This window comes from Allolucifera butyrica (genome assembly GCF_900476375.1).
In the GTDB taxonomy this organism is placed as follows: domain Bacteria; phylum Bacillota; class Negativicutes; order Sporomusales; family UPPP01; genus Lucifera; species Lucifera butyrica.
This window is the reverse complement of sequence record NZ_UPPP01000078.1, coordinates 1-53349: the sequence shown is the minus strand read 5'-3', so window position 1 is coordinate 53349 and position 53349 is coordinate 1. Positions and strand designations below refer to the sequence as shown.

Here is a 53349-nt window from a genome sequence, read left to right as displayed (position 1 = left end):
TGGCGGTTACATAGTTGGCCAGGATAATGCTGCCGGAAAGAATCAGACCCAGAATAATCGGTATTTTACGGGCTGCCGTAAGCGTCATCCCCCGCCGTAACAGCCAGTCGGATATATAGCCGCCGAGAATTCCGCCGGCAAAACCGGCAATAGCAGGGATGGAAGCGAAAATACCTACTTTAATGATTGACAATCCTTTCGCTTGTACCAAATAAGTTGGAAACCAGGTTAAAAAAAACCAGGTAATCGTGTTGAGACAAAATTGCCCGAAATAGACGCCGATCATCATGCGATTGGTGATAAGGGCCTGAATATATGACCATTTTATGTCGGTTTTTTTATCCCCTTCCTTGGCCAGGCCGCCGCCAGCCTGAATATAGTCCAGCTCAGCCTGATTGGCGGCGGGGTGATTTTTCGGTTCGCGGATTACTTTAAACCAGATAAAGGCCATAATCATCCCGATAAAGCCCATGGTATAAAAAATATGACGCCAGCCAAATATGGCTAGAATCCAGCCCATTAAAGGACTAAATGCGGCCAGGGCAAAATATTGGGCGGAGTTAAAAATGGCAGCTGCCAGTCCCCGTTCATGAGTCGGGAACCACATGGTAGTAATCCTGCTGTTGGCCGGAAAAGCCGGGGCTTCGCTAAACCCCATTAAAAAACGGAGAGCAAACAGCATTAGAAAAGCGCTAATGCCGCTAATAAAACCGATCATTCCCTGCATAAAGGTAAACAGTGACCAGAAAAATAATCCTAATCCATATACCAGCCTGGAGCCGTATTTGTCCAGCAGCCAGCCGCCTGGAACCTGAAGAGCCGTATAAGCCCAGCCAAAGGCAGAAAAAGCATATCCCATTGATACCGGGTTAAGTGCCAAATCTTTACGCATTGCCGGCGCAGCCATAGATAATGTGGCCCGGTCAACATAATTTACGGTAGTGACAATAAATAATATAGCTAATATGAAATAACGGACATTGGTTTTTTGGGAAGTTGCATGGTTATTTACCAAAAGGAATTCCCCCATTACATAATTATTGTAGATCAATCAGCCAATCTTCTCTATTTTATTGCCCCGATCTTAATTAAGATTTCTTTCAATTTTGCTTTATTGGCATCATCCATATGCTGAATCGGTTTAATCGGATGACCAGCCTGAATTCCCATAAGATTCAGCGCCTCTTTCGGCACCACAGGAAAACTGCCCAAATTATAAGCGAGCCGCAATTGAAAAAGCCGGTATTGGGCATCCAGGGCGCCGCGGAGATTGCCGGCCTTAAATTTGTCATAAATTTCAACCACCAATTCCGGCACAACATTGGCCGTCCCGGCGACACAGCCTGTTCCCCCATAAGCCAGGGTCGCTAAAATCAAAGTATCTTTACCGGCCATAACGCTGAAGTCTTTATCTTTAGTACGGTGAATGTACTCTGCCGTTAATGTCATATCACCGCTGGTATCTTTCGCTCCCACAATGTTGGGAACATCAGCCAATTTTTCAATCAGCTCCGCCGACATATTTACCCCGGTCCGGTCAGGATTATTATAGAGAACGAAAGGGATTTCTTCCGCTTCGGCAATGGTTCGGAAATGGATATATAGTTCTTTGTCACTAGGGGTAATAAACATTGGTGTTAGAACGGTCACAGCGGCTGCCTTGTATCGTTTAGCCAGGCGGGCCAGTTTAATGCATTCTTTGGTGGTAATCGCGCTGGCGCCCACGTATACCGGCACTCTTTCATTTACTTGCTCCATTGTCACCTCTACGGCTTTGATCTTCTCTTCAAAGTCTAACCCATAAAATTCCCCGGTACTTCCAAGAACGAAAACACCGTGAACCCCGCCTTGGATAACATGTTCAATCAAATTTCGCAAAGCGGCCGTATCCAGTTTCTCATTTTCATCGATTGGTGTAATCAGCGGTGGAATCACTCCTTTTATTTCCAACAGAAAAAGCCCCTTTCTTTTTTTATAGTGCTAATAAAAACAAAAAGGAAAACGCATCAGGTTACCGGGGCGGGGTTAAATAAGCATAAGGCATTATGGAGTCCCCAGTGTTCAGCCCATGTTTGTTTCCGGCCGCTGGCAACGTCCAGAATCAGACGGAAAATTTCCCAGCCGATTGCCTCAATGGTTGCTTCCCCAGTGGCAATTTTGCCGGCATTAACATCAATCAGATCCGGCCATTGATTGGCTAAAGAATTCCGGGTTGCTACTTTCACTACCGGTACCATTGCCAATCCATAGGGGGTTCCCCGGCCGGTAGTGAAAATCTGGACGTGGATGCCGGAAGCCAGTTGCAATGTGCCGCAAATAAAATCACTTGCCGGCGTTGCCGCATAAATAAGGCCTTTCTGTTTTGCCTTCTCCCCGGGAGGTAACACGCTGGCAATCGGGCTGGTGCCTGATTTGGCAATCGAGCCAAGCGATTTTTCCACTACATTGGCTAAACCGCCTTTTTTATTACCGGGGGCCGGATTGGCGCTCCGGTCGGCTTCTCCCAGTTGCAAATAATGGTCATACCATTTCATTTCCTGAATTAAAGCCTGTCCAACTTGTTCATTAACAGCCCGAGGCGTTAATAAATGAATGGCATCGCGTACTTCCGTCACTTCGGAAAATAAAACGGTCGCGCCGGCCCGGACCAATAAATCCGCCGCGTACCCTACGGCCGGGTTGGCCGTAACACCGGAAAAAGCGTCACTGCCGCCGCATTGCAAACCGACCACCAAGTCGGTAACAGGACAGGTTACCCGTTGGCGACGGTTTAATCGGGCCAATCGTTCTTCCGCTGCGGCCATAATTGTTTCAACCATTGAGGAAAATCCCGGCTGGTCTTGCAAAGAAATGACAGTAGCAGCTGCTCCGGCGGGTACTAATTTTTCCGGCAACAATTTTTCACAGCCCAGACCGACAATTAAAACTTCTCCGCCAAAGTTGGGGTGGGTTGCCAAATTTTGCAGGGTGCGGACCGGGATTTTAGCCTCCGGCGCATTAATGGCCACCCCGCAGCCGTAGTTATGATTTAAGGCAATTACATCATCCACGTTGGGATATTTAGGGAGAATTTCCGCTTTAATTCGCTGCACTGCATAGTCAAGGACGCCGGCCACGCATTGGACACTGGTACTAATGCCGAGAATATTTTTGGTCCCGACGCTGCCATCTTCATTACGGTACCCTTCCAAGGTATAGCCCGTGAGCGGCGGCTGCAATTCCGGCACATTATTGGCAAGCGGCAATTCATCTAAGTTTGGCGGGGTTGGCAGCATAACCGACGATTCATCAATCCAGCTGCCTTTTTTTATGGGCCGGACTGCATAACCAATGATTTCTCCATAACGAATAATTGGTTCATCTTGATTTAAATCGGTTAAGGCTACTTTATGCCCTTCCGGGATAGGTTCCCTGAGTTCAAGGCCACAGGGAAAAAGAGTGCCTTGCGGCAATCCGCCTGCATTGACAATAATCGCCACATTATCCTTTGCATTCAGCTTAATATAAAGAGGTTTTTCTTGTTGAGCTACGGTACCGTCCATTTTTTCATCCTTCCGTTTCTTTACTAATTTAAAACCTTGTTATCTTGTCAATGTTGACCTAGGTATTTATTGCAAAATTTATGCCAATCAAAAAATATTAAATTGACTGGATTTTTGGAATTCGATAGAACAACAATTGTGGTAGATGATACAACACTTGTTGTATTTTAAACAACCCAGAGGTAGAATGAATCATATGCTGGTGTAAATTTTTTGAGGAAAGGAGCGAATGGATTGTCCAAGATAGCTTTTATTGCTCCGGATAAGCAACTGTTTTTGCAGGGAAAGAAAATTGTTAAAGAACTTGGTCTGGATAATAAAGTGGATATCTACCTTGCCCGGTTAAAAAAAGCCATACGGCTAGCCCAAAAATTGCAGAACGAAGAAGCGCAGGTCATTGTCAGCCGGGGCGGAACAGCCAGGGTAATGATTCAATCCGGGGTCAAGATTCCCGTGGTTGAAATTCCGATTACCGGCCAGGATTTGGCCCAGGTATTTTATGAGGCAAAAAAAATTACCGGGTTGTCCCGGCCGAAAGTTGCTATGGTTGCTTTTAGCAACATGCTTTATGATATTGAAATTCTTTCTCGAATTCTGGGGATTGATTTGACGATTTATCCTCTGGAAAAAACCGAAGATATTCCCTCTAAGGTGGAAGAAGCGGCAAAAACCGATGCCGATATCGTGGTTGGCGGTATAAAAACGATTATAATGGCAAAAGAAAAAGGATATAAAACACTGTTAGTTAAATCAGGAGAATTATCTATCCGGACAGCCTTTTTGGAAGCGCAAAAGATAATTTTGGGACGGAAAATTGAGCAAGAAAAGGCCCAAGAATTTAAAGCATTAGTCGATTATTCCATCGAAGGCATCATTAGCATAAACCGCGAGAAAATAATCAAGGTTTTTAATCCGGCGGCGGAACGTCTGTTAAACCGTTCCGCCCAGGATATGCTCGGACAAAAAATAGATTCCGTACTGAATTTTATTAATATTGACGCCTGTTTGGACGAAGGACGGGAGACCATTGGCCAAACTCTTCAAATCGGGAAAATATGGATCAGCGTAAATATTGCGCCGATCCTTGTTGACCATGTTATCATTGGCGCGATTGCTACGTTTCAGGATATTACCCGTATTCAGGAGATGGAAGTTAAAATCCGCAATGAAGTTTTGGCTCGAAAAATGGCGGCTAAATATCAGTTTAGCGATATTTTAGGGGTATCGAGGCAGATTGTTGAAACCAAACGGATTGCCCAAGAAATTGCCGCTGTGGATGCGGCGGTTCTAATTTCCGGTGAGTCGGGAACCGGTAAAGAACTGTTTGCACAAAGCATTCACAATCAGAGTCAGCGAAAAAACGGCCCATTCGTGGCGGTGAATTGTGCCGCTTTGCCGCCAAGTTTGCTGGAAAGTGAATTGTTTGGCTATGTGGAAGGAGCATTTACCGGTGCTACCAGGAAAGGAAAGCCGGGCCTGTTTGAAATGGCCCACCGGGGCACTATTTTCCTGGATGAAATTTCCGAAATGGACAAATACGGACAAAGCCGCCTGCTGCGGGTATTGCAGGAAAAGCAGGTAATGCGGCTGGGTGATGACAAGTATATTCCGGTTGATATAAGGTTTGTGGCGGCTACGAATAAAAGTTTGCCGGAACTGGTTCAAAGCGGACAGTTCCGGCAGGACTTATTTTACCGCCTGAAAGTATTGACCATCCATTTGCCACCCTTGCGCCGGCGAGATGGGGATGTAAAGTGCCTGGCCAATTATTTTTTTGAGTATCATAAAAAATGTTCCGGCAAAAAGCTGGAAATGGCCGCTGATGCCTATGTTTATTTGGAAAAGCATTCCTGGCCGGGAAATGTACGGGAATTGATGTATTTCATCGAACGATTGGTGGTAATTGTTAAAGAAAAGACGATTACAGCCGATGTCGTCGCCAAATATTGGGATGACTGGGAACCAATACTTGGGACTGGCAGTAGCAGCCATACGCCAGCCGTTTCGGAAAAAAACAGAATTATTGACGCTTTAAATAAGCACGGATCTAATATTACGCAGACCGCCGATTTTTTGGGTATGGACCGCAGTACCCTTTACCGGAAATTGAAAAAGTATAAAATTGAAGTAAAAAAGGCTTATTAACCCACATTTTTTTAGGCGCCGCATTCTTCCATAAGTTTTTTGGCATCTACATAACTGGCAATGCCGGCGGCTACCTTTTTGGCCTCTTTCATAGCCAACACCACCGTTGCCGGTTCATGGACCACATCACCGCCGGCAAAAACTCCGCGGCGGGTAGTCATGCCATAAGGCCGTTCTTTGGTGATTACATAGCCGTTGGTATTGACTTCGATCCCGGTAGTCGTGGAGACAATACGGGCCGCCGGCCGCTGGCCGATAGCCAGGACAACTTTATTGGCGGGGAGGATTTCATGTTGGCCTGTACCGCCGACTTTGTCGCCGGCAATAAGTTCCTGTCGCTCACATTCCAGGCCGTTAACACTGGTTTCCCCTATATAACGGACGGGACTCATCAGCCATTGAAATTTTACTCCTTCGGCTTTGGCTTCTTCAAATTCTGATTTTAGGGCGGTAATCTCTTTTTCCGTCCGGCGGTAAACGACCGTAACGCTGTCCGCACCGACGCGAAGGGCCGTACGGGCTGCGTCCATGGCTACATTGCCGGCGCCGATGACAAGGACTTGATCGCCGGCGTGTATCGGAATTTCTTTTTGACCCAGTCCGCCGTTGTTGGCTAAGGTTACCATGCCCAGAAAATAAGTGGCCTGAATGACGCCGGGCAAGGAGTTGCCGGGGATTTCCAGCATCTTGGGGAGAGCCGTTCCGGTACCGATAAAGATGGCATCATAGCCTTCGGTAAATAGCTGATCCACCGTCACATCGGGACCTACTAAAACACCGGTCCGGAAGGTCACACCCCAGCGTTCGATGCGGCGGATTTCACGGCGCACGACTTCTTTATTCAGCCGAAACTCGGGAATGCCGTACATGAGCACTCCTCCCGGCTCGGTTTGTCCCTCGAAAACGGTAACATCAAAGCCAAGTTTGGCAAGATCACCGGCTACAGTCAACCCGGCCGGTCCAGAACCAATTACAGCCACATTGCCCTTCGCTGTTTCCTTTTTGCTGACCGGACTGATTTCCATTTCGGCATCGAAATCGGCTATGAACCGTTCCAGTTTGCCGATTTTTATGCCGCAGCCCTTTTTGTTCAAGATACAGGCCGCTTCGCATTGTTTTTCATGAGGACAGACCCGGCCGCATACGGCGGGAAGATTGCTGCGCCGGGCAATTATGGAACTGGCTTCGCCGATATTTCCTTTGGCAAGTGCTTGTATAAAACTGGGGATTTCATTTTCGATCGGGCAGCCTGTCCGGCATAAAGGCTTGGCGCAGTTGAGACAGCGTTTGGCTTCTGAGATGGCTTCCCTGGTGGTGAATCCCGCATCGATTTCGTTAAACGTCAGTTCTGTATGGTCAAAATCGCTTTTCTTATCAATCAACATCGTTAGAAACCTCCTCAGATTATCCGGTTGGTGATTTATGTTTTATCATACTTCGACTAGCCTATACCCGTCAACAAAGTGAATTTGCCCACATAAATAGTCTGATTGAGTGGGGGGAGGAAAAAAATGGATGCATCCGTTTTAGTTGTGGCGCCATTTGGTGATCTGAAAAAGGTGGCGCAAGAAGTTGTGAATGAGCGTTTCGCTGATTCGAATCGAATCAAAATAGCAGAGGGGGATCTTCACGCCGGAACGGTTCTCGCCGGGCAGGCCGCAGCCGAGGGCGTTGAAGTCATTGTGAGCCGCGGCGGGACAGCATCCCTTATTGCCGAACAGGTAGACATACCGATCGTAAATATTCAGGTTACAGTGCTGGATGTGTTGCGGGCTCTTCATCAAACCGGCAATTATCCGGAAAAAGTGGGGATAGCGGGTTTTAAGAATGTTATTTATGGTTGCGAAGATTTGGAATCCCTCTGGGGAATCTCGTTTCAGGAAATTGCCCTGGAGAATGAAAAAGAAGCGCCGGCTAAGATTGCCGCTGCCGCCCGCGAAGGGATTCAGATGATTGTGGGGGACGCCATTTCGGTTAAATTGGCACCCCGGTTCGGAATGCAGGGCGTGTTGATTCAATCCGGTAAAGAGGCAGTGTATAAAGCGATTAAAGAGGCGCAAATGGTGGCGCAGGTACGCCGTAAGGAACAGGAAAGGTCGGAATTGCTGCGGACGATAATTGATACTTCCACAGACGGCATCATTGCGACGGATGTAGATTCCAACATAACCATTTTTAACCCCATGGCGGAAACCATTTTCCGGGTTTCCAGTTTAAATGCAATAGGCCGCCCGATTCAGGAAGTAATTCCCCAGTTTCAGTTATCGGCAACTGACATTGGCGATATTCAGCGGGTCGGCAATAAAACGGTTGCTGTAAAGAGTGTTCCCATAAAAGTGCGGGGGGAAGTCGCCGGGATCGTTGCCACTCTCCAAAATGTTTCCCAATTACAGCAGTTTGAGCAGACTGTCCGCAAAAAACTTTTTGCCAAAGGATTAGTTGCCCGGATTAAAATAATTGATATGGCGGGCTCTTCACCGGCCTTGCAGGCGGTCAAAAGAAAAGCGGCCCAGTATGCAGTAACGCAATCGACGGTTTTAATAACCGGTGAATCGGGGACCGGCAAAGAAATGTTGGCGCAAAGCATCCATAATCTAAGCAAGCGGAAAAATGGACCGTTTGTTGCGGTGAATTGTGCCGCCTTGCCGGAGAGTTTGCTGGAAAGTGAATTGTTTGGTTACGAAGAAGGCGCTTTTACCGGTGCTAAAAAGGGCGGCAAGCAGGGGCTTTTTGAATTGGCTCACGGCGGCACGGTGTTTTTGGATGAAATTGGTGAAATGACGCTGCCGCTTCAATCCCGGCTTTTACGGGTTTTGCAGGAAAAGGAAGTGATGCGTCTTGGCGGTGACAGTATGATTCCTGTAGATGTACGGATTATTGCCGCTACCAATCAGAATTTGCCCGAATTGATGGAGCAGAAAAAATTTCGCCAGGATCTTTATTATCGTCTGGATATATTACGCATTCACATGCCGCCGCTTAGGGCACGGCTGGAGGATATTCCCGACCTGGCAAGGCAAATGATGCAAAAAATGGAGCAAATTAATCCGCGGATTACCGGGATTGGCCCCGATGCCGTCCCGTTTCTTCAATCTTGCGATTGGCCCGGCAATATCAGGCAGTTTGCCAATACGTTGGAACGGGCGATGCTGTTAAGTGAAGGACCGGTGATTACGGAGAAGGATCTGCGGGAGTCGTTTGGTGAAGGAAAGCAGCAATGGGGAGGATATGATTTTCCGGCGGAGGATGGTTCGGATAATTTGGCCGCAGTAGAGCAAAAAACATTAGCCAGAGTTTTGGCGGAAGAAGAAAATAATTATTCCAGAGCTGCAGCCCGCCTGGGAATTCACCGGACCACGCTGTGGCGCAAACTGAATTGCCGGGAGCGGCGAAAAGAATAGTTGCGTTTCGTCTTGCATTAAATGTGTTGCATTAAGCAACACATTTTTTCTTTTGGCCGCCGGAACTAGGCGGTTTTTGCCTCTTGGGCAATTGGCATTAATCTTGCAATGTTTTTAAATATATAGATAATTCAGTTATGGATCAGGTGATAAATGTGATAAAGATGGCGGTAATTGCTGATGATTTAACAGGCGCCAATGATACGGCCGTTCAATTTGCCAAATTCGGTATAACCAGCTGTGTACTGCTGGATGCAATCGGGCAAAACGGTTTGTCCGATTCAGCCGATGTGCTTGTCCTGGATACGGATAGCCGGGCCGCAACACCGGCCGTTGCTTATGACAAGGTTCAAAGAGTCTGTCAAACCTTGCAGGCGGCTGGCGTCCGTAAAGTTTATAAAAAGGTTGATTCGACATTGCGGGGAAATTTGGGGGCTGAAATTGAAGCGGCGGCGGATATTTTCCAGCCGGAGCTTATCGTGATTGCTCCCGCCTTTCCCGGCAATAACCGGATTACCATCGGCAGCTATCATTTATTAAACCAGATGCCGGTATCTTGGACGGAGATTGCCGAGGATCCAAAGTCGCCGGTGAGGGAATCCCGTTTACCGGAGCTTTTAAAGCAACAAACGAAATGCAAGGTGGGATTCATTCCATTGCCGGTGGTTACGGAAGGGATAACGGCCATTCAGGCTGCGATCGCCACCCGGCTAAATCTGGGTGAGAAATGGCTTGTTTTCGACGCCGTTACGGATGACAACCTGCGGCAAATTGCGGCTGCAGCGATGGTTTATAACAGGGTTTTATGGGTCGGGTCGGCCGGTTTGGCCGAGAGGCTGCCTGAATTATATGGCTGGCAGTCTGATAGCAAATCCCATAATACGCCGGTAGGCGGTCCGGTCCTAATTGTTGCCGGCAGTGTCAGCCGGATTACCCGCAAGCAAATTGAAATATTTTTGCAGCAATCCGCAACCCGTCTTATCGAAGTGAATGCGTCGGCAGTCTTAAATGACTGGTATAAGGAGGTGGAACGGTGTGTTCTTACGGTTAACGAACTGTTCATGGCGGGAAATGATGTGGTAATTGCCAGTGCCGTTGCCGCAGATGCGGTGGACAGCGCAGTAACGGCAGGCGGGCGATTTGGGCTGGACAAGAATGAAATTAGTAACCGGATTGCCGTCGTTTTGGGTCATATTGCCTTTGAGCTGGCCAAAAAGATACAACTAGCCGGCATGGTGCTGACCGGCGGCGATACGGCGGTTAATGTCTGCCGTGCGTTGGGGGCGGGCAGCCTGGAAATTCTGGCGGAGGTGGTTCCGGGTATTCCCATAGGACGCTTAAACGGCGGTCCGTTTAGCGGTATGCGGGTGGTGACCAAGGCCGGGGCTTTTGGCGATGACCGGGCGCTTATTAAAGGGGCACAAGCTATAAAGGGAAAGGGGGATGAAGAACAGGAAAGGGAATAGCAGGAAGGGAGGCGATGAACGTCAGAAGGAAATTTGAAAAAGTACAATGCAAACAAAATTGGGGAGAAAAGACATGAAACCAATATTAGGAATTACTATGGGGGATGCTGCGGGTATCGGTCCGGAAATTATCGCTAAAGCGTTAATGGACCGGGAAATATACACCATTGCCCGGCCGGTGGTTATTGGCGATAAAAAAGTTATGGAACGGGCAGTGGAAATTGCCGGCGCCGGTTTACAGTGCCGGGCAGTGGATGGCCCGGAGGCTGCCGGTAGCGAATATGGCGTCATTGATATCATAGATCTTAGCAATCTGCCGGCGGATCTGCCTTGGGGGACTATTGACGCCAGGGCCGGAAAAGCGGCCTATGAATATATTGAAAAAGCGATAAATTATGCTTTAAAAAAGGAAATTCATGCCGTGGTGACGGCGCCTTTAAATAAAGAAGCGCTGAATCTCGGCGGACATCATTTTCCGGGCCACACTGAAATTCTGGCTCAGTTAGGGGGAGTAAAAAATTACGCAATGATGCTGGTCGGCGGTTCACTCCGGGTTATTCACGCAACAACCCATGTTTCACTTCGCAATGCCTGTGATCTGATAAAAAAGGAGCGGGTGCTGCGGGTGATCGAGTTAGCCGATCAGGCTTTGAAACTGCTGGGTATTGACAGGCCGCGCATTGCCGTCGCCGGATTAAATCCTCATTCCGGTGAGGGCGGCTTATTCGGCAGGGAGGACATGGAAGAAATTGCGCCGGCGGTTGAGCTGGTCCGGCAAAAGGGGATCCATGCCATTGGCCCTATTGCTCCGGATACGGTTTTTTACCGTACCGCTATAAAAAAGCAATTTGATATTGTGGTTGTTATGTATCATGACCAGGGACACATTCCCATCAAACTATTGGGTTTTGAAAATGGGGTCAATGTTACAGTGGGCTTGCCTTTCATCCGGACCTCGGTAGATCATGGCACGGCATTTGATATTGCCGGAAAAGGTATTGCCGATAGCCGGAGCATGACCGAGTCGCTTCGATTAGGAGCACAAATGGCTTGCCAGAAAAGTTTTTGAGCCGGTTTTTAAATGAGTTAGAGCAAAAAATATTAAGAAAAGAGTTGGTAATATGTTTAAACCGAAAGGAATTATTACGCCAATCGTTACCCCCATGACGGAAAATGAGGAAATCAATGAGAAGGAATTGCGCAATCAGGTTAACAGGCTGATAAACAGCGGCATCAACGGTTTATTTCCTCTTGGTACAAACGGGGAAGTGTATGCACTCACTACCGAGGAAAAACTGGCAGTAATCAAAATAGTCATGGACGAGACGAAAGGAAGGGTGCCGGTATATGCGGGCACCGGTTGTATCAGTACCCGGGAAACCATCGTTTTGTCGCAAAAAGCCAGGGATTTAGGCGTTGATGCGTTATCTATCGTTTCCCCCTATTTCGTCGCCGTATCACAGGATGATATTTACAATCATTTTAGTCAGATTGCTCAATCCGTTGATTTACCGATCCTTCTTTATAACATGCCGGCCAGGACCGGTAATAATATTGATTATACAACCGTGCGTAAGCTTGCCCAATATGACAACATTGCCGGAGTTAAAGACAGCAGCGGTAATTTTGATAATACTCTAAGATATATTGAAGATACCGACAGAAGGTTGTCCATTCTTGCCGGTAACGATTCGTTAATTCTTTGGACCTTATTAGCCGGGGGAAGCGGGGCGATTGCGGGTTGGTCCAATGTATTTCCTGAGCGGATCATAAGCATCTATAAATTGTGGGAGCAGGGTAAGATCGAGGAAGCGAACCAACAACAAATCAGCATCAGGCCCCTGCGCGATGTAATGAAATTGGGCAACCCCAATTCTGTTGTGAAACGGGCCATGAATCTTCTGGGCTATCCTGTCGGACCGGCGCGTCAGCCTGTTGGTAATGTCAATCCGAAGATTGACGAAGCGCTATTGAAAGCCTTTGCGTTATTTAAATAAGGTTTGGTCAAGAGGTATCATGGATGATAGTGGCTGATGTGAATTGCCGGCTGATAGTTGATTATGTCTGAATATTGTGAAATGAAAGGTAATGAGAATATGAAAAAGGTAGTTCTTACTCACAGACTCCATGAAGAGGGTATGAAAGTTCTTGCGGGTGAAGTGGATGTGAAGATAACGAATACGGGAAATCCGCAAGAGATGTTGCCGGAGTTAATCGACGCTGACGGGTTGATTATTCGCATTGGTTCCATTGACAGAAAAACGATACTGGCGGCTAAAAACTTAAAAGTGATTGGCCGGCCGGGGGTCGGAGTAGATGATGTGGATATTGCCACTGCCACGGAACTGGGAATTCCGGTTGTTATTGCTCCGGGAGCGAATACGCGCTCAGTGGCGGAACATGCATTTATGCTTATGATGGCGGCAGCAAAGGATCTTCTCAATAGCGATTTCGAAACCCGTAAGGGGAACTTTGCCGTAAGGAATACTTACCGGGCATTTGAATTTCTGGGAAAAACACTGGGTCTTGTCGGTTACGGAAGTATTGGCCGTGAGTTGGCTAAACTTTCAACCGCCATTGGCATGAAAGTGATCGTGTATGATCCTTTTGTAGATCCGGTGGCCATTGAAGAGCAGGGATATCAATATAAAAAAGAGCTGGAACAGCTCTTGGGTGCAGCGGATGTGGTTTCCTTACATATCCCGTTAACAGATAAGACCCGGGGTCTGATTGGCAAACGGGAATTCGGTCTGATGAAAACCGGCGCAATACTGATTAATTGCGCCCGCGGCGGTATTGTAGACGAAGAAGCCTTGGCGGAGGCTTTATTAAATAATAAGCTGCACAGTGCGGCAGCGGACGTTTTTTCTTCCGAACCGGTAAAATCGGACCATCCCTTACTGAATTTAAAAAATATGATTATTACTCCCCATATGGGCGGTTTGACCCGGGAGGCTGCTTCCAAAGTGGCTACTATGGCTGCGGAAGGGGTCCTGGCAATTGTCAACGGCGAACAGTGGCCGTATGTCGCCAACCCGGAGGTCTATAAACATCCAAAATGGCAAAAAAATAAAGGGGGAGAACAATGAACGAGAATGCATATGCCCAGGTAAATCAAGGTGTACCTTTTCAGAAAAGAACCAATTTCCGCTGGAAAGTTGCTTTGTTGATGTTTGGCGCGATTGCGATTAATTATCTTGACCGGAGCAATCTATCGGCGGCGGCGCCGGTTATTATGAAAGAATTTCATTTCAGTGCTACGGAAATGGGTTTTATCATGTCGGCATTTTTCTTCAGTTACACATTGTTTCAAATTCCCTCGGGCTGGCTGGCGGATAGACTGGGACAACGCCTTGTTCTTGGCGGGGCGGTGGCCTGGTGGTCGGCGGCAACCATGCTGATTGGACTCTGCAACAATTTTATATCTTTTATTGTTTCCCGGATATTCCTGGGCATAGGAGAGGCGGCGGCCTATCCATCGAATGCCGGTGTTACGGCAAAATGGTTCCCTGACAGGGAGCGGGCCAGGGCAACGGTTATATTTGATTGCGGCAACAAATTCGGGACAGCCTTTGCTATGCCGTTCATCGTTTGGCTCATGGTGCATTATGGCTGGAAAACGCCATTTATTATTTCCGGGCTGATTGGCTTTGTCTGGGTAGCTTTATGGTGGTTGTATTATACGGATCCCGAAAAAAGTAAATATGCCAATCAAGCCGAAATTGATTATATTCGAAATGGACAACAGCTTAAAGAAGGAATTGGCGGCAAAGCCTCCTTAAAATGGTATCAATTATTGCGTTACCGGAATATCCGAGCTATGTGCATTGGGTTTTTCATGTCCAACTATGCGATTTATTTCTATATCACCTGGTTTCCCACTTACCTGGTTCAAGCCCGGGGAATGAGCTTAATAAAGATGGGGTTTGTGGCCATGATTCCTCCGCTAGTCGCCCTGACAGTCGGACTGATCAGCGCAGCCATTGCCGATTGGCTGTATGCCCGCGGTATTCCTAAGACGAAAGTTAGAAAAATTAATTTAGTCGGCGGTATGCTGGTGGGCTCCTCAATAGCCCTGGCCGGGTTTATCCAGACAGATGTCGGCGCCGTTGCGCTGCTTACTCTTTCCTACAGCGGACTTGCCTGTTCCGGTCCTGCTCTATGGACGCTGCCGGGAGACGTAGCGCCGCGTAATATGACATCTACAGTAGGAGCCTTGCAGAACTGTGTGTCCAATATTGGCGGAATTTTGGGACCCATTGTGACCGGATATATAGTGTCTACTACCCATTCCTTTGTTCCCGCCTTGATAATTACAGGGGCGGCAACACTAATCGGCGCTTTAAACTACGCCTTTTATTTGGGCGAAGTCAAACATATTGAGGTGGATTAAGGGGAAATATTTATTACGGCTCTGAGCCTTGCGGCGATAACGGCCGGGTAAAGCCAGAACCGATATTAATAACTCTTGAGTACCTAGTGGTCTGTAAACCCTAATTCTATAGTGTTCTTACGAGAAGTTTTCCGCCCTGCTTTGTTGTCGTCGGCTTACATATTCGCGATATGTGCGCCTTCTCCGCCTCGCAGGGCGAAAAACCTCTCACAATTCATCCTGTAGCTTTAGAGTTTACAGACCACTAGAAAATGAGGGGATAATTAAAATGAGTTTTACGGAGATCTATTCTTTACTAAATGCCGGTAAAATTATTGCCGGTTTTAACTCTATAGAAACAATTGCCAGGGAAGTTACGGCCTATAATGCAAAAAAAGTACTTATTATTACGGACCAGGGAGTATGGAATGCGGGATTAATTGAAAAACCAAAAAGTATATTGGAATCAGCCGGTATCCGGGTTTACGTTATTAACAACACTCCACCGGAGCCGGAAGTTGAACAGGTAAATATAATTTTTAACGCGGCCAAAGAACTTGAGTGTGACCTCATTATCGGTATCGGCGGCGGCAGCTCGATGGATGTTGCTAAAATTGTCGCAGTAATGCTGACTAATGCCCCTTCCTTAAGCGAAATTCTGGCTGGTGCCAAAATTGAAAAACGGGGTATTCCCGCATTCATGGTGCCAACTACGGCAGGAACGGGGTCGGAGGTTACGCCCAATGCCATTTTTTTGGTGCCGGAAAAAGAATTAAAAATTGGGGTTGTCAGTGAAAAGCTGTTGCCAGACTGCGTAATTCTTGATCCCGTGCTCACTATCGGTCTTCCCAAGGCGATTACGGCGGCAACGGGGATGGATGCCTTATCTCATGCTATTGAATGTTATATATCCAAAAAGGCCAATCCATTTAGCGATACCTTTGCTTTGAAGGCGATCAATCTTATAGCTCGCAGTATCAGGCAGGCATATAACAACGGACAGGACCTGGAAGCCCGCCATGATATGCTGCTTGGGGCCATGTTCGGCGGACTCTGCATTTCCACCTCCAGCACCGTAGCTGTGCACGCTTTAGCCTATCCCTTAGGCGGTAAATATCGAATTCCTCACGGTTTGTCTAATGCGATTCTCTTACCCCATGTAATGAATTTTAATATGGATGCAGCGGCGGCAAAATTTAAGGATATTGCCATTGCAATGGAACTGGGGACGGATGGGCTTTCGACCAGGCAAGCAGCGAAAAAAATGATTGAAAATCTTTACTCTTTAATCAGGGACTTAAACATTCAAGTAAATCTAAAGGAAATGGGTATCAGGGAAAGCGATATTGACTCCATGGCGGAAGCAGCCTTAAAAGTAACCCGTTTGCTAGATAATAATCCGAAACCTATGAATCGAAATGATATTTACGGAATTTACAAGAAGGTATTCCCCGGTTAATTTGGGTATGTGCCGCCGGAATCCGGAGTCCGGCAGCAACTATAATATACTAAAAATTGAGATGAATGGGAAAATTTAGAAAAGGGAGGGACATTAAATGAAAGAATTTAGTTCCATAGATACGGTAATTATTGTTAGCATGATAATAGCGTATATTCTATTTACTTCCTGGTTAACAGTCAGATTACGCAGTAAAAACACGGAACAGTTTATGGTAGCCTCGCGGGCTATGCCGGCCATTGTTGTGGGTGTTTTGCTGATGTCGGAATTTATTGGAGCCAAGTCGACAGTAGGAACTGCCGAATCAGCCTTTAAATATGGTATAGCGGCAGCCTGGTCTGTTCTGGGAGCGTCCATAGGGTATTTTTTGTATGGTTTATTTATGGTAAAAAGATTATATGGTTCAGGGGAATATACCATTTCCGGGGCTATTGCCCATAAATACGGTAATTCTACCAAGTATGCCGTTTCCATTATCATGATTTATGCACTGCTTTTGGTAAACGTCGGCAACTATATCAGTGGTGCAGCAGCGTTGGCTACCGTACTGAAGGTGCATCTGCCGACGGCCATGTGCATTATTGCCGTGGTCAGCACCTTTTATTATGTGTTTGGCGGCCTTAAAGGCGTTGCGTATGTAACTGTTTTACACAGTGCGATAAAATATATAGGCGTTGCAATTATTCTAGTTGTAGCATTATCAATGACCGGTGGCATCAGTCCTATGGCAGCAAAATTACCCGATTATTATTTTACGTGGGATGGTAAAATCGGCGCTTCTACAATCCTTGCCTGGGTCATTGGCACGGCAGGCGCTATATTTTCCACCCAGTTTGTAGTGCAGGCCATTTCTTCAAGCAAAAGTTCCGAGGATGCTAAAAAGTCGACGATGTATGCAGCGCTGTTTTGCTTTCCTCTGGGTTTTGCTTTGGCCATTATCGGGGTAGCGGCGAGATATCTTTTTCCTCAGATGAAGGCTCTCTATGCTCTGCCGATTTTTATGGAAGGCATGAATCCGTATTTAGCCGGAGTTGTGGCTACCTCTCTTGTCGCTTCCGTTTTTGTCAGCGTCAGTACGGTTGCTTTGGCAATTGCTTCTTTAGCAGTTAAGGACTTCTATGTGCCTTTTTATAAACCTAGTGAAGAAAAGGAATTTAAAATGACCCGGATTATTTCCATAATTATTGGATTTCTCCCCTTAATTTTTGTATTCTTTGCACCGGAGATTCTCAAGCTATCTTTCTTTACCCGCGCAATTCGCCTGTCCATATCGGTAGTAGCAATGATTGGTTTTTATTTGCCGTTTTTTAACAGTTCCCGCGGCGCTAACATCGGCCTGTTGGGGGCTGCTGTTGCTACTAGCGTTTGGTACATGCTGGGTGACCCCTATGGCATTAATAATATGTATATTGCTTTGCTTTCTCCAATAATAATTATTGCTGTTGAAAAATTGTTCTGCAAAAAAGACATTAAGCCAGAAGCGGCTAGTAAGAATTGAGCGGTTTTAATAAATATTGAATACTGGAGGGATATGATTGAATAATATGGAGGATAAACAGGGTTTTCTATATCCGGTTTCGAGAGACCTTGTCAGAGTGGAAGCTTATTTACCATCCAATTGTCTCCAAAATCATGCTTCAAATATTATGCCGTTAGCAAATGGCGATTTGTTATGTGTTTGGTTTGCCGGAACCCAGGAAGGAATGTCGGATATATCCATTTATATGTCCAGACTAAATTATGGTGAGTTAAAATGGTCAGAAGCGGTTAAACTGTCCGACGACCCTACAAGATCAGAACAAAATCCTGTCTTGTTTCCTGTTCCGGATGGAACTTTATGGCTATTGTATACGGCTCAAAAATCCGGTAATCAAGATACCGCTTTCGTGAGACGACGTATCTCAAAAGATAATGGATATACTTGGGGGCCCGTAGAGACTCTATTTGATACTCCGGGTACCTTTATCCGTCAGCCTGTTGTTATTCTTAATAGTGGAGAATGGCTCGTGCCAATTTTTCGCTGCCATGTAACCCCGGGAAAGAAATGGGTAGGAGATCACGATACCAGCGCCGTAAAAATTTCCGCCGATAAAGGTAAGTCATGGATTGAATATCCAGTGCCCAACAGCACCGGCTGTGTACACATGAATATTGAGAAACTGGCGGACGGAACTTTACTGGCCCTTTTCAGAAGCCGCTGGGCGGATAACATTTATATGAGCCGCTCTACAGATAATGGCAGAACCTGGACTGATCCGTATCCGACAGAATTGCCCAATAATAATTCATCGATTCAGTTTACAAGACTAAATAATGGGCATCTGGCAATGGTGTTCAATAATGTGAATGCCACAAAGTGCACCCAACGCAGGCAGTCTTTGTATGACGAGATTGAGGATGAAGATAAGAGCAAACCTATAAATCTTAAATCAGCTATTGAAGAAAGCAATTCTAATCAAAAGGCAGCATTCTGGGGGGCGCCGAGAGCACCGATGACGATTGCTATTTCTGAAGATAACGGAAAGAACTGGCTATACATCAGGGATCTAGAGGTAGGCGATGGTTATTGTATGACCAATAATTCCAAAGAAAAACTAAATAGGGAGTATTCTTATCCGTCCATTAAACAGACCCGTGACGGGAAGATCCACATTACTTTTACTTATTACAGACAAGCCATAAAATATGTTTGTATTGAGGAAAGCTGGGTCAAGGAGAAATGATTACAGGGTATTTATTAAATATAAGAAAAGAATTGACTTTATATCCGGCAGGATTGCAGGCGGGATTTAGGTTTCTTTTAGAAACAAATCTTTCAAAATTAACGTTGGGACGTCATGAAATTCTAGGGGATAGGATGTATGCCCTGGTTTCCGAATACGAAACAGAACCAAAAAGCAAACGGAGACCAGAAGCTCATCAAAGATATTTAGACATACAATGTATATGTTCGGGTGAAGAAATGATTGGCTCGGGACCTTTAGAAGCTGCTGGCGAAATTGTAGAAAAATATATTAAGCAGCGGGATATAGTTTATTATAAAAATATGGCCGCAGAAACAGAAATAAATTTTAATCCCGGAATGTTTGCTGTATATTTTCCTTGGGATGTGCATAGACCCAATTGCTGCATTGATGGAAAAAGCGGCAAAGTTCGCAAAGTTGTCGTAAAAATAGTGATGACGTCAATTGATCTTGATAATAAATAACTATAGCATTATTCTTCTTTATGAATATGAACGTGTCCGTCTTGACCGTGTAAATGCACATGATAGCGCGGATCAATCAGATTGGCGGCCAGCAGCAATTCCCGGTCGGCCAGTATGGACTGATGCCGGCCATCGGCAAGGATCCGGTGGTTTTCACCAAAAACAACCACCCGGTCCGCCAATTCCGGCAGCAGTTCCAGATGGTGGGTGGCAACAATAATGGTTTTTCCCCGCTGATTTAATTCACTGATGGCATCAATTACCCAGCGCTGTGACTTGGGATCGAGGCCGTTTGTGGGTTCATCCAGAATTAATACAGCCGGGTTCACAGCCAGAATGGCAGCGATGGCAACTTTCTTTTTTTCGCCGCCGCTTAAATGATGGGGCGGACAATCGGCCAGAGGCCTAATTCCTGTATATTCAAGGAGTTCCTCGGCCCTTTTTTTTGCCTCTGGAAAGGATAATCCCATAGCCAGCGGGCCGAACATAATTTCATCCAATACGGATGTACAAAAGATTTGCACATCTGAATTCTGAAAGACAAAACCGATTTTTTGCCGAAAGACGGCGGCAAAAGACTTATCCCGCATCGCAGCGGCTGTAAGATTGACGCCGAACGCCGACACTGTGCCGGCAGTAGCAAAAATCAGCCCGGCCAGAATTTTTTGCAGCGTCGACTTGCCGCTGCCGTTCGGTCCCAGTAAAACTATTTTTTCACCGGCCTGCACGGTTAAGTCAACAGAGTCTAAGGCGGATTTTGCCGCCTGATACCGGTAACATACCTCGGCTAGCTGGTAAATGCAAGATGCGGACATCAGAAAAAACCTCCCCAGGCGGAAAAGCAAATTAGAATAATCAATCCGGTAAAACCGGCTTCCGGTATGCGGAACGTAAGCGGCAAGTCGGCGGGATATTCGCCGCGATACCCCCGGGAAGCGAGAGCCTGATTCAACTCACAGCTATATTCCCCGGTAAGGCGCAGGAAACCGGCAATTGTACCGCCGATCCAGGAAAGTTTGGCTGATTGGGATTCCCTGCCGGCCAGACGGCTCTTACGCCCCAATAAGTAATCCATAAACAAAAATAAAAAGAGATATAAATAGCGGTAGGTCAAATCAAAGACGGTAACTGCTACCGCAGGTAGTCCTAATTTAGCCAGACTCTTAGTGAACAAAGACCAGCGGGTGGTCCTGACATGCAGCGTGACCAGGCCCAGAGAAGCGGCTCCCCGCAATATAACAAAAAAAGCCCCCTTCAGTCCTTGTTTGGTAACAGTGAGTTCAACGGGAAGGTTAAACCAACCGGTCTGCCAATGCAGTCCGCTATACAGCACAAAGAGGGGTTGTCCCGGTGTAATCCAGTTCAAGATACCCGGCAGGACGGACATCCCGGTGAATAAAAAAACAGGAATGAAGATTCTTGCCAGATAAACTTTGCCGCCAATTCCGGCATACAAGGCGGCAATAAACACGATACTGTTCAGGAAAAGGAGAAACGAAATGCTTTTGGTTGCGGTGGCTGTTACCAGTAACGCAACTATGCCGACTAGTTTTACCGTGGGATCCAGATGATGAAGAATTTGGCGATTGCTAAGGACAGCTATGGAATGACTATCCTCAGCAATCAACGAACTAATTTCATTCAATGTCTTTTCCAGATAATCCCGGCTTAACAGTCTTTTTTTCGGCTCCGGCAGCTTTGTGGGTGTTTGCTCCAACCATACGGGTAGAACTTGCGGTCTCATTTATCGGAACAAGCCTGTTTATTCCGGACTGGGAAAAGACGTTTGGCAATAAACAGAATCAAGGTATAGACTAAGAGCGAACCGATCAGTGCGGAAAGAATATAACCGGCAAAGCTGGACAGAGTACCTTCTCCTAAAAAGTGTATATTATAATCGGGGAAAATTGCCTGCCACCGGTTACTTAACTGTTCCAGTCCCTGCGGCACATAACCGAGTGTTTCCTTTAAGTCCTGACGGTCCCATTCGCCCCAGGCCGTGCCGTTGGCTAACAGCCCCAGTGGTGAGCAGATAACCAATAAGGCGAGGATAAACCAATACCGCTTGTACATAGAGTCAAACCTCCTTAACGTTGCCGGTTTTAGAATGATAAGTTATAAATTTCAAAGCCATCGCCGTTACCAGACCCTCAACAACGCCGGCTACAGTCAAGTGTGCCAGCATCATGGCGGGGATAGTTACATCAAGCCCGTAAGGGCAGTACAAAGGCACCCCGTCGGCAGTTTTAAACAATAAGGGTTGAATGCCGAACTCGATAGAAGCCGCCAGCGCGGCTGTGTTTAGGCCAATATAACCGGCAAAAGCGCCGGCTGCAAATTGCCGCCATGAGCCCGGTTTAGCTTTATGACTCAATAAGCGATATAAGTAATATCCGGCAAACGGCGCAAGGAAGGCCATGTTAAATGTGTTGGCCCCAATTGCTAAAATTCCGCCATCACCAAATACAAGAGCCTGAATAATTAAGGCAACCGTCATGGCCAGAACAGCCGCCCACGGGCCAAGGACAATGGCAAGCAAAACGGCGCCGGTTGCATGGGCGGTTGTTCCGTCTGGAACAGGTATGTTGAACATCATAATCAAGAAGGCAAATACCGCACCCATCGCCAGCAGCGGAATGCGGGAAATGTCCAGAGTCTGTTTTAATTTAGAGGACGCCCGGTACCAGACCGGAACCATGGCGGCACCTAAGGTAGCGCAGGTAGACGGGCTTAAATATCCATCGGGAATATGCACAAAGATAACCTCCTGAAACAATAATTTAGGAAACGGCCTAAAAAAATAAAAACCACGTCAAGTTACCCTTCATGGGGAATACCTTCGTGGTCTAATTCACACTATTTTAATTTTGTTTTTGCGGTATAACCAACTTTCAAGTCTTAGCGCGAATGTCATATTCGCAGATTTAATTTAAAAGTATTCTAGCTTATACTGAAATATTCCTGCTGTCTTTGTAAAAAATATATCAATTAGGCTGGTGCGAAGCAAAGCGGATGTAAATTGTGGTGCCGTTGCTGCTGGTTTCAAAATCAATGATGGCGTTATGCCGTTCAGCGATGCTGAAACAGATTGCCAGTCCCAGACCGGTACCATTATCCTTGGTAGTGATAAAAGGAGTGCCGATATTAGCCACGATATCCGGTGGAATGCCGGTTCCCTGATCTTTAACAGCCAACACGACCGTATCATTTTCAACATAAGTAAAAAGCGTAAGCAGGCCTCCCGCAGCCATGGCATCAAAGCCGTTACGGACTAAATTTAAAATCAGCTGCCGTATTTCTTTTTGATCCAGAAGTAAAGGCGGTACTTTGATCAAGGTGGCGGCAATATTCTGGCCGCTTATGCGCGCATCCGATTCCAGCAAAGGCAGCAGGGAGCGGACGAGATCATCCAATTGGCACGGACTTCGCTCCAACGACTTATTCTTGGCTAGCGAAAGGAATTCGGTAATAATCTGATTGGCTCTGTCCAGTTCTTCGATCATCAGCTGGAATTGAGGGAGAAATTGGGTTAGCTCCGTTTTGGTGCTGAGCATTTGCAGATAGCCCCGGACGGTCGTCATAGGATTACGGATTTCGTGGGATATGCCTGCGGCCATTTGACCGACTAAATTGAGCCGGTCCAGACGGGCCAACTCATCCTGCAGTTTTTTCTGCTCTGTTATATCCCGGACATATACGGCGACGGCGCCGTCCGCTAGGGGATAGATGGTCATATCAAACCAACGCCGGCCAAATTCCCAGTATCCTTCGTAGCGTACCGGTTCATGCTGGTCTGCCGCTTTGGCGCAATCCTCGAAGAAACGCCGATGATCTCCGAAAAATACCTCTTCAATTTTTTGGCCGAGTAAATTCCGGCTACTATGCAGCGAAGCGATAATTTGATTGACATAGGTAAACCGGCGTTCGGCATTTAATACAAAAAAACCATCCGATATACTTTCCAAAATGTCATAAATTTGTTGATGCGCTTCCCGGAGCTTGACCGTACGCTGCTCAATGCGGGTTTCCAAATCCACTTTGTATTTGGCGAGCTCCTGCAAGGTCTGTTTTTGGGCTGTGATATCGGTAAGGATAAATAATATTCCCGGTACTTCTTCATCCGGTACTAAGATACGGGTTATTTCACAATCAATATAAAATAAATCCCTTCGCTGCAATTTTATGCTAAGGCGGCAGGAATTTCCTGTCATCAGGGTATGTTCAAATTTGCTGCTTAGTTCATCCGCTGTTTGCGGGGATAAGAAATTGGCTAGCATATCTTTATGAGAAAATCCTATTAATTCATAACACAAACGGCCTACGACTTTTTCCGCTGCCGGGTTAATCATCTGACAGCGCAGTTCTTTATCAAACAGAGCGACCCCGAGAGTTGTTTTGTAAAAAAACGCCTGCAGCGTGTCAGTATAGCTGTTTTTTTTTGTTTTAGAGCAGGTTGAATTCTTAGAAATTGGTGCCAGGAATTGTAGTGACTTATTTAAATCCAAAATCGCAGACTCCTTTCCCAATAAAATATATATATAGTTATCCATTTAATGGTAAATACCTCTAATTTTGTAAAAAAAATTATTGTGAAAGTCATAAGAAAAAAAGTGGAAGGATAGAGTAGTTTCTTGGAGAATTATGAGAGAAAATGGCGTAAAAAATTATATTTCAGGGAGTAATTTATGAAACGAAAAGCGTTTTCACCATTGAATATGTTAGAACCTATGGAATCGTTTTTCTCGCAGATCTTGAATTCGACACCGCAATGCATCCTGTTGATTGATGTAAAGACGAATTTAATTGTTTATGCCAATAAAACCTGTGAAGATTTGTATGGTTATACGCAGGAGGAACTCCTCGGAGTTCCGATGGATGCGCTTAATTCGACAGGAAGAAGCATTATCCAAAAGGAAATGCAAGGGGTAAAAGATAAGTATCCGAAAGCACACTGTTTTAAAGGCGTACATACTCATCAAAGCGGCGTCTCTATTGAGGTGGAGATTGTCTCCAAACTGACCATCATTCACAACCGGCAGTACTTTTTATACAATATTAGCAGCCGGGACAGGCGGGAAAAGTATGAAGCGTCCAGTAAAAAGTTTTTGGCGGTATTGCCTGGCGGGATACGGCAGAGGGCTGACACGGTACGGATTGAGGCAGAATTTGAACAGGCACTGCAGGAAAGCTGACCGGAATTAGAAAAACCGCTAATGCGGTTTTTCGGTAATTGGTAATAGGTAATTGAAAGGATAGGACGCGGGAAAACTTATAAATTTTAGTGTATTTAATAAAAAGTAAATCAGCCGGTTTATCAGTTACCGGCTGATTTTTGTTTTTTTAGTCTTTCTGCTTTTCGGGATGGGAAAAACCGGAGCAGCAGCCGTTGCAGGATTTGCAACTGTCTCCGCATTGGCAGGTGTCTTTTCCGTTAAGAGCCCGCCAGATAATTCTGGCAACATAGCCAAAGGCTGCAATGCCTAACAAGGCTAAAATAACTGTCTCCATTTTTAACGAACTCCTTTCCTTTTTTAATAACCAAGGAGTAAACCGGCATGATATACAAGGAAAGAGACAATCCAGGCAAGGGCGGTAGAATAAACCATGCTAAAGGTCATCCATTTCCAGGAGTTAGTCTCCCGCTTGATGACGGAGATAGCAGCGATGCAGGGAGTGTAAAGGAGTACAAATACCATTAATGTATAAGCGACCAGGGGTGAGAAGGAAGGGTCGGCGGCCAGTGCATTTTGGAGGGCGGAACTGTCATCTTCGGCAGAGCCGCTACTATATATCGTACCCATCGTACTGACGACGACTTCTTTTGCGGCAAAGCCGGCAAATAAACCGACTCCCATTTTCCAATTAAAGCCCAGAGGCTTAATTAAAGGTTCGATAAAATGCCCAAAGCGGCCGGCATAGCTATTCGCCAGTTTTTCTCCGGCTTGTTCCGCATCCAGTTGATTCAGTTCCTCTTTTTGCGGCTGTTCCAATTCTAACTGGGTGTTTACAGTTTGTTCAATTTGGGCCTTGGCCTGTTCATAATTTTTACTGTAAGAGACATCGTTAGGGTAATTGGTTAAAAACCAAATCAGGATGGATACGGCTAAAATAATAGTGCCGGCTTTTTTTAGGTAAAGAACGCTGCGCTCCCACATATGCATGAACACACTGCGCAGGGTGGGTAAATGGTAAGGCGGCATTTCCATGACAAACGGTTCAGAGGCGCCGGAAAATAAAGTTTTACGAAATAAGAATGCCATAATAATGGCCATGATAATTCCCAATAAATAAATTGAGAAAAGTACACTACCGGCGGCAGCCTGCGAAAAGAAAGCGGCTATTAAAAGGGTATAGACCGGCAAACGGGCGCTGCAGCTCATTAGGGGGGTGACTAAAATCGTCACCATGCGGTCCCGTGGATTTTCCAAAGTGCGGGTTCCCATAATTGCCGGCACGCTGCAGCCGAAGCCGAGCAACAAGGGAATGAATGATTTGCCGTGTAAACCGACGGCCCTCATAATCCGGTCCATAACGAAGGCGGCCCGGGCCATATAGCCACTGTCCTCCAACAGGGCAATACCCAGGAAGAGCAGTAAGATTAAGGGCAGGAACGAAACGACGCTGCCAACGCCGCCAATGATTCCGTCAATAATCAGGGATTTCAGGTCACTGGCCGGCATAGAATGACTGATTAACTGGCCTAACTGATTTATACCGTCTTCGAGCCATCCTTGCGGATAGGCGCCAACCGTAAATACAATATTGAAGAGAAGCCACATAATGCCTAAGAAAATGGGCAGGCCGAGAAGGCGATGGGTTAGAATGTTATCGATCTTATCGGACACGGTTTGATAGTGGTCGCCCCGGGATGCCACACAATCCTGATAGATTTCACTTACGGCCCGGTAACGGCACTCCGCTATGGCAAATTCAATATTATTTTCTGTTGCGGCTTTATATTCGGCGCGAAGCGTTTCTGCCAGCGTTATTGCCGCCGTATTTTCACTAACCCGGGTTACCTGGCGTTTAATATTTTCGTCATTTTCCAGCAGCTTAACAGCCAGCCAGCGAACTGGATAGGCCAATCCGGGAGTCATTGACAGAAGTTCACTCAGTTTATTAATTTTATTTTCGATTTCAGGATCATAATTTAATGTAAAGGATTGTTTCTTTTTTCTTTCGGCCACATCAACAACCGTTTTGATTAAAGCATCAATTCCCCTGCTCCGGTTTCCTACTGTCCGGACTATAACCGAACCTAATTTCTGTTCTAACTTGCGGTCGTCAATCTTAAGCCCCATACTTTCGGCCACATCGGTCATATTGAGCGCGAAAACAACCGGTTTTTCCAATTCCAGCAATTGAACAGCCAGATATAAATTACGTTCCAGATTGGAAGAATCCAGTATATTGACCAGGATGTCCGGCTGTTCTTCTACGATAAAATTGCAGGCTACAATCTCATCCAATGAATGAGCGGTGAGGCTGTAGGTGCCTGGTAAGTCAACTACTAATAAATTTTTACCGGCATAATGGCGCATTCCCTGACGTTTTTCTACCGTGACACCGGGATAATTCCCCACATGCTGACGTGCGCCGGTAATGCTGTTAAAAATAGTGGTTTTTCCCGAATTGGGATTGCCGGCCAATGCTAAGGTTAATCTGGATGTAGTCATAAAATAAGCCACCCCTATCCAATCTGTACTTCAACAAGTGCTGCTTCAGCTTTGCGCAATGCTAAATTAAAATTCTTTATTTTAATTTCAATAGGGTCACCTAACGGAGCATAGCGTTGAATTCGAAATTTAGTTCCCGCAACTAACCCCATGTCGATCATTCGCCGTTTGATTGTTCCATTGCCGGCTACGCCGGTAATGATTCCTGTTTCACCGGGAGCCAGTTGGTCAAGGGTTTTACGCATTCTGGTCAAGCCTCCTTCTATCAAATAAATGATAACGATTATCAATGTCAAATATAATAATAGGCCATTTAGTGATATTTGTCAAGCCAAAAAGGTGGATTAAAAATGACTCACAGCGCTCTTATCATTTAATTAATAAAATTTTGGACAGGTATGTATAATTACCACCAAATAAGGAGATCATGATATTAAATATAAAATTTCTCCTCTCCCATTGGACGTAATCTTACGTCCGCTTTTTTTTTTTGGGCCTATGTATGATGTATGGGCTGAAGAGTTTCCCGGCGGAAGTTATAAAAGGAGATTTCGCCCTACCGGTTGTAGACCAGGTTTCTTTAAGCAGTCACCATAATTTGACTGGTATTCATTGACCGCCAAATGAAATACTAGATATATAAAGGATCTGCAGTTCTTGTATTGTGGGTCCTTTTTTATAGATAAGGGACTCTCTCAACAGAGAGGGTCTCTTTTCATGGGATCAGAAATTATAACTTTTCGGGTTATTTCTAAAATAACACATTCTTCTTAAGAAAGCCGAAAAGTAAAATAATTTCTTTCCACTTAAAGACCCTTTGGGTCTTTCTTGATTAGATAAAAACGCTGCGCGGTTTCGGTTCATGACGCAGGAGATTTAGCAGACTGGATCCCCCGCAAAGCCAAGCGACGGACTCGTACGAGTCCGTCGCTTGGTCTAATTCTTATAGGTCGTTTAAATCCTGTTTCATCCGGTGAAATTCTTCGGTTGTAATTTCACCCTTGGCGTAACGCAGCTTTAGTATATCAAGAGCATTGGCGGGCGGCTTAGCGGGCTGATTGTGGAATGTCAACCGGAAAAGCCAGATAATTCCAAGGACAATCAGTACGGTAAATGCCAAATGAATGAAAATGCCAAGGCCCATGCCAAACCAGTCCCAGGGGCTGCCAAATCCAAAATGACCGCCGTAGCCATACCCGTAACGTCCAAACATCATATCACAACACCTCCTGTTTTTAGTATAACAACGAATTATGGAGAATTTGTGAATAAGATGTGTCAAATTTGTAAAATGTTTTGGTTTACGTTTCGGCCATAATTTCTCCCATATGTGACACGTCATAACCGCCCATACCGGCGATTTCAATACGGAAAGCTGCTGACTGCAGGGTGTTTAACAGAGTCTGAAAATGAGGTTTGGCTATATCCGTTTTACGGATTACCAGATCATACCGTTCTTTTTGGAGTGGCATAAAGTCGATGCCGGCAACTTGCAGGGCTACTTTTTCAATACCAACGCCGACATCTGCTTCGCCGCGGGCAACACAACTGGCTATGGCCAGGTGGCTGGTTTCTTCATGGTCATAGCCTGGAATCCGGCCGGAATCGATCTGAAGGAGGCGCAACTCCTCGTCAAGCAGGACCCGGGCGCCTGAACCCGGTTCCCGGTTGACAAGCCGGATATCAGGACGGATTAGATCCTGCCAGGATAAGAGCTGTTTTGGATTTCCCTTCGCAACATAAAAACCCTCAGTTCGATAAACAAGGTTGATAATTATTGTTTTATGGCCCGGCAAAATGCGCCGGACATAGGGGACGTTGTAAGAATCGGTGTCACTGTCCCATAAATGAGCAGTAACCGCATTGGCCGTACCCCGGTAAAGAGCAAGCAGGCCGTCGATACTGCCGCTATAGTTTCGTAAGCAGCGGAGGGCAGGCATGGTTTTTTCCATATGACGGGCAATAATATCCAATATCGCGTCCTGCCCGCAAAGAATCAAAGTTTCCTGCGTTCCGGTCTCAACGGAAACAGCACCGGACTGCTGCCGGGCCGGACAGGCACCCTTGGATTTATTGATGTAAATATCCAGATCAGGCGCGTCAATTCTTACCTTGCGGCCAATGCGGTAGGCGGCGAGGTCGCCGCGCTTAATCATTTCATAAACGGTAAACCGCGAAATTTTTAATAGTTTTGCTACCTCTTCCGGCGTGTAAGATGTTGTGTCCGGCATAATTTCACCTCGTTTTAAGATACGTATTCTGTTATCCATAAATGAAAGACTCAACCTTCGCTTACGACAGCGGCCCCTCTGCCGGGATTGCCGCCAAACTGGTTTACAGACGGGCTCTTCCGAGCCCTGAGCCTTGCGCTACGAGCCAAAAAAACGCGTTAGCGGTTTTTCTCATAAACCTCTTGCATTTATCTTACAATAAATATTATAATAACACCATAATGGTTTTGTTAGTTTATGTTAGGTTTGTTTAAGAAGCTTGTTATTAGGATATTATAGCCTTCTATTTTAGCGGAGGAGGTACAATGTCGTATCAACTAATGTAGTTTTTGTTGAGCTATATTTAGTTGATTTTTTATTTTTGGAGGTGGTAACTTAGGAATCCAAGGGTGTTTACATAAATTAAAAACAAAACGCTGAGGAGGATGAATCATGAAGAAATGGCTCTTATGGATGATAACAAGCCTGATGATCGTACTCATAACGGCCGGCTGCGGCGGAACAAAACAGGAACCGTCTGGACAAGCCGGTCAGCCGGTAGATTTGACTGTGTCGGCAGCCGCCAGTTTAAAGGATGTTTTGGCGGAAATCGGGAAAAACTATCAGGCCAAGCACCCCAATGTAAAGTTATCTTTTAATCTTGGTTCTTCCGGGGCATTGCAGCAGCAAATTGAACAAGGCGCTCCTGCCGATTTATTTATTTCCGCCGCACCCAAGCAGATGGATGAGTTACAGAAGAAAAATTTAATTGACCGGGAATCCCGCCGCAATTTAGTTGAAAACAAACTGGTGCTGATTGTTCCCAGTGATTCTAAAAGCACACTTACGTCCTATAATGACTTAACTAACGATACCGTCAAAAAAATCAGTATTGGGGAACCCGGCGCCGTACCGGCCGGTCAATATGCCGAACAAGTACTGCAAAAGCTGAATATTTGGCAGAAAGTACAGGATAAACTCGTGTTTGCCAAAGATGTGCGCAGTGTTTTGGCCTATGTGGAAACGGAGAATGTGGATGCCGGTATAGTATATAAGACCGATGCAGCGATTAGCAAGAAAGTAAAGATTGTGGCGGCTGCGCCGGACGGGACGCATAAGCCGATTATTTATCCGGCTGCAGTTGTGGCAGGCAGCAAACAAAAACAGGCGGCTCAGGATTTTTTGACTTATCTGGCCAGTGCGGAGGCTGCGACAGTATTTGAAAAATATGGATTTACAATGAGCAAATAAGGGGCAAAATTATGGAATGGCAGCCGGTGATTTTATCATTAAAAGTAGCCTTTACTTCTCTGGGATTGGTTTTTGTTGCCGGTACGGCTGCCGCCGTGCTGATGCGCAAGGCGCATTTTCCCGGCAAAGCGGCCCTGGAGGCCTTCTTTACGCTTCCATTGGTGTTACCGCCGGTTGTCACGGGGTTTTTGCTGTTGCTGCTCATTGGCAAACAGGGGCCGGTAGGCCGGATATTAGACCAGGTCTGGGGGATACAGCTTATTTTTACGCCCTATGCCGCGGTGCTGGCGGGAGCGGTCGTTGCTTTTCCGCTAATGTATCAAAGTGTAAAAGCCGCTTTTCAGAGTATTGATACTACGCTGGAGGACGCAGCCCGCACCCTGGGTTCGGGTGAATGGCGAATTTTTTGGACCGTGACCATGCCGCTCGCCAAACATGGTTTGCTGGCCGGTCTGGTTTTGGCATTTTCCCGGGCCCTTGGTGAATTTGGTGCTACCATAATGGTTGCGGGCAATATTCCCGGCAAGACAGAAACAATTCCCCTGGCAATCTATTTTGCTGCCGAAAGCAATGATTTGAATCAGGCTGGATTTTATGTGCTGATTATCAGCGCGCTCAGTTTTCTGTTGATATTCGGACTTAACCTGTGGAACAAATGGCGGGGAAATGAATCGCTGACACGGGAGATGTTTTGACTATGTTGACGGTACAGATCAAAAAAAAGCTGCCGGATTTTATTCTAAATGTTGAATTTACGGTAGGGCGGGAAGTTTTGGTGCTGTTTGGCCCGTCCGGCAGTGGCAAAACCACCATACTGCGGTGCATCGCCGGTCTGGCCAATCCCGATGAAGGCCGGGTGGCTTTGGACGAGAGAACCTACTATTCATCCCGGGACAGGATCCGGATTTCACCTCAGGACAGGCAGATAGGATATATGTTTCAGGAGTTCGCATTATTTCCGCATATGAGTGTACGGAAAAATATCTGGTACGGCGTGAAGGAAACTAACGAGCAAGCGACTCTTCTATACCAGCGGCTGTTAGAAATTTTAAAGATTGAATCATTGCCTTCCCGTTATATTCATGGTTTGTCGGGGGGGGAAAAACAACGGGTGGCTTTGGCCCGGGCGTTGATGACCAAACCAAGGATCCTGCTACTGGATGAACCCATGTCCGCCCTTGATTATGCCAATCGCCGGGAATTGCAGCAAGAGCTAAAACGAATTCATGATTTATGGGGTATCCCTTTTATTTTGGTGACCCATGATCCGCAGGAAGCCCGCAATTTAGGTGACCACATTGTTTATTTGGAACGGGGCTGCCAGGTTTCGTCCTGCGCGGCGACGGCAGCCGCGCCCTGAGCCATGGACCGGAAGACCGCGATAGCGGTCTTTCTTATTGTATGTTGCTGAAAGCGTCAAAAGGTTTGGTTTGCCACATCAAGCCGAAGCGTCGCAAGGTGGTTTTTACGGTAACGTGGATTTGGGCGCGGGGGTAAAGGGCGTTCCAGTGGGAGGCGCGGAACTCGGCATAAGTCTGGTACTGCGACCGGGTATAACGGCCGAAATCGAATACGTCCGCTTGCAGTTTCTGGGTATGATGGAGCATGTTTGCCATTTGTTCTTGAAACAAAGCAGAGATGTGTTCTTCCAGTATGGAGGTATATGGGGACGACTCGTAATTAATTCCGCTGGTAATACTGGATACTTCCCCTTCCAGCAAGAGGTCGATATGAATAACAGGAATGCCGTTTTGGAAAGTTACCCGAATGTCCGGTTTTTTTCCGTTGCGTAAATTAATATTAATTGTATAGCTGGGGGCAAGCGGGTCGCTAATAGTAATAAAACCGCTGCGGTATTCATCTTTTAGAATCGACAGCATGCGAGTTTCATCACTGGTAAGAACACCAACCATCCGGGTGCCGTCAAAAACCGCCGTTCCCAGAACCATGGCCGGCGTATCGCCTTCTTTAGGGACATTGCCGGCAATATATTGTTGGCCTTTTTCCGGCGGCGGCTTGGGAACGCTGGGGATTCCCACGTCCGTTAGGGGTGGGTTAATGGCGGCGTAGGCGGCATAAGGGGCGCCGGAGCCGCTTTTCAGGCTGCGATAGAACTCGTGCAGGCGGGTCGGCAGGAGATAGCCGCTTTCTCCCGCTTCCAGCATAAGGCTTTCAATCCACCGGGACGGTAAAGCTTCAATTTGGGAGTGATTCTTTAGGAGAAAATCCTTAGCTTTCTCCCGGGTAATAATAATATACATAGAACCGCGAAATTCCCGGTACCGCAGCAAGGGGCCAATTACTTCCTGCAGGCCTCGCCGGGCAAGCTGTTCGCTGATTACAAAGGATTTGTTATGCGACAAAAGGACGGAACGGGATAAGGAGGCTTCCAGCAGATTGCGCGCTTCGGCCAGGGAGGGGGCGGTAACTGAAATGATTTCTGAGGTTTTGCCACCGCTACTAGCACTGCTTTCACTGCTGCCGGCTAAAGCCCGCGGTGAAGCCAGCCGGTAGCTGACTTCAAGCATCCCGTTATCCGCGGCATCAATGCCGATGGCAATAATATAACTGACTTCGTCGGTTTCCTTGGAACCGTTGCAGCCGCTTAAGACCGGCGAAAGGAGCACGAGAAAAAGCAGGATCAGGACTCGCGGCAAGAGCATTTTGAAGGGTCCTTTCTTTTTAGTAGGGCAGCCAAAAATAAAAGCGGGGGAATCACGAGCAGACCGACGTTAAACAGAGATTGGGAGTACTTGTCTAATAATAGAACGGTACTGACACTGCGCGGCAGGGAGGCCAACTGGATGGAAATAAGGACCGTTGGCACAATAAGAGGGCGGATGGTATTCAGTTTGGCCAGACGGGCGAAAAGGTAGAGTGTAATATATAAGTCAATCGCAATTGCCAATAGACCAATAATTACCCAGAGCAGGATAAATAAAGCTTCAATGCGTTGAACATAGCGGCTTAAGTAAACCAGACGGGACATTTCGTAGAAAGGCAAGGTGCGTTCCGCCCCCATGGCGACACCAAAAGCCATAATGAAACAGGCAATGGACAAGGCGCGGAGAATATTACCGAGAACAAGGACCAGCAGGGCGGCTTGGTTGCGGGTTCGGGCCGTCTGGAAAGAAGGGGCGAAAATAATCAGGAGAAGGACTCCCAGGTCCAGACCGGTTAAGGAAAAGCTATTTTTAAGGGTAAGGCCAAGTCCGTTACCCAGCCAGGGAGCGAGAAAGTGATAATCATAGAAGGGAATCAGCAATAGCAGCAGGAATACCAGGGCCAGAATGCTGATGGGCATAACAATGTAAGCGGCCCGGCCCATGGCTTCAATGCCCAGATAAACCATGATGCCTGTACAGAGACCATACCAGCCTACAATTATATAATAGTTGGCGTAGGGCAAAGCCGTGATTAAGGTATTTTCGGCAAACTGGCGCAGCAGCCAGATGGCATCGACGAAAAAAGCAGCTAGGTAGAATAGTCCGATAACGAAAGCTGCCGGCTTTCCTAGAAGCAGGCCAGCCGTTCTAATCAAGTCGCCACCGGTTTTTTGTTGGGCGTAGGAAAGCAGCCAAAACGAAACTAGGGCGGCAAATCCGGCAATGAGTGGGGATGCCCAGGCAGCGGAGGCCATGCTGTTAATGGATTCAGAAGGAGTAGTCAGGAAAATGCGGGTACCGGTGGTCATGAAGACTAAACCGAGACCTTCCGTCACCCCCATGGCGCCGGGTTCAAATTTCATGTTTATCTTCCTCCTCGGCAGGTTTCTGCTTCAGCCATTTTTTACTTAATGGGGGCTGACTGGTAGGATCTATAGTATTTAGGGCGTCGGGACGCTCTTCCTGCCGGGAAACGGGGCCGCGGACGACGACATCCAAGCTGGGCTGCGTCTTAGGAGCAATGGGAACCATGTAGGGGACGCCGTAGGATTTGTGCTGGCAAAGAATGACCGTTCCCAACAGCAGACTGGAAGCCAGACCGACCAAACCAAAAATTGCACAGGTAAACAAAACCAAAAAACGGGACAGCCGAAAAATGAGTCCCATGCGGTATTCGGGAATAATGGAGGAGGCCAGACCGGTAATGGCGACGATGATTACGATAATGGGGCTGACGATGTGGGCGCTTACGGCGGCCTGTCCCAAAATAATGGCGCCGACGATACCGATGGTTGATCCCAGCATACCGGGAATGCGCAACCCGGCTTCCCGTATAAGCTCAAATGCCAGCTCCATCATTAAGACCTCAAACAAGGCCGGGAAAGGAACATTTTCCCGGGTTGCGGCGATAGCCAAGACTAGTTCGGTGGGGATGGCCTCCTGGTGAAAATAAGTAATAGCGATGAAAAAACCGGGCAGAATGAGAGAGAGCAGAGCGCCGAAATAACGCAGCAGCCGGAGAAAGGTTGCTCCTACAGGATTAATACTAAAATCTTCCGCCGAATGGAAGAAGGTAAAAAAAGATACCGGCAGCACATGGGCGAACGGACTGCCTTCCACCAGAAAAGCCAGGCGTCCTTCGGCCAGATGCGTTGTCACCCGGTCCGGACGTTCGGTGGACAGGGTTTGGGGAAAGGGAACCAAAGATTTATCGTGGATAAATTGTTCCAGCACACCGGAATCGTCCAAATAATCGGTTTGGACATTTTTAATACGGCGTTTGACTTCCTCCACCAACTGCGGATTGGCGACAGACTTTAAATACATTACGGCGCAGCTTACACGGCTTCTGGCGCCGACTTTAATGATGTCGGTAACCAGGTCGCTGGAGCGCAGCATGGTCCGGATGAGTCCCGTATTGGTCCGGAAGTTTTCGCTGAACGAGGCTTGAGAGCCCCGTACGGTTTGTTCTGTAAGAGGACGGTCAATGTTGCGGTGTTCCCAGCCTTTGGTGTTGATCAGCAGGGCTTTGCCGGTTCCGTCAATAAAAAGTGCCGTATCGCCGCCGTTAATGCCATCCTGGACGCTTTCAAACTCGGTAGCCGGCTTTACTTGGTTATTGGGCAGCAACCGGTCCATAATCAGGTGAACCATATCGGCGGGATCCGCTTTCCTGGCTGTATTGCTGAATAACATCAGTGGCTGCAGTATGCCGAGACTTTGGGTCTTATTGTCAACTAAACCATCAATAAAGACCATCATGGCCTTCAAAGGCGGATCGGTGCCGATGGAAAAATGCCGTAGAACGACGTCTTTATTATCCGGCAATTGATATAATTCCCGGATAATGCGGCTGTTTTCCTCCAGGCTGGCACTGACACTTAACGCATCTTTCCGCGGCAAACCTTGCGTGTAGGCAGCAAGAACGGGCTCTAGTTCTTCTTTTTGTTTTTCCAGCGACAGGCAAGCTGATTTTAGGGCTTTAAGCCGGGAGGCCCATTCGTCAGATTGTAAAACTGTTTCGGTTTGTTCCAGCAATTGCTGCAGGCGGTAGGCATACCGGAGAAGCGCCTCCAGTTGGTCCAGGGTATTGGCAACCGGCCTTGAAGAAGGCACTTTATTAGGGGGAGAGGGTTCGGCTGTCTCATGCAGAACGAACGGAGCGGGAATATCGGGTGGCGCATAGGTCAATAAAGTATGGAAAGAATCCATTATTTTAGTGAATAAAGTTTCCGGCATAGAAATCCCCCGATATCAATTATTTCTATATGGATTTTTTACCGTTTAAGCTCAGCCTATACGTAAAATGAGAAAAGACCGGGCGAAAAAGCCCGGTCTTACTTACAGTAACAGAAAGTATAATTTATACAATTTTTTCTCCATGATACTCTTCACCGCCGGCATCCGGGAGAAACCCGTAGCGTTGGGTCCACAGTGTTTTATACTTTACAGCTTGCGCGTGAATTTTAGGCAATTCATCGGGAATTGCCTTAATGATCTTAGCCGGCACACCGACAACGAGAGAGTGAGGCGGGATAAGCTGATTTTCTTTTACTACGGCTCCGGCGGCGACAATACTGCCGGAGCCGATGACTGCTCCGGTCAAAATGACGGCGCCCATGCCGATCAGGCAGTGGTCTTCGACGGTGCAGCCATGCAGAACGCAATTGTGGCCGACAGTTACATAGTCACCGATTATAGCGGGGGCATCATCGGCCACATGAACGACACTATTATCCTGTATATTGCTGTAGCAGCCAATTTCGATGCGATTGACGTCACCGCGAACAACGGAATTAAACCAAATACTGCTATATTCCTTCAGTGTTACCCGGCCGATTATTTTTGCGCCGTCGGCGATATAAGATTTGTTATGCCGGTCCGGTTTCGTGCCTTCAAATTCCATAATCATTGCAGAATCGCCTACTTTCTTGTGGATGTTTATTTCTGCTTTATTGTACTACGCCGGAGCAAGAAAATACAAGATTATAGCGCTAACCTTCACATATTGCATTTAATATTAAAGTGCTTATTCCGGTCCATGCAGTCCATTCCCTCATTCATAAAAAGATGATGCAATAATGGGGAGGAAATTAAGTCGGGAGAGGGAACCCGTCAGCAGGGCAGAATTATATAGAATCAAGCAACATAAATTAATATGAGGTGATTTGCTTGGAGAAGATTAGATGGGGAATTATGGGGCCGGGAACGATTGCCCATAGTTTTGCTAAGGGACTGTTAGCGTTGCCGGACGCACAAATTGCGGCCGTTGCTTCCCGCTCTCACAGCCGGGCGGCTGATTTCGCCGGCCAATATGGCATTGGCCGGGCCTATGGCAGTTATGAGGAATTGGCAAGAGATCCGGATGTGGACATTGTTTATGTGGCAACGCCGCACCCGATGCATAAAGGATGTGCTTTTTTGTGCCTGCAGGCGGGCAAGGCTGTATTGTGCGAGAAATCTTTTACCGTGAATGCCACGGATGCGGCGGGACTCATCGCTTACGCCCGCCAAAGCGGGTTGTTTTTGATGGAGGCCATGTGGACCCGTTTTTTACCGGCTGTCGAAAAAGTGCGCCAATGGCTGGCAGAGGGGATAATTGGCGAAGTCCGGCAAGTAAAGGCGGATTTCGGTTTCCTTTTTGACGGGCATCCGGCACACCGGCTGTTAAATCCGGAATTGGGTGGCGGGGCTTTATTGGACGTGGGGATCTATCCTGTCTCGTTTGCTTCCATGATATTCGGTACACAGCCTTCATCGATTACCTCGTTGGCTGATATCGGCCTAACTGGCGTGGATGAACAATTTGCGGCTTTATTTGGTTATGAAGGCGGCAAGTTGGCCATGCTTTCCGGGGCGGTGCGTACAGATACGCCGCAAGACGCCTGGATTCTGGGGACGAAGGGGTCTGTCTTTATCCCCGATTTCTGGCATGCCAAAGCGTTAGTTCTTACCTTGCAAGGCCGGGCGCCGGAAAAATATGAACTGCCCTTTGAAGCTACAGGTTATAATTATGAAGCGGCTGAAGCCATGCGTTGCCTGCGGGAAGGCCGGACGGAAAGTGCGGTTATGCCGCTGGATGAAACATTAACCATCATGAAAACCATGGATGTTATAAGAAAACAATGGGGTCTACGCTATCCTTGCGAGGACTAAGAAGATTGAGTCAGGATCTTATGTATGCGACCTAAGGAAAAAGCCCAAAGAGCCGCTTAATTTAGCGAATACTCTTTGGGCTTTTGGTTTCTTGAAATCAAACAGGGTAAAACTCTGAGAGACGTTCATTTTAATATGCTTTCCGCCAATGTACGCGTTTTTTCCAAATCCGGCAACCAGTAACTCAGGTCGTGAATTGTGGCAAATTGACCGGGAACGGTTTCCGTATGCAGAGAGTCTGCCGACATATCCTTGGCTATACCGGCGAGCTTGAGCCAGGTAAACAGGCTCATATCGGTGTGGACATATTTGTTAATGGTCTGCACCAGGGAAGGAAGCTTAAAAATGGTTCTGGTTTGCAGCAATTGGTCCAGCAGGGCCTGCAAAAATTCTTGCTGCCGTTTTACGCGGCCAATATCACCCAGCGCATCGTGACGGAAACGCACATATTCACCGGCTTTTTCCCCATCCAGATGCTGGTATCCTTTCGCTAAATGAATATTTAAATTTTCATAGGGGTCTTCGTAATTCATGGGGTGGTTAACCGTCAGGTCGACTCCGCCCAGAATGTCGACAACTTTGATAAAAGCCTGCCAGTCCATAACTACATAATACCGGACCGGCGTCTGCAAGAATTGAGAAACCGTACGCATGGCCAGTTCCGGGCCGCCAAAAAAATAGGCATTATTGATTTTTTCATAGCCTTTATAACCGGGAATATGGACCCGGGTATCCCGGGGAATCGATAAGAGGTTGATTGTTTTGGTTTGAGGGTCAATACTGGCTACAATCATGGTATCTGAACGCCGGGGGTTGGCCGGTTTGCCGGGGTCCCCGTCATCCAGGCCCATTAATAAGATGTTAATGCGATTTTCGGATATGGCAGCTGGCGGGACTCCCGAAATGGACAGCGCCGGAGCGACAGCCGGTTCGATTGGGAAAAAGTAGTTTTGAAGATATAGTGTTACGCCGGTTGACGCGGCGAAAAGCATAATAAACAACATCACCAGCAGAAGGGGTCCCCTGTATTTTCTGGACATAAGGATACCCTCCTTTTCTTTCTTTAATTGTAGAACAAAAGAGCCTGGCTGAGTCCCAGGGGATTCAGGACAGACTTGCTAAAGACAGAACTAAAATGGATATTTATCTACACTATAATAACAAATCGGATTTTTTCTGGCAATGTAAGTTTTTGGCAAACTTAAAACTACCGGGATATGGCGTTGCTATACTTTATTTTAAAATGAAAGTTTGTACTAAAGATAAAATAAGCTCAATGGAGATGAGAATAATAATGGCCCATTCCAGACGGTTGCCTCGCTTGGCATGAGCCAGGCCGCTGAATACCTCCGTAATATCCATAAGAATTTCAGTTTTTTGGCGGATGCTTTCATAACGGTCGGTTAGTTCAAACAGAACCGCCAGTTTGTCAAATAAAGCGCCGGCTGACTCGTTAATCCAGGTAATATACGGTTTATCCAGCAGCATGATATAGGAAATGGTATTAAATTTAAAGCCGAGAATCCGGCCGGACAGTTTGGCCAGTTGTTCGTCGGACAGGGTAAGCTGTCCCTTTTTTAAATAGGTGACAACCGTTTCCACATCATCCAGCAAGGCTTCCAATTCAAACTCGGTTTTTTCCAGCGCCACCGACTTGGCTAAAATCGTGGCAATGACCTCGCCGTGGTATTCTTCCCGGGCTTCTACTATCAGGCAGTCGTTGTTTACTACGGGGGGTTCTGACGGGTTTACCTCTAACTGATAGTCGTCATTAAATTCAAAAGGGTTGGCGTCAGTCACGTTCTTTTCGATTTTTTTTATATATTGAACGACATCCGTAATATCATGATTTTGACAATTGACAAAAACCAGACTGCCAAAATTAAAAATATATACTTGTTTGCCGGTCGAATCTTTAATCAGCCCTTTCAAGGTATCGTCCCGCAACCGGAATGGTTCTTCCCATTTGTATTTCCGGTTCAAACCAAAGTGGCGGGCCAGGCGGTTGAGATTAACTTCACTGCTTACGGCAACGGCTTTAAACTGCCAGTTCATACCAGAACATCCTTCCACAAAACGTATTAAACCCGTTATATATTTTTTACTGGCCCCGTAATTTTAAGTCTGATTCTGGCAAATTAGGCGGGAATCTTTTTACCCAGAATATGATAAATGGCATGGGCCACACCGTGCTCGTCATTGGTGCGGGTGATAAAACTGCAGGATGCTTTAATCGGGTCCTTGGCATTGCCCATGGCTACGCTATAACCTGCTGCTGCCAACATGGACAGATCATTTTCGTTATCTCCTATCGCCACGACTTCGGACAAGGAGATCTGCAGGGAGTCTGCCAGGACTTTTACGCCATATCCTTTGGAGGCATTGCGGTGGATGATTTCAAAGTTATGGTCAAGTGAGGAAACGACCGTTAACCGGGTTTGGTTTTTAAACCGTTCTGAACCTGCTCTTAGTTTTTCAGCATCCGTCGTAAAGGCGAATACTTTGTAATAGTCCATTTCCTGCTCCCAGATTAGTGCGGCTGAGGCGACCGGAATCAGGGGGCGGTCCGGACTTTTTAGCCCTCCTTTGTAGTCTTCGGCATATAAAACAGGATTTGTGGCGGCAAGGCGGCTAATTTCTTCGTCCAGCCAGGTAATGCCTTTTTGTACCGTGTACAAGCCATTTTCAGACGTTACCTCAAAATAATAGTGATGCTCCTCCAGCCAGGCGAGGATTTCTTTCACATCCTGCCGGGCCAAGGTAACGGCCGCAAGGAGGATGCCCTGGCGGGAATGAACGGATGCCCCGTTGGAAGTAATAATATGGGCATTGAGACCGGTTTGGCGGCAGAATTCACTGGCTTCCCGGTAAGACCGGCCGGTGGCGATGGCGATCTCAATTCCTGCTTTCTGGGCATGGTTTATAGCTTGACGGTTTTGCGGGGAAACTTCACCCCGGCTATTTAACAAGGTGCCGTCCAGATCAATGGCAATGAGTCTCATCGTGTTGCTTCGCTCCTTTCACTTTTGGGGAAAGAGGACATGGATTTGATTTTTCCGGCATAAAGCGGCGTAGGGCTCGGATGGCGGCTGATCCGTGACAATGAGGTCGATGTCCGCTAAGTCGGCGTATTTGAAATAGCCGTTACGGCCGAATTTGGAATGGTCGGCCAAAACGATGACCTGTTCGGCCTGCTCAATCATCTTTCTTACTACATGACCGTCTTCTTCGGACCCGCTTGTCAATCCCTTGCCGGTAATCCCCACCACCCCGATAAAAACTTTATTCACAAAGTAGTGGGAAAGTGTGGATAACACCTGCGGCCCATAGAGAAAATGATGTTCATTATCCAGACGGCCGCCGAGCAAGTGAATTTCCCTATCCGGTTTGTGGGCTAAAAGAGCCGCTTGGTGGACGGAGTTGGTAATTATGGTGCAGTGCTCCGCCGTGAGGTAATCTGCACAGGCCTGAACCGTGGTGGATGCATCGAGAATCAATTTGTCGCCGTTTTGAATTAGTGAAGCCGCCAGCTTGCCGATAATTCTCTTTTCATTTTGGCTATAATGAAGCCGGTCCTGGTAATTTTTAATTTCCCGCTGCATGGTAGACAGTAAAGCGCCGCCATGAGTGCGGATAATTTGCTGCCGTTCTTCCAATTTCACCAAATCTCTGCGGGCTGTATCCCGGGAAACGGCATAGAGCTGACAGATATCGTCCACGTGGATTCGTTTATTTTCTTGCAAATAGGTCAAGATTTTTTGCAGCCGTTCTTCCTGATACAAGAGACACTCCCCTTCCTAGTGGTCTGTAAACCCTAATTCTATAGTGTTCTTACGAGAAGTTTTCCGCCCTGCTTTGTTGTCGTCGGCTTACATATTCCCGATATGCGCCCCTCCTCCGCCTCACAGGACGAAAAACCTCTCGCAATTCATCCTGTTGCTTTAGAGTTTACAGACCACTAGGGTTTATAAATTCATTATAAGTTTTTGTAATTGGCTACGCAAGTGAATGTAAGTTGTTTTAAGTGTTTTAATTAGTGTGAAAGCAATTCCGTCCATAAAAAAACAAGTCATCACCAAAGTGCTGACTTGTTTTTTCAATTTGGGATGCTTTCTTGTGGGATCAGAAAGTATATCCTTGGGGAGGCCGAAAAAGGGAACTGACTTTATAAATGAAACTGCCGGATGGCTGATTGGAGGTGCTCTGCCAAATTGGTCAAGTTCCGGCTGGAGGTGGCAATTTGCTCCATAGCGGCCGACTGTTCTTGTGTTGAAGCCGATACAACCTGCGTTTCGTCGGCGGTTTCCCGGCAAATGGTTTCTACGTTTTGCATGGAGGCGGCAATTTGCTGGTGGCCGGCGACAACTTGTTGGAACTCCTGGGAAATTTCCTGAAGCTGCCGGGCAATTTCTTCGATAAGAGCTGCAATTTCATTAAACGAAATTCCGGCCTGGTCGACCACTTCTTTACCGACGTTTGCTTCATGAGTTCCCTTGCTCATAGCGGTAACCGCCTTTTCCGTATCGGTCTGAATCTCATGAATCAAGTCGGCAATCTGTTTGGCGGCATTCTGGCTTTGTTCGGCTAATTTGCGGACTTCCTCGGCCACTACGGCAAAGCCGCGGCCTTGTTCACCGGCCCGGGCGGCTTCAATAGCAGCATTTAAGGCTAAAAGATCTGTCTGGCCGGCAATGTTGGCAATGGTGTCGACAATGGTCCCGATTTCTTTGGACCGGTCCCCAAGCTGGGTAACAACGTTAGCCGAATCGTTTACGACAGTTTGAATGTGTTGCATTTGTTTCACAGCGGTGTCAACCGAGCTCTGACCATTGGATGCCAACGAGGCCGTTTTGTTAGATAGCCCTTCCACCTGCTGTGTATTAACCGCGATTCGTTCCATACTCTGAGTAATCTGATTGATGATATGACTGGCGGAGTCGACGGCCCGCAGTTGTTTTTCACTGCCGGCAGCCACATCCGTAATGGAAGAGGCCACCTGATTGGCGGCTTTAGCGGATTGACCGGCACCGGCTGTCAGTTCTTCCGCGGAAGCCGCTACCTGGTCGGAAGAATCGGCAACCTGCCGGATTAGCGATCGCAGGCTCTTAGTCATACTATTCAGGTCACGACCGATCTGGCCGATCTCATCATTAGCCCGGATATGTAGCTCCGGGGGATTTATATTCCCGCGGGCAATTTCGGTCAGCATATTGGCTACTAAGGAAAGCCGTTTCGCTGTAAAACGGGAGAATGCAATACCTAAAGATAAGGACAGTAAAATAGCGATAAGAGAAACTACAATGAGAAAACGGGCGGCGTTGGCTGCGTCGGTCTTGCCCTGCCGCCGGGCGGCTTCCGCCTGTTGGGCATTGAGGTCGGCTAGCTGACTTAGCATTTTATTTAACCGGTCTAAGTGCGGTTTGGCATCGAAAACGAAGTAAATATAGGCATCTTCTTTTTTACCTGCCTCAGCCAGGCCCAGAGCCTTTTGGCGTTCTTCTTTATATGTTTTTAATTCAATTTCAAAGCGGGGAATAATATCCTGCTCCTGCAGACTCAGCCGGGATTGTTTATAATTATTGAAGGCAGCATCAGCCTTGCTCATATAGTCTTTACTGTCGGCAAGGTCACTCTTTTTTCTGGTTGTGTCCAAATTAGCGGGATTGAGCACACTGATAGTCAGAGCCTCGACTGTCCGGGTGTAGACTCGTGTCTCGTTGAGCCACTTTACAGCAAGTAGATTATTTGTATATAAGTGGTCCATACTGAGGCTCATTTTAGCAGTGTAATAGTAACCGGCAAAACCCACTGCACCAAGGAAAATAGCCATAATGAGGATTAAACCGACAATTTTATGGCCCATTTTCAGGTTGCGGAATAGCTGCATCGATGCTTACCTCCCTATAAGATTTTTGTAATAATTAAGAAAAATTCGACATGTTTTTTGGATAACCTTCTATTTGTTGTCAATTTAAATACAGCGGCGGCAGCATTTTAAAGTCGGTCACACGCAAACAGCGGTACTTAATAGTACCGCTGTTTGCGTGTAAGCTTTTATTTTAGAAATACAAGCCCAGGTTTATCAACTACCGTAAGCCAGTTTTTGTTTTATGGAGTCATCTATCTAGTATCATAAGATACTCCTCTCCGCCGTTCTGATTCCATAAGAGAGGTTCCCCTACCATAATTTGGGTTTCTGCCGTGCGGGGTTTACCCTTGCACCGTCCTGTCGCCAGGACGTATTGTTTCTGTGGCACTTTCAGGCTACTTTTGACTGCGAGAGCCAATTTTGCCGCCGTCAGGCCTGCGGCCTGCCCTCTCTTGCGAAAGGCACACACACTACAACCGTCACAGGTTGTGGCAGTCTGGACTTTCCTCAGCGGAATTCCGCCGCGACTCCTCGTAGATTGATAAATAGGCTTAGCAAAAAAGCAAAAACTGCAGCCGTTTTCCCGACTGGAGTTATAATTATAGCAGGCAATGGTTCGCTACGCAATGGAAGGTATTGTATATTCGGCCGAATGGCCGGGAAGACTCAGAATAAAAGAATAGGAGAAGGCAGAAGGGAGAAAAAATGATTGATTTTATTTACATCCTACTCGGATTTATGGGGGCGATTAAGGCGTATTCGTACGCTCGCTGGTTGCGGCAAAACGGCAATACAGGGGGAGCGGCCGGCGTTTTTTTTGTCGGTTTGATCAGTTTGGTACTACCTGTATACCGTATGCTAAGGCAATAAGTAAGGCTACGCCGTGCTTACGATATAATCGAGGAGGGTCTTGGCGGCGTTAGAAAGATAATAGTCTTTTTTCCATACCAGTCCAATGCTGATATAGAGCGGATTTTCCAGGGAACGGCACTGGATGCGGTTATCCTGACGGGCAATTTCATCAAGCAGAAAGGAGATGCCCGAACCTTTGGCCACTAGAGCTTTGATGGTTTCAATCTGGCTGGAAGAGAGGACGACATGAGGGTTGATAGCATGCTTTTCAAATTCCTCCAGGATAAGCTGACGGTGGTAAGCGTTTTCTTTTAAAAGAATAACGGGATAGTCCGCGACCTGACAAAAGGGAACGCGTTCCAGCTGGCATAAAGGGTGGTCCGGCGGCAGGCAGAGAAGAATTTCTCCTTTGCGCAGCGGAATCGTTGTCAGAACCGGTGATGGCTGGGAAAAAATAATAATCCCCAAATCCAGTTCACCCTTTTCTAATAAGTGCTCGATGGATAAAGAGCCTTCTTCGATAATGAACAGGTCAATCTGTGGATAGCGCTTTTTAAAACCGGAGAATATATCAGGAAACAGGAAAAAACCAATCATTGGGGGAACGCCGAGCCGGATGGAGCCTTTTTGTAATTCACGGTAATCCTGCATTTCCTGTACGGCAGCCTCCAGACGGCGAAGGACATCTTCGGTCCGGGCAAGAAAGACTGTTCCCTCGGGAGTGAGAATAAATTGTTTCCGGCGCCGTTCAAAAAGCTGTATGCCCAGTTCTTCTTCCAGTTTTCTGATAGCTACGGTAACAGACGGCTGGGCAACATGCATTTGTTCCGCCGCCCGGGTCATATTGCCTAAACGGCCGGCCAGACGGAAATATTCAAGTTGTCGTAATTCCATAAGTGGACACCTCACGATAGATTAAAACTATTATAACATAAAAAATAAGTATTTGTTATCTATGATAAAGAAGAATACAATAAAAATAAAGCAAAACAAAGCGAATGCGGAAATGTATGGGAGGGTTTCGTTGTGAATGTTTACGAAAAGTCACTTGCACTGCATGAACAGGCCAAAGGGAAGCTGGCGGTAATCGGCAAGGTTCCTTTTGCCGGTCAGGACGATTTAAGTTTGGTATATAGTCCGGGTGTGGCGGAACCCTGCCGGCGGATTGCTGCCAATCCGGATAATGCCTACCGTTATACGGCCAAAGGTAACTTGATTGCCGTTGTTTCCGACGGTTCCGCCGTTTTAGGATTGGGCAATATTGGCCCTAAGGCGGCTATTCCGGTTATGGAAGGAAAAGCACTATTGTTTAAATCACTTGCCGGTATTGATGCCATTCCGCTATGCCTGGATACGCAGAGTACGGAGGAATTGATAAAAACTATAAAATATCTTTCCCCCTGTTTCGGCGGTATTAATTTGGAAGATATCGCAGCGCCCCGCTGCTTTGAAATTGAGACGCGGCTAAAAAAAGAACTGGATATTCCTGTCTTTCATGATGACCAGCATGGTACGGCGGTTTGTGTATTAGCCGGTCTTATCAATGCGCATAAAGTAGTAGGCAAGAATTTGACGGAAAGTAATATAGTAATAAACGGCGCCGGCGCAGCCGGGATTGCCATAGCCCGTTTGCTGGCGGCATTTGGCGCAAAGAAAATTTTAATGGTAGATAAAAAGGGCATTGTTAACAGGCAAAACCCGGCTACTATTCTGCATGATGGTCACGCCGCCGCGGCTGAATTTACCAACCCCGAGGAACGGGATGGAACCCTGGCGGAAGCGATGACCGGCGCCGATGTTTTTGTGGGAGTTTCAGCACCGGGTATTCTGACCCGTGATATGGTAAGGACTATGAACGAGAAAGCAATTGTCTTTGCTTTAGCTAACCCCACGCCGGAAATTTTCCCGGATGAGGCCTTAGCAGGAGGCGCGGCTGTCGTAGGGACGGGACGGTCCGATTTTCCCAACATGATTAACAATGTGCTTGCCTTTCCGGGTATTATGAAGGGAGCAATGTCCGTCCGGGCGGCAGATATTAATGAACGTATGTGTATGGCGGCCGCAATGGCTTTAGCCGGTTGCGTACCGGCGATACAACTTGACGCTAACCACATTTTTCCTGCGCCTCTTGATACAAACGTCCCGGCGGCAGTGGCCGCGGCAGTGGCTGTTGCTGCCAAGGATTCAGGCCTGGCCCGTCAATAATAAATAGCTGTCAACGGATTAATACGGTTTAGGTTATGGACTATTCTAAAATACTGTTTAACTGAATCATAACGAGCCTGCTTAAAAAGCGCATCAATCCCACTTTTCGCAGTCCTCTGTCACTCGACAATCATTGCGAAATGTGGGACCTAACGTTGTTGCGGCTGCGCTCTCTCACTCAACATACGCCTCGTTCGAATGCTCGCCGCGCCTAGTATCTGCATCTTTTTAAGCAGGCTCATAACAAGAAGTAAGGCGGGAGGCTTGAAAATGGAATATGAAAAAGTCGCTGTCCTGGAGAACGCATTTGAGGCACAGGTTTTGGATTCCATACTGAACGAACAGGGAATTCCGCATTATTTAAAATGTTATCATGACGCCGCTTATGATGGCATCTTTCAGCAGATAAAAGGGTGGGGAGCAGTATATGCTCCCGCGGAGGCCCAAGAAAGTATTTTGGAAATTCTTCGCGAACTGAGGGAAGATGAAAAGGAATGATCCGGCTGGACACGCTAAAACCGAAGCGGTATAGATATATAAAAGGACCAACCTTATGGGTGGTCCTTTTATATATTGAGCAGGGATACAAAACGTGTTACAAGCTGGGGGTCAAACTGGGTGCCGGCGCCGCGTTTTAAATTCTCTATTGCTTCTTCCCGCGACATGGCCGGACGGTATGGTCTGTTGCTGGTCATGGCGTCATAAGCATCTACAATGGCCAAAATCCGGCATTCCTGCGGAATATCTTCTCCGGCCAGCCCCAGTGGATAACCGCTGCCGTCCCAACACTCATGGTGTTTTAATATCCAATCGGCAATCGGAAGAAGATCGGTGGACGACCGGGCAATGCGGTAGCCGATTTCCGAGTGGCGCCACATAATTTTTCGTTCCTCTTCCGTCAAGGCTTCGGGCTTGGATAAGATATGATCGGGAATTCCGACTTTGCCGATATCATGAAATTGAGCCAGCAAACGGATATCATCCACTTTCCGTTCCGACAGACCCAGACGGCGAGCCAGGGAAGAAGCTAAATCCTCCATCCGCTGGGTATGTCCATCCGCGATAAAATCCCGTGTTTCAAGCATCTTCATGACCGTCTGAATAACAAGGCTACGGTTTCGCTGGGAGCGGAGCAATTTTTCTCTATACATATGATTGTCGGCTTCCTGAAAGAGTTCGCGAACAGATGGGCAACTGCCGGTCCGCACCGCGTAGCCCAGGGAGAGACTGAGAGGAATCCCGTTATGATTTTTATTATATTGAGCCATTTTATGCCGGATAGACCGGCAGATATTCTCAGCGGCGGGTTCATCCGCACCCGGTAGTAAAATAGCGATTTCGTCACCACCGATACGGGCGGCAACATATTGTTCCGGCAGCGACTTCCGGATAATTTCGGCGGCTGCAATCAGCATCCGGTCACCGGCGGCGTGCCCTAACGTGTCGTTCATCAGTTTGAGTCCGTCTACGTCACAGACGATGATACTCAGGGGCGCTATGTTGTTGTTTAGCCGGTCCAGCTTTTTTTCAAAATAGGTACGGTTGTACAGACCGGTTAAATTGTCGTGCAAACTAAGAAAACGCAGTTGTTCTTCCGCTTGCTTCCGTTCAATAGCCATGCCAATTTGGTTGGAAACAAAATTTAAGATGTCGGCTTCATATTGAGTGTAGCGGACTCCCTCCGTGTAGGTCTGTACCGATAATACGCCGATAACCTTGTTAGCTGCTGTTTTAAGAGGGACGCCCAGCCAGTCAATGGCCGTCGCGCCGGATGGTTCAATTTCTCCTTTTTCAATAAGTTCTTGATAAAGAGAGGGTGAAATAATCACTGCTTTTCCCATCCGGATAACATACTCTGTGCGGCCTTTGCCCCATTTACGCGGTACCGGATTGGGGTCATGTTCGTCTACGTAGTAAGTAAAACGAATTGTTTTCGTTGCTTCATCATAAAGGGCAATAAAAAAGTTTTTGGCTGGAATGAGTTCGCCGATGATTTTGTGCACTGAATGGTATAATTCTTCCAGGTTGGAGGACGAACTAGTGGTTTCGGATATGCGGTACAAGGCGGATTGAAGTTTTTCCGCCGTTTTCCGCTCCGTGATTTCCTTTTGGGCCTGCCGGTATAGGAGGGTATTATCATAGGCAATTGAGGCCAGGGCGGAAAATTGTTTAACATTTTCTAAGTCCTCGGGCTGAAACACCCGGTTTTTTTCCGTATGCCAAAGACTAATAAAGCCAATAACCTTGCCGTTGCTTTTTAAAGGAAAGCATAGAACGGCTTCCGCCTCACCAACTAATAAGGAAGACCGGGATACCCACTCTTGATACCGGTTGTGAAAAAAGATATCACCCTGCTGCCAGAGCGAAGGTGTCAAGTTTTGATCTACTATAATCCGCATTCCCTGCAAATGGCGGGCCCTGCCGACGGCTACCACAATCTCTCCATGCTGACCGTCATCAGTCAGCAAAAAGGCATAACCCGAAGCAGTTCTTACCAATTGAACCGCCCTGAGGACGATATTCTCCAAAACGTCATAATAGTTGCACCGATTTATAATATTCAGCGACGTGTCGTGAATGAACGCCAGAAACTCGTTATGAAAATTAATAGCTGAGACTGTTTCTTCCTGTCGAGAATCTGCCATTGTTGTTCGCTCCTTGGCCGGTAGTTTGCTGGTTCAGAGACGCGTCTGGAAAGGGTGCGATTATTATGTATATTCGGGACTTTATACAGTTCTCCTGCCAAGGATGCATATTATTAGGTCGTAAAAAGACCCGCCGGCATAATGGGGCGGTTTTCTCACTTGCTCAATCTTCCGATTACTTCCATATTACCGGCAAAGTTTATCATGGGCCAAGCATCGGGTTTGACGGCAGCTAACACAACCGTACTTGGGCCGGCGGACCGATGGATGTCTACGTCTACAGCATCGTTTAAAATTAGCTTTAACGAATTGTTCCAGGCTAATTGATACACTTCGTATAAGATTCCTTTCGAACCGACAGGAACCAACTCGTAGATTTCTTCCTGCTTAAGCAGTTCTTGGATTAAAGGATAATCGACCATTGACGTTTTTGGGCTGTCTACAATTTCCTGTCCCAACATCGGTCGGCCAAGAGCAAGCACCAGGGCAGCATCTTTTACCGAATTTACTTTAAGTTTTGCCTTATCGGCAATGCCGATGGCTGTAATGCCGAGACCGGTGGAAAAGGAAGGAAAGTTCTCTTCGGTACTCCCTGTCAATGCGACGCTGTCGATGCCGGCATCCTTCAATTCGGCTTTAATGCCGCGGATAATTTCCCTTCCCGTAGGTTCCATTTCGTTGCAAATAGTGTTAGTCAGACCAATTACCTTGGCGCCGGCGCATAAAACTTCTAAAATAGCAACCCTTGCCGTGTATTGCCCGGTAATAAACGGGGGCACCTTCAAGACATCATGCTCTTTTAGGCCGATACTGCCACAACTGTCGCAGGCAATCACTATTGTTCTTTTTCGGTCTAAATCTATGAAGGTTAGGTCGCGTATTTTTTTGATTCGCATAGTCAGTTTTTAACCTTACAATTATTTTTAACTGCAGCCGGCAACGAATGGTAGATAACAAAGGCTAAAATAATATTGAGCGCAGCTGCACCCGAGAGCACCGGCAAATAGGCGGTCAGCCCCGCCGTACCTAAGACAGGCACTAATAGCGGTGCCAAAAGCAGTATCGCAACGGGGCCGTTTAACAGAACCCCTGCTATGCCGGCCAGCACCATTCCCTTTAGAGAAATGGTGTTACAAGGGGTAATTTTATTATAAAGAATGCCAAAGACAGCCATCGTAACAGCCATATCAATCATGACAAGCAGATGGACCGGTATTGACAAGGGAAATCCCGATAATAAAGCAGTGAAAAAATGTCCCGCCGCTCCAATAAAAGCACCGTAGATTGGCCCTAATAGCAAGGTTCCTAAAAATCCGGGCATGGAATCAAACGCAATCGTTCCCATTATTTTCAGATTGGCACCGACAAAACTTAATGCAATGAACAGAGCACAAAGAGTCATTGTTTTCGTTTTCATAACGATCCTCCTACCTAATAAAAAATACCCAGCCTAAAAAAGGCTAGGTTTTACTAATAATATAGTTCCTATCCTTCCGGCATAACCCCTGGCGCGGGAGCGCTATGTCAGTACAAACAGGCAGGTCTCCTGGCTGCGGATCATTACTTTCTCTGAGCCTTCCCGTTATCCGGTGGCAGTTGGCAGAGTCGGTTTCCCGCTTACAGTGGCGCGACCGCGCCGGTTAAAGATAACAATATCTTTCCGGCTTCCCTATTCTCCCCTTGACTAAGAGGCACCTGTTTGGTGGCATTTGATTATTCTTTTACGGCCAAAATTCTAGAGAGAGGAAGCTTTCTCCTGCTGCAGACCCAAACTGCGCAAGTTCTTTAAATATTTAATTGAAAAAATACTATGGTTTCCACTTTTCGTAGGCCTCTGTCATTCGACAATCCGTTAGTCCTGCTGTTTAAAAGGCGAAAATTACCTGAATACATTTTGATCTTTCCATGGTAAAGTTAAAGTAGATAAAATTATATCTCTTTATTATGTTAAGGAGTGTGATTCATGCTTAGCAAGAAATACGCAATCGTCGCTTTCCTGGTTTTCAGTGTCGTTTCTTATCGCCCTGCCACCGCTCATGCCAGTTTTTTTCTTTTCAATATTATTCAAGGCATTTTTAGCGGTGGTCACCAAAGAGCTGCTCAGAATCAACACCCGGCTACGATTGTTTATGGAATGCGGGGCAAGGACATTTTTACCATACAGCAGTATTTGATAAAAGCAAAGTATCTTGCCGGTATGCCTGACGGCAAGTATGGTTATCAGACGCTGCGGGCGGTTATACAATTTCAAAGAGACTCCGGGTTACCCGTTAATGGTGTTATTGATGAAAAGACAAGGACCGCTTTGAAAAATTTCCGGGGAACAAGACCTAAAGCTGTTCCGGTTGTGCCTCATAATAAACCTACATATTCCCGTCCTCGAAATAATAATGAGAACCCCTCCTACCTTTATACAATTCCGGTGATTGCAACGGCTTACACTGCCAACGATGAAGGCTGCACAGGTATAACTTATAGTGGACATAGACTCAGGAGGGGGTTGGTTGCGGTAGACCCGGATGTAATTCCTTTAGGAACCCGGCTTTATGTTCCCGGCTATGGTGTCGCCGTAGCAGATGATATTGGCGGCGCAATTCAAGGCAACCGAATTGATCTGGCAATGGATTCACTGAAGGAAGCTTTTGGCTGGGGAAGACGGCAGGTTACAGTATATGTTTTATCAAAAGCGTAATTTGATTTTATGGCCTAATCAATAATCAATTCTTTAAATTATTGAAAACATTTATTTTAGCTGGGTGGGTTTCGGCCCGCCTTTTCTTTATGGAACCAGAAAGTATAGCTTTCTGGTTATAGCAGCAATGCTAACAGCATATTTCCTATAATTTAGCATTTGACATAACGTTTTATCTGTGTTACTCTATAATAAGTCGCCTCACTTCACGGTAATAATTTCCGCAGAATGGGGTATTGACATAATCATAAAGAAGCATGTAAAATAATAAGTCCGTCGGGAGACGGTGAGCTGTTCCTTGAAAACTAAACAATGTAAGTAGAGACTGCTTAAAAAGATGCAGATACTAGGCGTGGTGAGCATTCGAACGGAGGCGTACTTAGGCGTACGCTGAGTGAGAACGCGCAGTCGCAACGACGTAAATGTGCTTTTTAAACAGACTCGTAAGGTGAAAAGCCAGATGTGCGGACAGGTATTACGAGAGTAATACCGTCAAAAAACAACCAAGAATTCTTTAATTCATAAAGAGCCATCAAGGTTCTTCAATAAACATTATTGGAGAGTTTGATCCTGGCTCAGGACGAACGCTGGCGGCGTGCCTAACACATGCAAGTCGAACGGAGGTTTCAGCAATGGAACTTTAGTGGCGAACGGGTGAGTAACGCGTAGACAACCTGCCTTTTAGTTGGGGACAACACCTCGAAAGGGGTGCTAATACCGAATGAGCAGTCCGTGCCGCATGGCAAGGACAGGAAAGACGGCCTCTGAACATGCTGTCGCTAAAAGAAGGGTCTGCGTCTGATTAGCTGGTTGGT

The 53349-nt window shown here is 46.8% G+C and carries 47 protein-coding genes, 1 rRNA gene, 1 other RNA gene and 1 riboswitch; of the genes, 21 read left to right on the top strand and 28 right to left on the bottom strand.

Annotated features, from left to right (window positions below):
* The 3 genes from LUCIF_RS14610 to garD form a co-directional block, all read right to left on the bottom strand.
* Nucleotides 1-1015, bottom strand: a 1015-nt coding sequence (locus tag LUCIF_RS14610; protein WP_207857735.1) for an MFS transporter, incomplete at its 3' end; no start/stop codon positions are given.
* A gap of 50 nt (nt 1016-1065) precedes the next feature.
* Nucleotides 1066-1950, bottom strand: coding sequence for a 4-hydroxy-tetrahydrodipicolinate synthase (dapA, locus tag LUCIF_RS14605; RefSeq protein WP_207857726.1), 885 nt, complete (start codon nt 1948-1950; stop codon nt 1066-1068).
* A gap of 56 nt (nt 1951-2006) precedes the next feature.
* Nucleotides 2007-3542, bottom strand: a complete 1536-nt coding sequence (gene garD / locus LUCIF_RS14600) for a galactarate dehydratase (protein ID WP_122628622.1) — start codon at nt 3540-3542, stop codon at nt 2007-2009.
* A gap of 234 nt (nt 3543-3776) precedes the next feature.
* On the opposite strand from garD, the gene LUCIF_RS14595 reads away from it, so the two are divergent.
* Nucleotides 3777-5687: a sigma-54-dependent Fis family transcriptional regulator gene (locus LUCIF_RS14595; protein WP_122628621.1), complete on the top strand. Its 1911-nt coding sequence runs from the start codon at nt 3777-3779 to the stop codon at nt 5685-5687.
* Nucleotides 5688-5698: 11 nt separating this feature from the next.
* On the opposite strand, the gene LUCIF_RS14590 is transcribed toward LUCIF_RS14595, so the two are convergent.
* Complete coding sequence (locus LUCIF_RS14590; RefSeq protein WP_122628620.1) at nt 5699-7072, bottom strand: NAD(P)-dependent oxidoreductase; 1374 nt, start codon at nt 7070-7072, stop codon at nt 5699-5701.
* A 126-nt stretch (nt 7073-7198) separates the two neighbouring features.
* On the opposite strand from LUCIF_RS14590, the gene LUCIF_RS14585 reads away from it, so the two are divergent.
* The 10 genes from LUCIF_RS14585 (at nt 7199) to LUCIF_RS14540 (ending at nt 19593) form a co-directional block, all read left to right on the top strand.
* On the top strand, nt 7199-9088 hold the full coding sequence (locus tag LUCIF_RS14585) for a sigma-54-dependent Fis family transcriptional regulator (protein WP_122628619.1): 1890 nt from the start codon (nt 7199-7201) through the stop codon (nt 9086-9088).
* A gap of 137 nt (nt 9089-9225) precedes the next feature.
* The gene (locus LUCIF_RS14580; RefSeq protein WP_207857723.1) at nt 9226-10554 is read left to right on the top strand and encodes a four-carbon acid sugar kinase family protein; all 1329 of its coding nucleotides are present in this window, start codon (nt 9226-9228) and stop codon (nt 10552-10554) included.
* 73 nt (nt 10555-10627) lie between these two features.
* Nucleotides 10628-11623, top strand: a complete 996-nt coding sequence (gene pdxA / locus LUCIF_RS14575; RefSeq protein WP_122628617.1) for a 4-hydroxythreonine-4-phosphate dehydrogenase PdxA — start codon at nt 10628-10630, stop codon at nt 11621-11623.
* 52 nt (nt 11624-11675) lie between these two features.
* Entirely contained in the window at nt 11676-12551 is an 876-nt protein-coding gene (gene dapA, locus LUCIF_RS14570) for a 4-hydroxy-tetrahydrodipicolinate synthase (RefSeq protein WP_122628616.1), read from the top strand.
* A 99-nt stretch (nt 12552-12650) separates the two neighbouring features.
* Nucleotides 12651-13643 (top strand): hydroxyacid dehydrogenase, encoded by a 993-nt coding sequence (locus tag LUCIF_RS14565; protein WP_122628615.1) that lies wholly within the window; start codon nt 12651-12653, stop codon nt 13641-13643.
* Nucleotides 13640-14947 (top strand): MFS transporter, encoded by a 1308-nt coding sequence (locus tag LUCIF_RS14560; RefSeq protein WP_122628614.1) that lies wholly within the window; start codon nt 13640-13642, stop codon nt 14945-14947. The genes LUCIF_RS14565 and LUCIF_RS14560 overlap by 4 nt, the downstream gene beginning before the upstream one ends.
* 268 nt (nt 14948-15215) lie before the next feature.
* Nucleotides 15216-16385 (top strand): iron-containing alcohol dehydrogenase, encoded by a 1170-nt coding sequence (locus LUCIF_RS14555; RefSeq protein ID WP_122628613.1) that lies wholly within the window; start codon nt 15216-15218, stop codon nt 16383-16385.
* Nucleotides 16386-16482: 97 nt separating this feature from the next.
* The gene (locus LUCIF_RS14550) at nt 16483-17883 is read left to right on the top strand and encodes a sodium:solute symporter family protein (RefSeq protein ID WP_122628612.1); all 1401 of its coding nucleotides are present in this window, start codon (nt 16483-16485) and stop codon (nt 17881-17883) included.
* A 46-nt stretch (nt 17884-17929) separates the two neighbouring features.
* A complete protein-coding gene (locus LUCIF_RS14545) occupies nt 17930-19108 on the top strand; it encodes a sialidase family protein (RefSeq protein WP_207857737.1) in 1179 nt (392 codons plus the stop codon).
* Nucleotides 19105-19593: a NanQ anomerase/TabA/YiaL family protein gene (locus LUCIF_RS14540; RefSeq protein WP_122628610.1), complete on the top strand. Its 489-nt coding sequence runs from the start codon at nt 19105-19107 to the stop codon at nt 19591-19593. The genes LUCIF_RS14545 and LUCIF_RS14540 overlap by 4 nt, the downstream gene beginning before the upstream one ends.
* An 8-nt stretch (nt 19594-19601) precedes the next feature.
* Here LUCIF_RS14540 and LUCIF_RS14535 read toward each other — a convergent pair whose 3' ends face one another.
* The 5 genes from LUCIF_RS14535 to LUCIF_RS14515 all read right to left on the bottom strand — a co-directional run bounded on the left by LUCIF_RS14535 (nt 19602) and on the right by LUCIF_RS14515 (nt 24098).
* Nucleotides 19602-20408 (bottom strand): energy-coupling factor ABC transporter ATP-binding protein, encoded by an 807-nt coding sequence (locus LUCIF_RS14535; RefSeq protein WP_122628609.1) that lies wholly within the window; start codon nt 20406-20408, stop codon nt 19602-19604.
* A complete protein-coding gene (locus tag LUCIF_RS14530) occupies nt 20408-21337 on the bottom strand; it encodes an energy-coupling factor transporter transmembrane component T family protein (protein ID WP_122628608.1) in 930 nt (309 codons plus the stop codon). Before LUCIF_RS14530 ends, LUCIF_RS14535 begins: the two co-directional genes overlap by 1 nt.
* Nucleotides 21334-21666, bottom strand: coding sequence for a PDGLE domain-containing protein (locus LUCIF_RS14525; protein ID WP_122628607.1), 333 nt, complete (start codon nt 21664-21666; stop codon nt 21334-21336). The genes LUCIF_RS14530 and LUCIF_RS14525 overlap by 4 nt, the downstream gene beginning before the upstream one ends.
* A 4-nt stretch (nt 21667-21670) precedes the next feature.
* Nucleotides 21671-22348 carry a cobalt transporter CbiM gene (gene cbiM / locus LUCIF_RS14520; RefSeq protein ID WP_122628606.1) on the bottom strand — a complete coding sequence of 226 codons (678 nt, stop codon included), beginning with the start codon at nt 22346-22348 and terminating at the stop codon, nt 21671-21673.
* 229 nt (nt 22349-22577) lie between these two features.
* Nucleotides 22578-24098 (bottom strand): PAS domain-containing protein, encoded by a 1521-nt coding sequence (locus LUCIF_RS14515; protein ID WP_165866010.1) that lies wholly within the window; start codon nt 24096-24098, stop codon nt 22578-22580.
* 180 nt (nt 24099-24278) lie between these two features.
* Here LUCIF_RS14515 and LUCIF_RS14510 point away from each other — a divergent pair, with 180 nt between their 5' ends.
* Nucleotides 24279-24785 (top strand): PAS domain S-box protein, encoded by a 507-nt coding sequence (locus LUCIF_RS14510; protein ID WP_122628604.1) that lies wholly within the window; start codon nt 24279-24281, stop codon nt 24783-24785.
* A gap of 148 nt (nt 24786-24933) precedes the next feature.
* Here the strand turns inward: LUCIF_RS14510 and LUCIF_RS14505 are convergent, their stop codons facing one another.
* From LUCIF_RS14505 to LUCIF_RS14485, 5 genes are all read right to left on the bottom strand, one after another.
* Complete coding sequence (locus tag LUCIF_RS14505) at nt 24934-25101, bottom strand: FeoB-associated Cys-rich membrane protein (RefSeq protein WP_122628603.1); 168 nt, start codon at nt 25099-25101, stop codon at nt 24934-24936.
* 23 nt (nt 25102-25124) lie between these two features.
* Nucleotides 25125-27269, bottom strand: a complete 2145-nt coding sequence (gene feoB, locus LUCIF_RS14500) for a ferrous iron transport protein B (RefSeq protein ID WP_122628602.1) — start codon at nt 27267-27269, stop codon at nt 25125-25127.
* Between the two features lie 14 nt (nt 27270-27283).
* The gene (locus tag LUCIF_RS14495) at nt 27284-27514 is read right to left on the bottom strand and encodes a FeoA family protein (RefSeq protein WP_122628601.1); all 231 of its coding nucleotides are present in this window, start codon (nt 27512-27514) and stop codon (nt 27284-27286) included.
* Between the two features lie 698 nt (nt 27515-28212).
* On the bottom strand, nt 28213-28485 hold the full coding sequence (locus LUCIF_RS14490) for an SHOCT domain-containing protein (protein WP_207857721.1): 273 nt from the start codon (nt 28483-28485) through the stop codon (nt 28213-28215).
* 85 nt (nt 28486-28570) lie between these two features.
* A complete protein-coding gene (locus LUCIF_RS14485; RefSeq protein WP_122628600.1) occupies nt 28571-29500 on the bottom strand; it encodes a helix-turn-helix transcriptional regulator in 930 nt (309 codons plus the stop codon).
* 432 nt (nt 29501-29932) lie between these two features.
* On the opposite strand from LUCIF_RS14485, the gene modA reads away from it, so the two are divergent.
* Genes modA through LUCIF_RS14470 form a run of 3 tightly spaced genes read left to right on the top strand, consistent with a single transcriptional unit; the run spans nt 29933 to nt 32090 of the window.
* Complete coding sequence (modA, locus tag LUCIF_RS14480) at nt 29933-30730, top strand: molybdate ABC transporter substrate-binding protein (RefSeq protein ID WP_122628599.1); 798 nt, start codon at nt 29933-29935, stop codon at nt 30728-30730.
* 11 nt (nt 30731-30741) lie between these two features.
* The gene (gene modB / locus LUCIF_RS14475; protein ID WP_165866009.1) at nt 30742-31425 is read left to right on the top strand and encodes a molybdate ABC transporter permease subunit; all 684 of its coding nucleotides are present in this window, start codon (nt 30742-30744) and stop codon (nt 31423-31425) included.
* A gap of 2 nt (nt 31426-31427) precedes the next feature.
* On the top strand, nt 31428-32090 hold the full coding sequence (locus tag LUCIF_RS14470; protein ID WP_122628597.1) for an ATP-binding cassette domain-containing protein: 663 nt from the start codon (nt 31428-31430) through the stop codon (nt 32088-32090).
* A 34-nt stretch (nt 32091-32124) separates the two neighbouring features.
* Here the strand turns inward: LUCIF_RS14470 and LUCIF_RS14465 are convergent, their stop codons facing one another.
* From LUCIF_RS14465 to LUCIF_RS14450, 4 genes are all read right to left on the bottom strand, one after another.
* Nucleotides 32125-33393: a Ger(x)C family spore germination protein gene (locus LUCIF_RS14465; protein ID WP_122628596.1), complete on the bottom strand. Its 1269-nt coding sequence runs from the start codon at nt 33391-33393 to the stop codon at nt 32125-32127.
* A complete protein-coding gene (locus tag LUCIF_RS14460) occupies nt 33372-34478 on the bottom strand; it encodes a GerAB/ArcD/ProY family transporter (protein ID WP_122628595.1) in 1107 nt (368 codons plus the stop codon). Before LUCIF_RS14460 ends, LUCIF_RS14465 begins: the two co-directional genes overlap by 22 nt.
* Nucleotides 34468-36354, bottom strand: a complete 1887-nt coding sequence (locus tag LUCIF_RS14455; RefSeq protein WP_122628594.1) for a spore germination protein — start codon at nt 36352-36354, stop codon at nt 34468-34470. Before LUCIF_RS14455 ends, LUCIF_RS14460 begins: the two co-directional genes overlap by 11 nt.
* A gap of 124 nt (nt 36355-36478) precedes the next feature.
* Entirely contained in the window at nt 36479-37027 is a 549-nt protein-coding gene (locus tag LUCIF_RS14450; RefSeq protein WP_207857719.1) for a gamma carbonic anhydrase family protein, read from the bottom strand.
* Between the two features lie 260 nt (nt 37028-37287).
* Between LUCIF_RS14450 and LUCIF_RS14445 the strand changes: the two genes are divergently transcribed.
* On the top strand, nt 37288-38271 hold the full coding sequence (locus LUCIF_RS14445; protein WP_207857717.1) for a Gfo/Idh/MocA family protein: 984 nt from the start codon (nt 37288-37290) through the stop codon (nt 38269-38271).
* 125 nt (nt 38272-38396) lie between these two features.
* Here LUCIF_RS14445 and LUCIF_RS14440 read toward each other — a convergent pair whose 3' ends face one another.
* From LUCIF_RS14440 to rnpB, 6 genes are all read right to left on the bottom strand, one after another.
* The gene (locus LUCIF_RS14440) at nt 38397-39311 is read right to left on the bottom strand and encodes an LCP family protein (RefSeq protein ID WP_122628593.1); all 915 of its coding nucleotides are present in this window, start codon (nt 39309-39311) and stop codon (nt 38397-38399) included.
* A 193-nt stretch (nt 39312-39504) separates the two neighbouring features.
* A complete protein-coding gene (locus LUCIF_RS14435) occupies nt 39505-40326 on the bottom strand; it encodes an RMD1 family protein (RefSeq protein ID WP_122628592.1) in 822 nt (273 codons plus the stop codon).
* Between the two features lie 83 nt (nt 40327-40409).
* The gene (locus LUCIF_RS14430; protein ID WP_122628591.1) at nt 40410-41273 is read right to left on the bottom strand and encodes a Cof-type HAD-IIB family hydrolase; all 864 of its coding nucleotides are present in this window, start codon (nt 41271-41273) and stop codon (nt 40410-40412) included.
* An 18-nt stretch (nt 41274-41291) separates the two neighbouring features.
* Nucleotides 41292-42053: a DeoR/GlpR family DNA-binding transcription regulator gene (locus LUCIF_RS14425; protein ID WP_122628590.1), complete on the bottom strand. Its 762-nt coding sequence runs from the start codon at nt 42051-42053 to the stop codon at nt 41292-41294.
* A gap of 383 nt (nt 42054-42436) precedes the next feature.
* Nucleotides 42437-44158: a methyl-accepting chemotaxis protein gene (locus LUCIF_RS14420; RefSeq protein ID WP_122628589.1), complete on the bottom strand. Its 1722-nt coding sequence runs from the start codon at nt 44156-44158 to the stop codon at nt 42437-42439.
* Nucleotides 44159-44358: 200 nt separating this feature from the next.
* Nucleotides 44359-44679: RNase P RNA component class B (gene rnpB / locus LUCIF_RS14415), an RNA gene on the bottom strand.
* A 166-nt stretch (nt 44680-44845) separates the two neighbouring features.
* Between rnpB and LUCIF_RS26110 the strand changes: the two genes are divergently transcribed.
* Nucleotides 44846-45010, top strand: coding sequence for a hypothetical protein (locus LUCIF_RS26110; protein WP_165866008.1), 165 nt, complete (start codon nt 44846-44848; stop codon nt 45008-45010).
* A 6-nt stretch (nt 45011-45016) separates the two neighbouring features.
* Here LUCIF_RS26110 and LUCIF_RS14410 read toward each other — a convergent pair whose 3' ends face one another.
* Entirely contained in the window at nt 45017-45886 is an 870-nt protein-coding gene (locus LUCIF_RS14410) for a LysR family transcriptional regulator (RefSeq protein ID WP_122628588.1), read from the bottom strand.
* Between the two features lie 132 nt (nt 45887-46018).
* Here LUCIF_RS14410 and LUCIF_RS14405 point away from each other — a divergent pair, with 132 nt between their 5' ends.
* Complete coding sequence (locus LUCIF_RS14405; RefSeq protein ID WP_122628587.1) at nt 46019-47197, top strand: NAD(P)-dependent malic enzyme; 1179 nt, start codon at nt 46019-46021, stop codon at nt 47195-47197.
* A gap of 270 nt (nt 47198-47467) precedes the next feature.
* Entirely contained in the window at nt 47468-47695 is a 228-nt protein-coding gene (locus tag LUCIF_RS14400; protein WP_122628586.1) for a hypothetical protein, read from the top strand.
* Nucleotides 47696-47763: 68 nt separating this feature from the next.
* On the opposite strand, the gene LUCIF_RS14395 is transcribed toward LUCIF_RS14400, so the two are convergent.
* The 3 genes from LUCIF_RS14395 to LUCIF_RS14385 all read right to left on the bottom strand — a co-directional run bounded on the left by LUCIF_RS14395 (nt 47764) and on the right by LUCIF_RS14385 (nt 51259).
* Complete coding sequence (locus LUCIF_RS14395) at nt 47764-49842, bottom strand: HD domain-containing phosphohydrolase (protein WP_122628585.1); 2079 nt, start codon at nt 49840-49842, stop codon at nt 47764-47766.
* A gap of 155 nt (nt 49843-49997) precedes the next feature.
* Complete coding sequence (locus tag LUCIF_RS14390) at nt 49998-50738, bottom strand: AIR synthase related protein (RefSeq protein WP_122628584.1); 741 nt, start codon at nt 50736-50738, stop codon at nt 49998-50000.
* Between the two features lie 2 nt (nt 50739-50740).
* Complete coding sequence (locus tag LUCIF_RS14385) at nt 50741-51259, bottom strand: ECF transporter S component (RefSeq protein ID WP_122628583.1); 519 nt, start codon at nt 51257-51259, stop codon at nt 50741-50743.
* A 102-nt stretch (nt 51260-51361) separates the two neighbouring features.
* Nucleotides 51362-51556: riboswitch (cobalamin riboswitch) on the bottom strand.
* A gap of 249 nt (nt 51557-51805) precedes the next feature.
* On the opposite strand from LUCIF_RS14385, the gene LUCIF_RS14380 reads away from it, so the two are divergent.
* Entirely contained in the window at nt 51806-52534 is a 729-nt protein-coding gene (locus LUCIF_RS14380) for a 3D domain-containing protein (protein ID WP_243638733.1), read from the top strand.
* 552 nt (nt 52535-53086) lie between these two features.
* Nucleotides 53087-53349 (top strand): 16S ribosomal RNA (locus tag LUCIF_RS14375); the annotation flags it as partial.

Excerpts from the sequence above, each read along its gene's own strand:
- LUCIF_RS14410 (WP_122628588.1), bottom strand. The coding sequence starts at position 45,886 with ATGGAATTACGACAACTTGAATATTTCCGTCTGGCCGGCCGTTTAGGC.
- LUCIF_RS14460 (WP_122628595.1), bottom strand. The coding sequence starts at position 34,478 with ATGAAATTTGAACCCGGCGCCATGGGGGTGACGGAAGGTCTCGGTTTA.
- LUCIF_RS14380 (WP_243638733.1), top strand. The coding sequence starts at position 51,806 with ATGCTTAGCAAGAAATACGCAATCGTCGCTTTCCTGGTTTTCAGTGTC.
- LUCIF_RS14385 (WP_122628583.1), bottom strand. The coding sequence starts at position 51,259 with ATGAAAACGAAAACAATGACTCTTTGTGCTCTGTTCATTGCATTAAGT.
- LUCIF_RS14430 (WP_122628591.1), bottom strand. The coding sequence starts at position 41,273 with ATGAGACTCATTGCCATTGATCTGGACGGCACCTTGTTAAATAGCCGG.
- LUCIF_RS14560 (WP_122628614.1), top strand. The coding sequence starts at position 13,640 with ATGAACGAGAATGCATATGCCCAGGTAAATCAAGGTGTACCTTTTCAG.
- pdxA (WP_122628617.1), top strand. The coding sequence starts at position 10,628 with ATGAAACCAATATTAGGAATTACTATGGGGGATGCTGCGGGTATCGGT.
- garD (WP_122628622.1), bottom strand. The coding sequence starts at position 3,542 with ATGGACGGTACCGTAGCTCAACAAGAAAAACCTCTTTATATTAAGCTG.
- LUCIF_RS14495 (WP_122628601.1), bottom strand. The coding sequence starts at position 27,514 with ATGCGTAAAACCCTTGACCAACTGGCTCCCGGTGAAACAGGAATCATT.
- LUCIF_RS14400 (WP_122628586.1), top strand. The coding sequence starts at position 47,468 with ATGGAATATGAAAAAGTCGCTGTCCTGGAGAACGCATTTGAGGCACAG.
- LUCIF_RS14485 (WP_122628600.1), bottom strand. The coding sequence starts at position 29,500 with ATGCCGGACACAACATCTTACACGCCGGAAGAGGTAGCAAAACTATTA.
- LUCIF_RS14555 (WP_122628613.1), top strand. The coding sequence starts at position 15,216 with ATGAGTTTTACGGAGATCTATTCTTTACTAAATGCCGGTAAAATTATT.
- LUCIF_RS14470 (WP_122628597.1), top strand. The coding sequence starts at position 31,428 with ATGTTGACGGTACAGATCAAAAAAAAGCTGCCGGATTTTATTCTAAAT.
- LUCIF_RS14420 (WP_122628589.1), bottom strand. The coding sequence starts at position 44,158 with ATGCAGCTATTCCGCAACCTGAAAATGGGCCATAAAATTGTCGGTTTA.
- LUCIF_RS14545 (WP_207857737.1), top strand. The coding sequence starts at position 17,930 with ATGGAGGATAAACAGGGTTTTCTATATCCGGTTTCGAGAGACCTTGTC.
- LUCIF_RS14565 (WP_122628615.1), top strand. The coding sequence starts at position 12,651 with ATGAAAAAGGTAGTTCTTACTCACAGACTCCATGAAGAGGGTATGAAA.
- LUCIF_RS14590 (WP_122628620.1), bottom strand. The coding sequence starts at position 7,072 with ATGTTGATTGATAAGAAAAGCGATTTTGACCATACAGAACTGACGTTT.
- modA (WP_122628599.1), top strand. The coding sequence starts at position 29,933 with ATGAAGAAATGGCTCTTATGGATGATAACAAGCCTGATGATCGTACTC.
- modB (WP_165866009.1), top strand. The coding sequence starts at position 30,742 with ATGGAATGGCAGCCGGTGATTTTATCATTAAAAGTAGCCTTTACTTCT.
- LUCIF_RS14585 (WP_122628619.1), top strand. The coding sequence starts at position 7,199 with ATGGATGCATCCGTTTTAGTTGTGGCGCCATTTGGTGATCTGAAAAAG.
- LUCIF_RS14540 (WP_122628610.1), top strand. The coding sequence starts at position 19,105 with ATGATTACAGGGTATTTATTAAATATAAGAAAAGAATTGACTTTATAT.
- LUCIF_RS14580 (WP_207857723.1), top strand. The coding sequence starts at position 9,226 with ATGGATCAGGTGATAAATGTGATAAAGATGGCGGTAATTGCTGATGAT.
- LUCIF_RS26110 (WP_165866008.1), top strand. The coding sequence starts at position 44,846 with ATGATTGATTTTATTTACATCCTACTCGGATTTATGGGGGCGATTAAG.
- LUCIF_RS14490 (WP_207857721.1), bottom strand. The coding sequence starts at position 28,485 with ATGATGTTTGGACGTTACGGGTATGGCTACGGCGGTCATTTTGGATTT.
- LUCIF_RS14530 (WP_122628608.1), bottom strand. The coding sequence starts at position 21,337 with ATGAGACCGCAAGTTCTACCCGTATGGTTGGAGCAAACACCCACAAAG.
- LUCIF_RS14535 (WP_122628609.1), bottom strand. The coding sequence starts at position 20,408 with ATGTCCGCATCTTGCATTTACCAGCTAGCCGAGGTATGTTACCGGTAT.
- LUCIF_RS14455 (WP_122628594.1), bottom strand. The coding sequence starts at position 36,354 with ATGCCGGAAACTTTATTCACTAAAATAATGGATTCTTTCCATACTTTA.
- feoB (WP_122628602.1), bottom strand. The coding sequence starts at position 27,269 with ATGACTACATCCAGATTAACCTTAGCATTGGCCGGCAATCCCAATTCG.
- LUCIF_RS14550 (WP_122628612.1), top strand. The coding sequence starts at position 16,483 with ATGAAAGAATTTAGTTCCATAGATACGGTAATTATTGTTAGCATGATA.
- dapA (WP_122628616.1), top strand. The coding sequence starts at position 11,676 with ATGTTTAAACCGAAAGGAATTATTACGCCAATCGTTACCCCCATGACG.
- LUCIF_RS14510 (WP_122628604.1), top strand. The coding sequence starts at position 24,279 with ATGAAACGAAAAGCGTTTTCACCATTGAATATGTTAGAACCTATGGAA.
- LUCIF_RS14505 (WP_122628603.1), bottom strand. The coding sequence starts at position 25,101 with ATGGAGACAGTTATTTTAGCCTTGTTAGGCATTGCAGCCTTTGGCTAT.
- LUCIF_RS14525 (WP_122628607.1), bottom strand. The coding sequence starts at position 21,666 with ATGTACAAGCGGTATTGGTTTATCCTCGCCTTATTGGTTATCTGCTCA.
- LUCIF_RS14395 (WP_122628585.1), bottom strand. The coding sequence starts at position 49,842 with ATGGCAGATTCTCGACAGGAAGAAACAGTCTCAGCTATTAATTTTCAT.
- LUCIF_RS14440 (WP_122628593.1), bottom strand. The coding sequence starts at position 39,311 with ATGTCCAGAAAATACAGGGGACCCCTTCTGCTGGTGATGTTGTTTATT.
- LUCIF_RS14465 (WP_122628596.1), bottom strand. The coding sequence starts at position 33,393 with ATGCTCTTGCCGCGAGTCCTGATCCTGCTTTTTCTCGTGCTCCTTTCG.
- LUCIF_RS14450 (WP_207857719.1), bottom strand. The coding sequence starts at position 37,027 with ATGATTATGGAATTTGAAGGCACGAAACCGGACCGGCATAACAAATCT.
- LUCIF_RS14390 (WP_122628584.1), bottom strand. The coding sequence starts at position 50,738 with ATGCGAATCAAAAAAATACGCGACCTAACCTTCATAGATTTAGACCGA.
- LUCIF_RS14435 (WP_122628592.1), bottom strand. The coding sequence starts at position 40,326 with ATGAACTGGCAGTTTAAAGCCGTTGCCGTAAGCAGTGAAGTTAATCTC.